We start from the raw sequence: 56606 nt of genomic DNA on the forward strand, positions 1-56606 counted from the left end.
GGTCGCGGCGCGCTTCGACGGCGCGATGATCGAAGCCGCGATCCGCGAGGCGCAGCAGCAGGCGCCCGGCTACACCTATGGCGGCTTCTGCCGCAAGGCGGTGCAGGCGGGATGCGCGGGCTACGTGGTCTCGTTCTCCGGGCGCCGCGCGCTCTATATCGGGCGGACCGCGGAAACCCATGTCGAGCCGTTCCCGGACCCGCCGGCGGGTGCCGGGCGACCGGCTCAGGCCTGAGGGCCCTCGGCCTCGACGATCTCCTCGGCGCGGAAATCGTAGCTGCGTCCGCAGAACTCGCAGGTGACCGAGACCTTGCCGTCCTCGACGAGGTCGGCGCGCTCCTCGGGCGGGAAGCTCGCCAGCACGTTCATCACCCGCTCGCGCGAGCAGGAACAGCGGGCGACGACGTTCTCGGCGTCGAACACGCGCACGCCGCGCTCGTGGAACAGGCGGAACAGCAGCCGCTCGCTCGACAGCGCGCCGTCGACCAGCTCGACATCCTCCAGCGTGCTGATCAGCGACTGCGTCTCGACCCAGGCGTCGTCCTCCTGCGTCTCGGGGATCTCGGTGCCCTCGGGCGCGTCGCCCGGATGCAGGTCGGCCGTGCGGATGCGCCCGCCCTCGGTGGGCAGGAACTGCACCATCAGCCCGCCGGCGCGCCAGGAGGAGGCGGCGCCGCCCGGGCGTACCTCCTCGGCGACGGCGAGGCGCACGCGGGTGGGGATCTGCTCGGACTGGGTGAAATACTCGTGCGCGGCCGCCTCCAGCCCGCCGCCCTCCAGCGCCACCACGCCCTGGTAGCGGTTGGCCGAGAGGCCCTGGTCGATGGTCATGGCGAGATGGCCGGTGCCCAGCAGGGCGCCGCTGTCGGGGCGGGCGCCTGCGGGGGCCGTTTCCTCGGCCGCGCGCAGGCGCTCGAGGTCGAAGCGGGCATAGGCGCGCACGTCCTGCGGGGCGGTGAAGTCCACCACCAGCAGATCGACCGGCCCGTCGGTGCGGGTCTGCAGGATGAAGCGGCCTTCGATCTTCAGCGTCGAGCCGAGCAGCACGGTGAGCGCGACCGCCTCGCCGAGCAGGCGCTTGACCACCGGCGGGTAGTCGTGATGGGCGAGCACGGCGTCGAGCGTCGTGCCCAGGCGCACGACGCGCCCGCGCACGTCGAGCCCGTCGACGTGGAAGGGGGTGACGCGGTCGTCCACCGCTTCAGCGGCGGGCGCGCGGCTATGGGGATCGGTATGTGATGTCATGGCGGCTCCGTGCGCCCATATAGGCAAGCCCCGGGCCGAATGCGAGGGGGGCGGCGCATATGGGTACCGGCGGGGATTTGCGGCGAGGGCCGTCGCAGGTTCGGGGCCGGGAGTGGCCGGGGAGGTGGGACGCGCGACGCAGACCGAGCGGTGGCGCGGGCGCATCCCTCTGGCCGACCTCTTGGGGCAGGTGAGAAAGGGGTCTCCACTCCCTGCGGGGGGAGGCTTACGCGAGTACAACGGGCGGCGGCCGCGTTCCGCCGCCGCCTGCCTTCCCGCTGCCGCTACGCTGCGGCGCCTTCGAGGCACCAGGCGAGGATGCCCTTCTGCGCGTGCAGGCGGTTCTCGGCCTCGTCGAACACCACAGACTGCGGGCCGTCCATCACCTCGTCGGTGACTTCCTCGCCGCGATGGGCCGGCAGGCAGTGCATGAAGATCGCGTCCGGCGCGGCGCGCTTCATCAGCGCGCCGTTGACCTGGTAGGGGCGCAGCAAATTGTGCCGGCGCTCGTACTCGGCATCGCCCATCGACACCCAGGTGTCGGTGACGACGCAGTCCACGCCCTCCACCGCCGCCTCCGGGTCGGTGCCGAAATTCACCCGCGCGCCGTTCGCGCGCGCCCAGTCGACCAGCGCCGGGCGCGGGGCGAGCTCGGGCGGGGTGGCGACGTTGAGCGCGAAGTCGAAGCGCTGCGCCGCCTGCACCCAGGAGGCCAGCACGTTGTTGGCGTCGCCGGTCCAGGCGACGGTGCGCCCGGTGATCGGCCCGCGATGCTCCTCGAAGGTCATGACGTCGGCCATGATCTGGCAGGGATGGCTGTCGCGCGTCAGGCCGTTGATGACGGGCACGCTGGCGTGGCGGGCGAGCTCCTCGAGCGCGTGGTGATCGAGGATGCGGATCATGATCGCGTCGACATAGCGCGAGAGCACCTTCGCCGTGTCGGCGATGGTCTCGCCGCGGCCGAGCTGCATCTCGGCGCCGGTGAGCATGATGGTCTCGCCGCCGAGCTGGCGCATGGCGACGTCGAAGGAGATGCGGGTGCGGGTCGAGGGCTGGTCGAACACCATCGCCAGCACCTTGCCGGCGAAGGGCTTCTCCGCCGCGACCTCATGGCGCCGGCTCTTCAGGTCGCGCGAGAGCTCGATCAGCCCGCGCAGCTCCTGCGGCGGCAGCAGGTCGAGGTCGAGGAAATGCTTCACGGCGCCATTGGCCGCGCCGTTGGCGGCCGCATTGGTCGGGTGTGCGTTCGTGTTCATGCCGCCGCTCCCTTCACGGCTTGCTTCTCGGCCTCGGGCCTGAGGCCGCTCTCCAGCCTGGTGCAGGCGGCGTCGAGCCGGGTGAAGGCCGCCTCGATCTCCTCCTCGCCGATGGTGAGCGGAGGCAGCAGGCGGACCACGTTCTCGCCCGCGGTCGGCACCAGCATGTGCTCCGCGCGCAGGGCGACGACGAGGTCGGTGTTGGGGACGTGGGTACGCAGGCCGACCAGCAGGCCCTCGCCGCGCACCTCGGCGATCACCGCCGGGTGGCGGTCCTTCAGCTCGGCGAGCTTCTGGCGCAGCCGTGCCGACGTCGTCTGGACCTGCTCCATGAAGCCCTCGGCCAGCACCACGTCGAGCACCGCATTGGCGACGCTCATGGCGAGCGGGTTGCCGCCATAGGTGGAGCCGTGGGTGCCCGCGACCATGCCCTTGGCGGCCTCTTCCTTGGCGAGGCAGGCGCCGACCGGGAAGCCGCCGCCGATGCCCTTCGCCACGGCCATGATGTCCGGCGTGATGCCGGCCCATTCATGGGCGAAGAACTTGCCGGTGCGCCCGACGCCGCACTGCACCTCGTCGAGGATCAGCAGCAGGCCCTTCTCGTCGCACAGCGCGCGCAGCTCGCGCAGGAACGCCCACGAGGCGGTGCGCACGCCGCCCTCGCCCTGAACCGGCTCGATCAGGATGGCGCCGGTCTGCGGCCCGATGACGGCCCGCACCGCCGCGAGGTCGCCGAACGGCACCTGGTCGAAGCCGGGCATGGCGGGGCCGAAGCCTTCCAGATATTTCGGGTTGCCGCCGGCGGCGATGGTCGCGAGGGTGCGCCCGTGGAAGGCACCCTCGAAGGTGATCATGCGGTAGCGCTCGGGCGCGCCATTGGCGTCGTGGTACTTGCGCGCCATCTTGATCGCGCATTCCAGCGCTTCCGCACCCGAATTGGTGAAGAACATGGTGTCGGCGAAGGTGGCCTCGGTCAGGCGCTTCGCCAGACGCTCGCCGCCCTCGATGCGGAACACGTTCGAGATGTGCCAGAGCTTGCCGGCCTGCTCGGTCAGCGCCGCCACCAGATGGGGGTGGGCGTGGCCGAGCACATTCACGGCGATGCCGGCGGTGAAGTCGAGATATCGTTCGCCGTCCTTGGTGAAGAGCCAGGCGCCCTCTCCCCGCTCGAAGACGAGGTCCACACGGTTATAGGTCGGCAGGATGGGATCGATCATCTGTCCCCTCCCTCTCTCTCCACGCGCCCGCGGCCGCCTCGGTAGCGGGTCAGGGGCAGGCCCAAAACGAAACGTGCCGCCCTTGCGGGGGCGGCACCCGATGCGTCGAATTCTATAGAAGAGGCCGCAGGGGTCAACAGCGGCGCGCCCGCGGCCTCGAAGCGCTGCCGAGTCAAGTCCTTGATCCGACTCGGCTCCTCGCCGGAGTGTTGCCGTGCGGACTCTCAATTGGGGAAAACAATCGTTTCGGACGTGAACCTACTGTCCGCGAGTCTACGCATATTGTAGCCTCCTGCCTGTCAGATACGACATCTCGTGCGGCGGCATTTCCTGTGGCGTTAGCGGCGTTCATCCTGGTCGGGGCTCCCCTCGGCCGGAGGGCTGAAGGATTCCGCCCGCGCCCTGGGAAGGCCAAGACCGGGAAGGCGAAGGAGGCACAGCGATGAACTGGACGGATGAGCGCGTCGAGTTGCTCAAGAAACTCTGGTCCGAAGGGCTCTCCGCGAGCCAGATCGCGGCCGAGCTCGGCGGTGTCACCCGCAATGCGGTGATCGGCAAGGTGCACCGCCTCGGGCTCTCCGGCCGCGCCAAGCCGATGAGCGCCCCGGCGCCGCGCCCGCGCAAGCCGCGCCCGGTGACCACCAGCAACGTGTCGAGCCGGCCGGTCGTCCACGGCAACACGGCGCTGGCGACCGCCGCCCGGGTGGCGGTGGAGCCGGAGCCGGAGGAAATGCCGGATCCGGTCGCCAATGTGGTGCCGATGGCCGAGCGCTGCACCATCCTCGACCTGACCGAGTTCACCTGCCGCTGGCCGGTGGGCGACCCCGGCAAGGACGATTTCTTCTATTGCGGCAGCCGCACCAAGATCGGCCTGCCCTATTGCGCCTTCCACGCGCGCATCGCCTACCAGCCGGTGCAGGACCGCAGCCGGCGCCGCGCCGCGCGCTGAGCGCGGGCGAAGCGGGGGCACCGAAGGCCGGGCGCGCGCCTATGGCGCCCGGGCCCGCCGGTCCCCATAATGGCGGCCCGATTCCGGCACGACACGCCCGAGGCCGCCCGCGATGCTGTTCCGCGCCCGAGAGACCGCGCGCCAGAAGGCGCCGGTCCATCCCGAACCGTCCCAGGTCACGCTGCGGCTGACGACCGGCGAGGTCGCCGTCACGCTCAAGCGCAACGCCCGCGCCCGGCGGTACACGCTGCGGGTGCGCGCGGCGACGCGCGACGTAGTGCTGACCATGCCCGAGCGCGGATCGCTGCGCGAGGCGCTGGACTTCGCCCGCCGCCATGTCGGCTGGATCGAGGTGCGGCTCGCCCGGCTGCCGGAGGTGGTGGCGTTCGTCGAGGGCGCGGTGATCCCGGTGCGGGGCGTGCCCCATCGCATCGTCCACCGGCCCGAGGCGCGCGGCACGGTGTGGACCGGGGGCGAAGAGGAGCCGGTGCTGCATGTCGCCGGCAACGTCGCCCATGTGCCGCGCCGGGTCGCCGACTTCCTCAAGCGCGAGGCGCGGCGCGACCTGGTGGAGGCCTCGCACCGCCATGCGCGGGCGCTTGGCGTCTCGATCAGCCGGGTGACGCTGCGCGACACGGCGAGCCGCTGGGGCTCTTGCTCGGCGAACGGGGCGCTGTCCTATTCCTGGCGGCTGATCCTGGCCCCGGCCTTCGTGCTGGACTACCTCGCCGCGCACGAGGTGGCGCACCGGCGCGAGATGAACCACGGCCCGCGCTTCTGGGCGCTGGTCGACCGGCTGTTCCCCGAGCGCCACGCCGCCGAGCGCTGGCTGAAGAAGCACGGCGCCGAGCTGCACCGCTACGGCACGGGGGAATAACCGCGCGGGCTCTGTGTGGGCCGCGCGGATGAAGGCGGGCGGGCGGATGGCCCCCGCCTCAGCCGCGGCCGAACAGCTTGTCCAGCAGCCAGTTGTCGATGGTGGCGGGCTTGTGCCCGTCGGAGGGCTGCGGCTCGCTGGTGACCATGGGCTCGTCGCTCACGTCGCCGGGCGGCAGGTCGCCGGGCTGGTAGGTGCCGGTGCCGGGAAGCTGCACCACCGGCAGGCCCTTGTGGGCGGCCCTCATCACCTCGCTCCAGATCGTCACCGGCAGGCCCGAGCCGCCGGCGCGCTTGGTGGGCGAGGAATCGTCGTTGCCGAGCCAGACTCCAGCCACGAAGCGGCCGGTGTAGCCGACGAACCAGGCGTCGCGGTAGTCCTGGCTGGTGCCGGTCTTGCCGCCGGCCGGCCAGCCCGGCAGGTCGGCGTGGCGCGCGGTGCCGACCAGCAGCGTCTCGCGCATCATCCGGTTCATCATGGCGACATGCGGCGGCGCCATCACCATGCCGCGGCTCGGCTGGTCATAGGAATAGATCACCTTGCCGGAGGCGTCGCGCACGCGCTCGATGACGTGCGGCGTGATGCCGACCCCGCCATTGGCGAAGGGCGCGTAGGCGCCGACGAGCTCCAGCACCGAGACTTCCGAGGTGCCGAGCGCGATCGAGGCGTTGGGCTCCAGCTTCGAGGTGATGCCGAGCCGGTGTGCGGTCTTGATCACCTCGGCCGGCCCGACCTCCATCGCGAGGCGCACCGCCACCGTGTTGAGCGAGAAGGCGAGGGCGGTCTTCAGCTCCACCGGGCCGCGATATTTGTGCGAGTAGTTCTCCGGCTTCCAGCCCTTGATCTGGATCGGCGCATCCTCGCGCACCGTCTCGGGGGTGAGGCCGCGCTCGAGCGCGGTGAGGTAGACGAAGGGCTTGAAGGCCGAGCCCGGCTGGCGCTTGGCGGTGACGGCGCGGTTGAACTGGCTCTCCTCATAGGACTTGCCGCCGACCAGCGCCTTCACCCCGCCATTGGTATCCATCAGCACCACCGCGCCCTGCTCGACACCGTATTTTTTGCCGTCCTTGTCGAGCGTGGTCTTCAGCGCGTCGCTGGCGACCGTCTCCAGCGAGGGGTCGAGCGTGGTCTCGACCACGAGGTCGTGGTCGATCGGGCCGATGGCGGCCTTCAGCCGGTCCATCACCCAGTCGGCGGCGTAGCCGGTCGAATCCGGGCCGCGGCCCTTGGCGAGCGTGGCGGGATGGGCGAGCGCGGTCTTCTCCATCTCCGGGGAGATGAAGTCGGCATCCTCCATCGCCCCCAGCACGATGGCCGCGCGGGCCTGCGCGCCGTCGAGATTGTGGGTCGGGGCGAGGGCGGAGGGCGACTTCACCAGCCCCGCCAGCATCGCCGATTCCGACAGGGTGAGCTGGCGCGCGGACTTGCCGAAATAGCGCTGCGCGGCGGCCTCCACACCATAGGCGCCGGCGCCGAAATAGACGCGGTTCACATAGAGCTCGAGGATCTGGTTCTTGGAGTACTTGGTCTCCAGCCAGATGGAGAGGATGAGCTCCTGGATCTTGCGCGAGATGGTGCGTTCCTGGGTCAGGAACAGGTTCTTGGCGAGCTGCTGGGTCAGCGTCGAGCCGCCCTCGCGCAGCCGCCCGGTGGTGATGTTCACGAACATCGCGCGGGCGAGGCCGAGCGGGTCGAGGCCGAAATGCGAGTAGAAGCGCCGGTCCTCGATGGCGACGAAGGCCTGCGGCAGGTAGGGCGGCAGGGCGCGCAGCGGCACGCTGGCCCCGCCCATCTCGCCGCGCGTGGCGATGGTGGTGCCGTCGACGCCCTTGATGGTGACGGTGGGCGGGCGCTCGGGAATGGCGAGGTTCTGGATCGGGGGAAGCTGGCTCGCCTCGTAGGCGATGAGGCCGGCGAGGCCGATCCCCCCCCAGATGCACAGCACGAAACCCCAGTAGATCAGCCGGCCGAAGCGTCCGCGGCGCGGGCGTCCGCCACGTCCGCCGCCGCCCCCGCCGGAGGGACGCGCGGTGCCACGCCCGCCGCCGCCGGTCGCCGCGCGCGAGCTGCCCTGGCGGTTGCCGGCGGCACGTCCGCTGCCGCCGTTTCCGCTTCCCTTGCCCGCTTTCGCGGCGGCGCCGGTGCGCGAGGCGCCGCGCTCCCGCGCCATGGGGGCGGAATCGAGGGTGGGGCGGTCCTCGGAGGTGAGGCGCAGCTCGGACCGGAAGCCGGGCGTGCTCAACACCGGCTCGCGCCGCTCGCCATTGCCTCGACCTCCGAACATGCCCATTCCCCTTGCCCCCTCCGGTATCAGCGTCCCCGCTTCCGTTGCGGCCGGTAAACGAACCCTAAATCGAGCCGTTTAAGAGGGGCTTAAGGGGCGATTTTGTGGTGGCGGGATGACGCCACCGCGCCGTGTCGGCGGGGCCACGCCCGCACGCGGCGGGCGGAGGCCGAGGGGATCGAGCGGGTATCGGTCTCACGCAGACGCCGTCACCTTGTCGGCGCCGGGCAGGACGCAGCGGTCGCGGTCCTGCTACCCGACCTAGCAGAACGTGTGGCCGATGGCCGCCATCGGTCCGTCGAGGTCGCTCCTGTGCGACACGTATGACGTGGGCGCGTTGCCGGTCGTATGGGTTGGGCTGCTTGTCGCCGTCAAGGCCTGCGGGTCCGGTCCATCTCGTCCAGCTCGCGCTCCATCAAGCGATGCTTTTCACTTCCGACAGGGACCTCCCAGCTCCCGAAAGTATGATGTTCGGACAAATTGCGCCGCAGTCGGGCCCGGAATTTCTTTCCGTCGATGCCCCGTGCCCGGGCCATCTCCGCAGCGTTCGTGTAACAAGCCTTCATCCGTGATCTCTATGCTTCCCGGCAACGCTACTCGCCATCGGTGCCGGCGGGCACGGCGCGGGCGCGCCGCGGCCACCTCAGGCGGCGTTCGCCTCGTCGTCGGCGTCCAGCACGTGGAGCAGGGCGCGGCGGATGGCGGAGTGGCGGGCGGCGCCGAGGATCTTCGCCCCCATCAGGTCGGTGACGTAGAACACGTCCACCGCCCGCTCGCCGAAGGTCGCCACATGCGCCGAGGCGATGTTGAGGTTGAGCCGCGACAGGGTCTGGGTCAGCCCGTAGAGCAGGCCCGGCCGGTCGAGGCCGGAGACCTCGATCACGGTGTGGCGGTTCGACCAGGAATTGTTCAGCGTCACCTCGGGCTCGACGGTGAAGGCGCGGGGGCGGCGGGTGAGCTTCTTCGCCACCACGTCGGGCAGGCGGATTTCGCCTGAGAGCGACTTCTCGATGGCGGCGGCGATGCGGTCGGCGCGGCGCAGCTCGTCCTCGTCGCGCTCGAGCGTGCGGGTGAGGGCGATGGTGTCGAGGGCGCGCCCGTCGGTGGTGGTGCTGATCTGCGCATCGACGATGTGCGCGCCCGCCGCCGCACAGGCGCCGGCGATGACGGCGAGCAGCTTGGGATGGTCGGGCGCGAACACGGTGAGCTCGGTGATGCCGCGCCGCACGTCGGTCTGCGAGGTGGTGGCGAGAGCGCGACCCTCGGCCTCCGCCGCCAGGATGAAGCGGGCATGGGCGACCTGCTGGCCGGGATCGGTCTGCAGCCAGTAGCTGGGATAGTGGCGGGCGACATAGGCGTCGATCGCCTCGGCGTCCCAGTCCTGCTCGGCGGCGCGGAACTCGGCCTGCGCGCGGGCGACGCGCCGGGCGCGGTTGGTCTCCGAGAAGCCGCCGGTGACGACCGGCTCGGTCTCGTAATAGAGCGTGCGCAGCAGCTGGGACTTCCAGTTGTTCCACACGCCGGGCCCGACCGCGGCGATGTCGGCGGTGGTGAGGATCTCCAGCAGCTTCATGCGCTCGAGGTTCTGCACCACGCTCGCGAAGTTCTCGATCGTCTTGCGGTCCGACAGGTCGCGCGACTGGGCGACGCTCGACATGGTGAGGTGCTGCTCGATCAGCCAGGCGACCGTGTCGGTGTCGCTGGAGGAGAGGCCGAAGCGCGGGCACAGCTTGCGCGCCACCCGGGCGCCGGCGATCGAATGGTCCTCCGGCCGGCCCTTGGCGATGTCGTGCAGGAACATCGCGACATAGAGCAACTGGCGGTTCTTGATCTGCTGCACCAGTTCGTTGGCGAGGCCGTATTCGGCCCGGTCGCCGCGCTCGATCTGCGACAGCACGCCGATGGAGCGGATGAGATGCTCGTCCACCGTGTAGGAGTGGTACATGTTGAACTGCATCATCGCGACGATGCGGCCGAACTCGGGCACGAAGCGGCCCAGCACGCCGGCCTCGTTCATGCGCCGCAGCACGATCTCGGGCGCGTTGCGCGAGGTGAGGATCTCGAGGAACAGCCGGTTGGCTTCGGGATGCTCGCGCACCCGCTGGTCGATCAGCTTGAGCGAGCGGGTGGCGAGGCGCATCGCTTCCGGGTGGAAGGCGAGGCCGTGCTTGCCGGCCAGCTGGAAGATGCGGATCAGGTTGACCGGGTCGCGGCCGAAGGCGCTGGAATCGGCGACGTTGATGCGGTCGTGGTCGACGATGAAGTCCGCGCTCTCCTTGAGCTTGCGGTTCGGTGAGCGGCGCAGCCGGGCGATCATGCGGTTGAGCCGCGGCACCGGCTTGTCGTGGCGCTCCTCCAGCGCCGCCGAGACGATGGCGGTGAGGTCGCCCACGTCCTTGGCGACGAGGAAATAGTGCTTCATGAAGCGCTCCACGTCCTTCAGGCCGGGATGCTCCATGTAGCCGAGACGCTCGGCCATCTCACGCTGCAGGTCGAAGGAGAGGCGCTCCTCGGCCTTGCCGGCGAGGAAGTGCAGATGGCAGCGCACCGACCAGAGGAAATCCTCGCAGCGGCGGAAGATCTTCGCCTCTTCTGCGGTGAACACGCCCTTGGCGACGAGCTCGCGCGTCTCGTGCACGCGGTAGACGTATTTCGCGATCCAGAACAGCGTGTGCAGGTCGCGCAGGCCGCCCTTGCCGTCCTTGACGTTGGGCTCGACCACATAGCGCGACTGGCCGGCGCGCCGCAGCCGCTCCTCGCGCTCGGCGAGCTTGGCGGCGACGAACTCGGCGCCGGTGCCCTCCACCACGTCCTTGTCGAAGCGGGTAGTGAGCTCGTTGAACAGCGCCTGCTCGCCGAGCAGCAGCCGCGCCTCCAGCAGCGCGGTGCGGATGGTCATGTCGGCGCGCGCCTGGCGGATGCATTCGTCGACCGAGCGGGTGGCGTGGCCGACCTTCAGCCCCATGTCCCACAGAACATAAAGCATCGCCTCGGCGACGCTTTCGCCCCAGGCGGTCTGCTTGTAGGGCAGCAGGAACAGGATGTCGGTGTCCGAGCCCGGCGCCATCAGTCCGCGCCCGTAGCCGCCCACCGCGACGATCGCCATGCGCTCGGCCGTGGAGGGGTTGTCGGCGGGGTAGAGAAACTTCACCACCAGTTCGTGGACGAGCTGGAGGATCTCGTCCTGCAGGCGCGAGAGCCGCTCGGCGCAGCGCCGGCCGGAGCCGTCCTGCATCAGCCAGCGCTCGGCGGTCTTGTGGCCTTCCTGGTAGGCGACCTTGAGCCGGCGCGCGAGCTGGCCGCGCAGCTCGATCTCGCCGCCGCCCTTGGCCCCGCCCAGCACCTCGCGGGCGAGCGCCGACAACTCGACGCGCATGGCGTCGATGTCGAACAGTTCCTTGAAGGGGGTCTCGGGGCGTTTGCGGCGGCGGATGTCGTTCATGGTGCGGTCCTGATCGGACCACCGCTTTAACCGATCCATCCCGCCACGTCATCGTGCGTTGCCGCGATTGGTGCGCCGCGGCGCGGCGAGCAGGCGAATTGCCTCGAAACCCTTCGCTTAAAACGCGACATGCCCGGCGCGCGGCCGGGCATGTCCGTCCTGACGTCGCATGTGATGCATGACGTCGCTAGGCGGTGACCGCGATCGCGGTCGAACTCACGAGATGCCGGTCGTTCAACTCACGACCCGGCCAACGCCTCAGTTGGTCTTCGAGGCCGACTCGTCCTGCATCTGCTCAAGGGTCTTGAACTCCGGAGCGGCGTTCAGCTCTTCCTTGGTCAGCGCGACGACGATCTTCTGGCCGTTGTCGGTCGGGGTCGGCGTCAGCGAGTCGAAGGACACCGCGACCGGCTTGGCGCCGATGCCGAGGAAGCCACCCACGTCGATCACGGCGGCGACGATGGTGCCGTCGCGCTCCACGACCAGATCGCTGATCGAGCCGAGGTCCTCGTCATTCGAGGTTACGACGTCGGTGCCGATCAGGTCCGAGCCGAGCCACTGGCCGCTCGACTGGGTGCTGACGAACTTCGGCGTGTTCGGCGCGACGGTCTTGGTCGCGTCGGCGCTGCTGTTCGGCATGGCGTTGGTCGAACCCGAAGCGTTGGGCATGGTGGAGTCGGGCATCTCGGCCGCGGGGGCCTGCGGGCTCGACGCCGGGGGCGTGGTCTGGGTGGCGGCCGGCGGCGTGGTGGTGTCGGTACCGGAGGGGCTCTGAGCAAACGCCACGGCGGGCGCGAGCGACAGGGCCGTAATCGCGGTGAGAGTGGCGAGCTTGCTGGTCATTCGTTCTCTCCTGATATGGAAAAGACTGTCTCAGTAAGCCGGTCAGGTGAACCGTACTGCATCAACAACGAAGTACCTAAAGGTTAGTTCCTAGGTATTATTTGCTGACGCTCTGAAGTCTTGTTTCAATATATTTCAGTTGATGAGCGAGGCGTCGGCGACGCACACGGTCATTTCTTCCGTCGCGAGATTCGACTTGGTGACGCCCAGCGACGACAGGCAACCGCGCGGCGTCTCCATGGCCCGCGTCGGACCCGGGGCGCCCGGGATGGAGGAAGCCGGAATCGTCGAGGCGGGAATTGCGGACGGCGTAGCGTCCGCCGGCGTCATGGTGCCCGGCGCGGTGGCCGGGACGACGGGGGGCGCGAATGTCGTGGCGCCCACCGGAATGGCGACCGGCGCCCCTTCGCCCGCCGTGCTGGCGGTCGGGATGCCGATGTCGAGCCGCGGGCCCTTGGCCGCACGGTTGACCATGGAGGCCTGATAGACGGGCTCGTGCGGGCCCATCTCGCCGATGGCAACCACCGGCGGTACCGCGCGCGAGGCGGCCACGGCGCCGAAGGATGCCGCCATCAGCGGCAGCGCCACGACGACGCCGGTCGCGGCGCCGGCCAGATAGACCGATGACCTGAGAACCACATTGACGATGCGAACCATCTGCGTTCTCCCACTTCCCTGGGCGGCGTGGCCGGCCCGCGCCCCGACCGGCTCCGTGCCGATCGTCCGCGCCCGCTCCCCCGTCGCCTCGACCCCGGCGCCCCACGGTGTCTCCCGGCCCGATACCGGAACAGCACCCGCCGCGGCGCCGGCCGCGGCCTCCTCCCCCGAATTCGGAACGCGGAAATCCGATCGCGGGAGCGCACGACGCGCTCCCGGCGGGACCGTCCGACGGGCGAGGATCACTGGCAAAGGCGCGACGGGATCTATTCCCCGTCCGCCGCGTGGTTAACGTTGGTGAAACGCATTGGTTCCCCGGTGCCATCACGAGCGCGTGCGCGGGGCGGGAGCATGCGGCCGCGAGCAGCCGTGCGCAGGACCATCCCCACGAGCGGCTCTTTCCCATGCGTGGGAAGGCCGTGCCTCGCCGCCTCAGCGTCCGGCGAGGAGGTGGGCCTGGGGAACCTTGATCTGGCAGTTGAGCCCGGTCGGGGCGAAGTCGAGCGTGACCTCGCCGTCGAGGGCGCGGGCGAGGTTTCGCTCGATGACGAGCGAGCCGAAGCCGCGCTCGCGTGGGGGCGAGACGGGCGGGCCGCCGCTCTCGCGCCAGGACAGCTCGAAGCCGCCGCCCGCTTCCGGCGGGCACCGGCCCCAGGTGATGTTCACCTTCCCGCTGGGCACCGACAGCGCGCCGTATTTGGCGGCGTTGGTGGAGAGCTCGTGCAGGGCGAGGCCGATATTCTGCGCCGCCTCGGGCTTGAGGAAGATATCCGGCCCGCTCACCTCGACCTGGCTGTTCTCGCGGTCGATCTGATGGCCGAGCTGGGAGCGCACCATGTCGGCCAGCGAGGCGCCGTGCCAGCTTTCCTGCACCAGCAGGTCGTGCGAGCGGGCGAGCGCCTGCAGCCGGGCGCTGAACACCTCGACGAACGCGTCGATCGAGCCGGCATGGCGCGCGGTCTGGCGGGCCATGGCCTGGATCACCGCCAGCAGGTTCTTGGAGCGGTGGGTGAGCTCGCGCATCAGCAGACGCAGATGGCGCTCGTTCTCCTTGCGCTCGGTGACGTTGACCACGGCGCCGGTGAGCCCGACCGTGTTGCCGGAGAGGTCGCGCAGCGGCTCGATATGCAGGTCGTACCAGTATTTCGCGCCGTCCTCCTCGACCTCGGTCTCGCCCTTGCGGGCCTCGGCCGAGAGCAGCGCCTCGCGCTTGAGGATGACGATGGGGTGCGAGCGCGCCTCGCCGAGCAGGTCGGCATCCGTGGCGCCGAGCACCTGATCGACCGGAAAGCCGAACAGCGGGTTCGACACTGATGTGTAGTGCAGGTCCCGGTCCTGGGTGAAGATCGACACGTTCGAGCCGCGCAGCGCCATCTCGTAGCGTTGCAGCGCGGTGGCGAGCTCCAGCATGAGCCGGCGCTGCTCGCGCGCCACATAGTCGGGCGCGGGCAGGTTCACCAGGGCACGGAAATTGTACCACAGCACCGACACGCCGATGAGGTTCAGCGCGGCGAGCCCGACCCTGATCGCGGTCTGCAGGCCGGGGATGGCCCGCTCCGCGTTCAGCATCGCCAGCAGCGACAGCAGGCCGAACGACAGCACCAGCCCGGTCAGTAGATAGCCGAGAAGGGACATGCGTGCGGTCAGGTTGCGCCGCCGGTTGAGCAGCAGCAGCAGACCGCAGGCAATACCCAGGGACGCCACCACGGTGATGAACCGCGCGGTGTCGTCCACGTAGCCGAGAAACGTATCGTTCATTCGACGGGATCAGGCGGTCGCGCGCTGCTCCCGGGGACGTGCCTTGCGATCGAAGAATAGCGCCTGGCTGATGACGGCGGCGACGGTGGAGGGCTGGAACGGCTTCGCGATGAGGAAGGCCGGTTCCGGCCGCACGCCGGTGAGGAAGCGCTCGGGATAGGCGGTGATGAAGATCACCGGCGCATCGACGCTCTCGATCAGCTCGTTGACCGCGTCGAGGCCCGAGGAGCCGTCGGCGAGCTGGATGTCGGCCAGGATCAGGCCCGGAGCCTTGCGGCGGGCGAGGCTGACCGCCTCCGAATGGGTGCGCGCGATGCCGGTGACCCTGTGGCCGAGGCTCTCCACCAGCCCTTCGAGGTCCAGCGCGATGAACGGCTCGTCCTCGATGATGAGCACGTCGGAGGCGATCTCCGCGGCGAGCTCGCGGCCGGCTTCCTCGACGAGGTTGCGCAGCGTGGGCACGTCGATCTCGAGAATGGCGGCCGCCTCTTCCTCGGTGAAGCCTTCGAGCGAGACGAGAAGGAACGCCTGCCGCACGACCGGCGTTATGTGGCCGAGGCGCTGCTCACCCTGGATGGGGAGCGGGCCCTTGTCGACCTCGGCATTGATCGACACCGAGTTCCAGAGCTGCGTCAGCAGGCGATAGAGCCCGACGCGCGGACCGTCGGTCTGATCGAAGGTGCTCGGCTCGGCAATCAGCGTCTCGAGCAGGCTCGTGACATAGGCGTCGCCCGCGGACTGGCTTCCACTGAGTGCGCGAGCGTAACGGCGCAGGAACGGAAGGTGCTGCGCGACGAGTTGGGATGTGCTCACACGTGATCTCCCCGGAATGCGTGACCAAGCCATCATTAACGTGACATCGGCCCTGCGGTTCCATAGTGCGTACTAAATCGTTTCGAAATTTGTTTGGCACCGGGAACTGTCTGTCCTTTTCGTTGTTATCGGTTGGCAGGCAGCGACGGAGCCATCCCTCCACACCAGGCGTTCGGAGGCTCAATGTCGGGAAAAAAGACAATGAATGATGAGCAGTCCGGGGGCGGGACCGCGAGCGCGGACACCCTGATGAACACACATCTGCCGAACTCGCACGATTCGGGCCTCGGCAGCGAAATTCAGGCCAAGATCGGCCAGCATCTGCGCGCCATGTATGACGACGTCGTGCGGCAGGGCGTGCCCGACCGATTCATGGATCTCCTGGCGCAGCTCGATGCGAAGGGTCCGAAAAGCTCGGAATCCGGCGACAAGTGAGGGATGCGGCGGTGACCAACCTCGATCCGGCCTTGCGCGACGAGATCATTGCGGCGATCCCGAATCTCCGGGCCTTCGCCATTTCGCTCAGCGGCAGCGTCGACCGCGCCGACGACCTGGTGCAGGAGACGCTGCTGCGCGCCTTCGCGAACATCGGCAGCTTCCGGCCCGGCACCAATTTGCCGGCGTGGCTGTTCACGATCCTGCGCAACCTGTTCCGCTCGGAATACCGCAAGCGCCGCCGCGAGGTGCCGGATTCGGACGGCAATTTCGCCGCCACGCTGACCAGCAATCCGGACCAGAACACGCATCTCGACTTCGAGGATTTCCGCACCGCGCTCGACAAGCTGCCCTCCGACCAGCGCGAGGCGCTGATCCTGGTGGGCGCATCGGGCTTCTCCTACGAGGAGGCGGCGGATATCTGCCAATGCGCGGTCGGCACCATCAAGAGCCGCGTCAACCGCGCGCGCCGGCGGCTGGGTGAGTTGCTGGCGATCGAGGATGTCGAGGATTTCGGTCCCGACAAGACCACCCGGGCGGTTCTCGCCGCCGGCTAGGCTTTTCCCTATCCCCTTTGCACGAGCTTCGGCACGCGCCGGCATGACAGGCGGCGCGTGCCGTTCCGCGTTTGCGCGCGCATGCACGTGAACCGGTAACGCACCCCGCTTTTGCGTGGCATCTGTCTGCCCCGTCGCCCCCTTCGGGAACCGATGAAAGGCGCACACAAAAACGCCTCCGCGTGTTGCGGAGGCGTTTTCGTTTCTGTTCCGAAACTTTTCGTCCGGCGGCGCCGGCGGGGTCAGGGAACGCCGCGCCCGCGCATCATGCCGAAGACGGCGGAGATGAGGAACAGGATGATCGCGACGAAGAAGATGATCTTGGCGATCCCGATGGCCGTACCGGCGATGCCGCCAAAGCCGAGGACCGCGGCGATCAGCGCGATCACCAGAAAGGTCAGCGCCCAACCGAGCATGTGAGCCTCCACTGTGCTGTGCGGCAGAGCCGCGTCGTCAGGACAACGACGCAGGCCACGCCCGGTTCCCACCCGGCTAAATATGACGTGAGCGGGCGGAAAGCGGTGCCCGCGGGTGGCATCGGGGCGGCACGGAGTTCGGCCGGCGGGTTCGGTTCGCCGCCGAGGCACGATCGCGTGGGATCGGTTGCGCGCGGGCCGGCGTCAGATCCGCGTGGCGAGGGTGGCGGCGATGCTGCGCGCCTCCTGCATCAGCGCGGTCACGATCGGCGTCATGGGATCGCGGTCGAGCACCACCAGCCCCATCTGGTGCAGCACCGAGGGCTGCTCGATCGGGATCGAGCGGATGCTGGCGGGGAAGGCGAAGACGTCGGCCAGCGTGTTGGCGACGACGCTCGCCCATTTGCCGGTGCGCACATGCGAGAGCAGGGCGATGGTGGAGTTGGCCTCCAGCATCGGGATGGCGGCGTGGCCGGCCTCGGCGAGCTGCTTGTCGACGATGCGCCGGTTCTGCATGTCCGGGGTGAGGAGGCACAGCGGCACCCGGCCGATCTCCTCCCAGGTGACGCTGGCGCGGTCGCCGAGCGGGGCGTGCACGGAGGTGAGAAAGCGGTAGCCTTCCTTGTAGAGCGGCACCGTCTTCACCCGGCCGAGCGGGTCGTTGTCGAGATAGGTGACGCCGGCGTCGGCCTCCAGATTCTCGATCAGCCGCAGCACCTCGTTGGAGCTCGCCGACATCAGGGTGAAGCGCACGTCCGCATGCTTCTCGTGGAACGGCGTGGTCAGCTCGGACAGCATGGGCATGGCGGTGGGGATGGCGGCAATGCGCAGATGGCCGGCCAGTCCCTTGCGCATGCCGGCGATCTCCTGGCGCATGGCACGCACGTCGCCGATCACGCGGCGGGCCCATTGCAGCGCGCGCTCGCCCTCCGGCGTGAAGCCGATGAAGCGCGAGCCGCGCTCCACCAGGCGCACGCCGAGCTGCTCCTCGAGCTGCTTGAGGCCGGCCGACAGCGTCGGCTGGGTCACGCCACAGGCTTCCGCCGCACGGCCGAAATGGCGCTCCTTGGCGAGCGCCAGCAAAAGTTCAAAACGGTCGATCACACACGCTTCCCGGCTACGCGCACGATAGAAAGATTCTATCAATCTATCAGATTGTCTTTCCGGAGCGAACGAAAACAGGACGGCCGGGACGGGACATGCGGGCGCACCCGTGCGGGGCTGGTGCCGGGAGCGCCCCCTCGTCCGGGCGTGGGCCACCAAGGCGAACTTCCGTGAATGGCGGGGAAGGTTCGATTGGCTTAGCGGTTGGAGCTATAGCGATCGCGGATGCAGCAACTGAAGTAACTCCCGGCCGAGGATGCCGATAGCAAGCCTCTATATACACTCTCCAGAACGCCATAATAATCACAGGGTCCGCCGCTATCGACAAACCAAATAGTTAGAACGCGCGTTGTTGGACTGTATTCCGCTCTCCGGATCGCTGACGAATTAAGGGTCGGAATATTCGTCTTCCCACATTCGGATCCGGGCCTGACGGGAGCGCCTATTCCGCCGCGTGCCGGCCGGCGGTGCCGAAGCCGAGCGGGGCGGGGAGGACGTCGCCGGCGTCCCCGGCCCGGTCTTCGGTCCCGTCCTCGGCCGGTGCGGCCGAAGCCTCCGCCGCCGCGTCTCCAGACGCGCGTTCCCTGTTTCCGCCCGCTGCCTCGGATGCGGGGCGGTCGAATTCGAGCTGCTCGATGCGCGCGCCGCGCCGCGCCACCTTGTCGGCGGAGATCACGGCCTGGGCGACGTCCTCGCCGGCCTGGGCGAAGTGCTTCTCCAGATTGCCGATCCGCTCGCGCAGCCGCGTCACGTCGGCGACCAGCCGGCCGCACTCGGTGCGGATCAGGTCGGCCTGCTCGCGCATGCGCGCGTCGCGGCAGATCGCCTGCACCACCTGCACCGCCAGCATCAGCAGCGAGGGCGAGACCAGGATGACGCGGGCGCGGAACGCCTGCTGGATCACCTCGTCGAAATGCTCGTTGAGCTCGGCATAGACCGACTCGGAGGGCACGAACATGAGTGCGAGGTCCTGCGTCTCGCCGCCGACGAGGTAGCGCTCGGCGATGTCGCGCACATGCTTGCCGACATCCTGCTTCAGGCGGGTCTCGGCCTGCTTGCGCGTCTCCGCGCTCTCCGCCTCGCGGAAGGCGGTGACGGCCTCCAGCGGGAACTTGGAATCGATCAGCAGCGGGCGCTTGTCGCCCGGCAGGAACACCGCGCAATCGGCGCGCCGGCCGCTGGCGAGCGTGTGCTGGAAGGCGAAGCTGTCCTTCGGCAGGCCGTCGGCGATGATCGCCTGCAGGCGGCCCTCGCCGAAGGCGCCGCGCGCCTGCTTGTTCGACAGTGTCTGGCGCAGGCTCATCACCTGGCCGGAGAGTTCGCCCAGGCTCTGGCGGGCCTGGTCGACGAGGGCGAGCCGCTCGTTGAGCCGGGCGAGGTTCTCGTGCGTGGTCTCGCTGGCGCGGGCGAGGCTCTCGCCCATGCGGTGCGAGGAGACGTCGAGCCGCTCGGCCACGGCGCGGGCGAGCTCGCCCTGGCGCTGGGCGAGATATTCGGTCATCGAGCGCACCCGCCCGCTGGTCTCGGCCTGGCTGCGGGCGAGATCGAGCAGGCGCTCCTCCAGCTCGCCGGCGCGGCGGGCCTGCTCGTCCGCCTCCAGCGCGCGGGCGCGGGCGCTGCGGCCGACCGAGCGCAGCAGCAGGAGCAGCATGAGAATGGCGAGCCCCGCCGCCCCGGCGACCAGCTCGGCGAGCGTCACCGGGCGGCCGGCGAGGGTGAGGAGCACCTGATCCATGGCGCGCTTGTAGCAGATTCCGCACCGGATGCGAACAGAAGGCGAACGCGCCCGCACCGAGCTCCGTTGACCCGCGGGCACACAGCGCTTATCTCAACGCCATCATGTCGATACGCCCTCTTGTCATTATTCCCGATTCGCGGCTGCGCCTCGTCTCCGACCCTGTGGTCCGGGTCGACGCCAAGGTGCGCGCGCTGGTCGAGGACATGTTCGAGACCATGTACGAGGCCCCCGGCATCGGGCTGGCGGCGATCCAGGTCGGCGTGCCCGAGCGCGTCGTGACGATCGATGTCGGCCCGCGCGAAGGCGAGGACGAGGACGGCGAGGAGGAGGGCGAGCGGAAGAAGAACCCGATCGCCCTGATCAACCCGGAGATCATCGCCGCCTCGGACGAGCTGTCGGTCTATTCGGAGGGCTGCCTGTCGATCCCGGAATACTATGCCGAGGTCGAGCGCCCGGCGCGGGTGCGGGTGCGCTACATGGACCTCAGCGGCGAGACCCGCGAGATCGACGCCGAGGGGCTGCTCGCGACCTGCGTGCAGCATGAGATCGACCATCTGAACGGCGTGCTGTTCATCGACCACATCTCCAAGCTCAAGCGCGACCGGGTGGTGAAGAAATTCACCAAGATCGCCCGGGAGAAGGAGCGCGACGGCGCCTGAGCCGCCGCCGGTCCCGCGTGCTTGCCCGCGCGCCTTCCCGCGCACCCCGACCATTACGCACCGCCGGGAGGCCCCATCATGCGCATCGTCTTCATGGGCACGCCGGATTTCGCGGTGCCGACGCTCGCCGAGATCGTCGGGCGCGGCCACGAGGTGGTGGCCGCCTATACGCGCGCGCCGGCCAAGGGCGGGCGGCGCGGGCTCGACCTCGTGCCCTCGCCGGTGCACCGGGCGGCCGAGCAGTTCGGCGTGCCGGTGCTTACCCCCTCGACCCTGCGCGGCGAGGAGGCGACGGCGACCTTCGCCGCCCATGAGGCGGACGTCGCGGTGGTGGTGGCCTATGGCCGCATCCTGCCGCAGGCGATCCTCGACCTGCCCACGCTCGGCTGCCTGAACCTGCACGCCTCGCTGCTGCCGCGCTGGCGCGGCGCGGCGCCGATCCAGCGCGCCATCATGGCCGGCGACGCCGAGACCGGGGTCGCGGTGATGAAGATGGAGGCGGGGCTCGACACCGGCCCGGTGGGGCTGATCGAGCGCGTCGCCATCGGCCCGGACATGACGGCGGGCGAGCTGCACGATGCGCTGATGGGGATCGGCGCCGACCTGATGGGCCGGGCGCTGGCGGCGCTGGAGCGCGGTGCGCTCGCCTTCACCCCCCAACCCGGCGAGGGCGTGACCTATGCCGCCAAGATCGAGAAGGGCGAGACGCGGGTCGACTGGCGCCGGCCGGCGAGGCAGGTGCACGACCACATGCGCGGCCTCTCGCCCTTCCCCGGCGCCTGGTTCGAGCTCGACGGGGCGCGGGTGAAGGTGATGCGCACGAGCCTGGCCGACGGCGCGGGCGCGCCGGGCGAGGTGCTCGATGACGCGCTCACCATCGCCTGCGGCGAGGGCGCGGTGCGGCTGGTGGAGGTGCAGAAGGCGGGCAGCCGGGCGATGTCGGCGCCGGATTTTTTGCGCGGTAACCCTCTCGCCACCGGTACGGTGCTGGCGTGATCGAGATCCGCGGGCTGCGCGCGGAGGACCACGCGGCCTGGCTGCCGCTGTGGCAGGGCTACCAGCGCTTCTACAAGGTCGACATCCCGGCCGAGGTCGGCGAGACCGCGTGGCGGCGCATGCTCGACGAGGCAGAGCCGATGTGGGGCGCGCTCGCCGTTGCCGACGGGCAGGCGCTCGGCTTCGCCCATTATGTGCGCCACCGCACCACCTGGGCGGTCGGCGACTACTGCTATCTGAACGACCTCTACGTCGATGAGGCGGCACGCGGCCGGGGCGTCGGGCGGGCGCTGATCGCCCATGTGGGCGAGGAGGCGCGCCGGCTCGGCTGCTCGCGGGTCTACTGGCTGACCCACGAGACCAATGCCGAGGCGCGTCGGCTCTATGACGGCGTCGCCGAGCGCTCGGGCTTCATCGAGTACGGCAAGGGGCTCGACCCGTAAGGTGTCCCCGCGCTGCGGGAGCACGCCGCGCGGGATCGTTGCCCGGCTATCCGCCGGCCCGTATGCAGCTCTTTTGCCCGCTCACTTGCCGGGCTGGGGCACCATGCGCAGATAGGGCTTCAGCGTCTTCCAGCCCTGCGGAAACTTCTCCTTCGCGGCCTCGTCGCTGACCGAGGGGACGATGATGACGTCCTCGCCTTCCTTCCAGTTCGCGGGCGTCGCCACCGAATGGCTGGCGGTGAGCTGGAGCGAATCGATCACCCGCAGGATCTCGTCGAAATTGCGCCCCGCGCTGGCCGGATAGGTGAGGGAGAGCTTCAGCTTCTTGTCCGGCCCGACGATGAACACCGAGCGCACGGTCATGGTGTCCGAGGCGTTGGGATGGATCATGTCGTAGAGGCCGGAGACGGTGCGGTCCTCGTCGGCGATCAGCGGGAAGTTGGGGGCGAAGCCCTGGGTCTCGGCGATGTCGTCGGCCCATTTCGCGTGGGCGTCGAGCGGGTCGACCGACAGGCCGATCACCTTCACGTTGCGGCGGTCGAATTCCGGCTTCAGCCGGGCCACCTGGCCGAGCTCGGTGGTGCAGACCGGGGTGAAGTTCTTCGGGTGCGAGAATAGCACGCCCCATGAATCGCCGAGCCACTCGTGGAAGCGGATCGGGCCCTCGGTGGTCTGCGCTTCGAAGTCGGGGACGGTGTCTCCAAGGCGGATGCTCATGTGCAACTCCACGGGTCGGAAAGGGTCCCCCGGAACGTAGTGTCGGCACCCGCCGGCCGGAAGGGCCGGACCGGCGGAAACGGCGGGAAAGCGGCACGCGGGGCGGGCTCGCCGACGCCTGGGGAGGCCGGCGGAGGGCGCGAACGGCCTTTCGGCCGGAACCGACCGTCCGGTCCGGGCGTTAGCGCACCGGATCAATGGGGCCGGCTTCTCGGGGCGGCCAAGTCTGGAGAGAAACCATGATGCTCAGGATTCTGGCAATCGGCGCGGTGGCGTTCAGCCTGGCGGCCTGCACCACCACGGAACGTCGCGCGGGCACGGGCGCGCTGGTTGGCGGCGGTGCGGGCGCGATCATCGGCGGCATCGCGGGCGGCGGCTCGGGCGCGGCCGCGGGCGCGGCGATCGGTGCCGGCACCGGGGCGGTCGTCGGCGCCGCGACGGCTCCGAGGGAGTGCTGGACGCGCGACCGCTACGGCAACCGGATCGCCGTGCGCTGCTGACAGCAGCGCCTCGCCAGCGAATGGAAGGACGGCCCAGCGCGGGCCGTCCTTTTTTCATGGGCGGATGTTCGCGGATAGCGGACCTACTGGCTCGCCCACAGCACGCGGGCGATCCAGGCGATCTCGCGGTCGTGCAGCATGCGGTCGGGATGCTCGGGATTGAGCGAGCGCAGTTCGATGGTGCGCGCGGTGCGGCGCTTGAGCTCCTTGGCCATCACCTCGCCCTCGCGCGTCTTCACGATCACCCGGTCGCCGCGCCGGATCGGCGCCGAGGGCGAGACCACCACCACGTCGCCGTCGCGGTAGAGCGGCATCATCGAATCGCCGGCTATCTCCAGCGCGTAGGCGTGGTCGTCGCCGATGTCGGGGAAGACGATCTCGTCCCAGAATCCGCCGACCGGAAAGCCGGCATCGTCGAAATAGCCGCCCGCGCCGGCCTGCGCGAAGCCGATCAGCGGCACCGGGCGCCCCCCCATCCGCACGCCGGCTACCAACTGCATGAAATCGTCGAGGCTGGTGCCGGTGGCGGCGAGGATCTTGGCCACGCTCTCGGTGGAGGGCCAGCGCGGCCGCCCGTCCGTCTGTTCGCGTTTGGATCGGTTGAAGGTGGTGGCGTCGAGTCCGGCTCGTTTGGCCAGAGCCGAGACGCTCAGGCCGTGGCGCTCGGCAAGCCGATCGATCGCCCGCCAGATCTGGGCATGGGTCAGCATGGGGGGCCGGACTTTTATCTAAGCCATGGGAAATATACCCTATTCTCGCAGAAGTCCAATGTTTGGCAACTTGCAACCTGGAGTTAAAGTTGCCAGTTCGGGCGGCGACCGTTAGAGCCCTTGTCATGGCCCCGGACAATGCTTCGCTCATCTTCAAGATCACCCCGCGCGCGCCCTGGCGGGCGGCCGAGGCGGCCGGCCGATTCACCGGCGCGCCCGTCGATCTGGCGGACGGCTTCATCCATTTCTCGACCGCCGGACAGGTGGCGGAGACCGCCGCGAAGCACTTCGCCGGGCAGGCCGACCTGCTGCTGGTCGCGGTCCGCACCGCGACGCTGGAACTGGGCCTGCTGCGCTGGGAGGTCTCGCGCGGGGGCGCGCTGTTTCCCCATCTCTACGGGCCGCTGCCGCTCGATGCCGTGGCCTGGGTGCGGGAGCTGCCGCTCGGCCCGGACGGCCGGCATAGGTTTCCGCCCGACATTTTCCCCTCCTCCGAGGAAGGTTGACCGCCGATGAGCGCCCTGCTCGACCTCGCCTTGCCCTTCGCCCGGCTGATCGACCCGGAGAGCGCGCACGGCCTCGCCATCCGCGCCCTGTCCTGCCTGCCGCCGCGCCGGGCGGGGGCGGACGATGAGCGGCTCGCGGTCGAGGCGTTCGGGCTCGCCTTTCCCAACCCGGTCGGGCTCGCCGCCGGCTTCGACAAGGAGGCCGAGGTGCCGGACGCGATGCTGGGCGCGGGCTTCGGCTTCGTCGAGGTCGGCACCATCACGCCGCGCCCGCAGCCGGGCAATCCGCGCCCGCGCAATTTCCGCCTCAGCGAGGACCGCGGCGTGATCAACCGCTACGGCTTCAACAGCGGCGGCCATGGGCCGGCGAAGGCGCGGCTGGTGGCGCGGGTCATGGCGCGGCGGGGACGGGCGGGGATCGTCGGCGTCAATGTCGGGGCCAACAAGGACAGCACCGACCGCGCGGCCGACTATGTTGCCGGCATAAGAACCTTCGCCGGGCTGGCGAGCTACTTCACCGCCAACATCTCCTCGCCCAACACGCCGGGCCTGCGCGACCTGCAGGAGGAGAAGGCGCTCGACGAGCTGCTGGCGCGGGTGATCGAGGCCCGCGACACGGCGGCGCCGGGCGTGCCGCTGCTGGTGAAGATCGCCCCCGACCTCGCCCTCACCGATCTCGACGGCGTCGTGCAGGTGGCGCGCCGGCGCGGCATAGACGGGCTGATCGTCGCCAACACCACGATCTCCCGCCCGGCCGGCCTGCGGGCGCGGGAGAAGGACGAGACGGGCGGTCTCTCCGGCCGGCCGCTGTTCCCGCTCGCCACCCGCATGTTGGCGGAGAGCCATGCAAGGGTGGAGGGCGCGTTCCCGCTGATCGGGGTCGGCGGCATCGACAGCGCCGAGACCGCGATCGCCAAGATCGAGGCCGGCGCCAGCCTGATCCAGCTCTATTCCGGGCTGGTCTATGAGGGGCTGGGGCTGGTGGAGCGGATCAAGGCCGGGCTGCTGGCGCATCTGGAGAAGGAAGGCGTGAGCCTCGCCGCGCTGGTCGGTCGCGGCGTCGCCGCCCGGCTCGCCGAGCCGTTTCCGGGCTGAGCGTGGATGGGACGGGCCGCGCGTTGCCGGCTCAGGAGCCCGGCTGCGGGCTCAGCGGGCCGGCGGGCGCGGGGCCGGGAAAGGAGCGCCGCTCCAGCGCCGGCATGCGCCAGGCGAGGAACAGGCCGCGTCCGCCCATGAAGGCGAGATAGGCGAACCACAGCCCGCCATTGCCGAGCGGCTGGGCGAACCACCACACCGCGAAGAACAGCACCACCGCCGGCAGCATCATGTTGCGCATGTCGCGCGCCCAGGCCGAGCCGGCATAGATGCCGTCATAGGCGAAGGCGGCGACGCCGATGAGCGGGGTCAGCGCCGCCAGCGGCAGGAATTCGCGCCCGACGAGGCGCACCTGCCCGTTGGCGGTGAGCAGGTCGATCAGCGCCCCGCCGCCCAGCAGCATCGCCAGCGTCGCGGGGGCGGCGAAGCCGAAGCCCCAGGCGAGGGTGAGGCGCACCGCGCGGCGGAAGCCCGGCCGGTCGCGCGCGCCGATGCTCTGGCCGCAGACCTGCTCGGCGGCGGTGGCGAAGCCGTCGAGGAAGAAGGCGCTCACCATGACCATGTTGTAGAGCACCGCATTGGCGGCCAGCGTCACGTCGCCGGTGCGCGCGCCCTGCGTGGTGAAGAACATCAGCACCGCCATGAGCAGGCCCGTGCGCACCATGATGTCGGAGTTGACCGCGACGGTCTCGACCAGCCGGGCGCGGTCGAGCACGGCGCGCCACGGCACCCGCCAGTCGCGGCCGACGAGGCGGGCCGCCGCCACCAGCCCGGCCAGCGTGCCGGCGGTCTCGGCGAGCACGTTGGCGAGCGCGGCGCCGGCGACGCCGAAATCCCAGTGCAGCACCAGCGCCGCGGTGGCGAGCGCGTTGACCGCGGCGATGAGGAACTGCAGGCCGAGCCCGATATCGGTACGGGCGACGCCGACGAACCAGCCCAGCAGGGCGAAATTGGCGATGGCGAACGGCGCGGAGAAGATGCGGATCGAGAAATAGAGCGCCGCGGCGGCATGCACGCCCTCGCTCGCGCCCATCAGCGAGAAGGCGGCGTGGCCGATCGGGAACTGCAGCGCGATCAGCACGAGGCCGATGGCGGCGGCGATGATGAGCGCGCGCACCAGCACGGCGCGCAGCTCCACGACCTCGCCGCGACCGAGCGCCTGGGCGGTCAGCCCCGCCGTGCCCATGCGCAGCGAGCCGAAGATCCAGAAGGTGAAGTCGAACAGCAGCGCACCGACCGCGACCGCGCCGAGCAGCACCGCGTCGCCCAGCCGCCCGATGGCGCCGGTGGCGACGAGGCCGAGCAGCGGGGTCGTCATCTGCGCCAGGGTCGCCGGCAGGGCGATGGCCAGGAAGCGCCGGGAGGTGACCTCCACCCGGCCGCCGGCACCGATGTTCACGGCCTCACCGGCCGCGGCTGGCGATGCGCGTGATCAGCCAGAGCGGGATGACGATGACCGCGCCGAGCACGAAGTAGCGCCACAGCTTCTCGACCGCGTCGAAGCTGAAATGGAACAGGTGGCGCACCAGCCCCTCAAGGCTCGACAGGATGTTCATCGGGTCGAGCCCGAGCGCGGAGAGGATGACGCCGACCACCACGCAGAGCAGGATCAGGCGCACCAGCACCCAGAACGGCGAGCCACCCATCCAGCGGGTGAGCTGATTGTCGGCCATCTCTCTTCAAGCTCCTTCGGCACGCGAACGGTCCTCACCTAGCACGGGCGAGGGGCGACGGGGAGCGCGGCCTTCATCGCCGATCATCGCTTCCAGCGTTTCCAGCCGGTCGGCCTCGCCCGGCGGCTTGTCCCAGCGCAGGCGCGAGATGCGCGGGAAGCGCATGGCGAGGCCCGAGCGGTGGCGGGTGGAGCGGGCGAGCCCCTCGAACGCCACCTCCAGCACCAGCCCCTCGGTCGAGGTGTGCACCACCTCGCGCACGGGGCCGAAGCGGTTGACCGTGTTGCGTCGCACGAAGCGGTCGATCTCGATCAGCTCGGCATCGGTGAAGCCGAAATAGGCCTTGCCGACCGGCACCAGCTCGCCCTCCCGTGTCCAGACGCCGAAGGTGTAGTCGGAATAGTAGGAGGAGCGCTTGCCGTGGCCGCGCTGGGCATACATCAGCACGGCGTCGATGCTGTGCGGGTCGCGCTTCCACTTCCACCACGGCCCCTTGGGCCGGCCCGGCAGATAGGCGCTGTCGGCGTGCTTGAGCATCACCCCCTCGACCGCCTCCGCATCCGCTCCGGCTCCATGCGCGGCGGGGTCGGCGCGGGCCGCCGCCAGCGCTTCCCAGGAGTCGAAGGGCACCAGCGGCGAGAGGTCGAGCCGGCCCTCTTCCGGGTGGGCGGCGACCAGCGCCGCGAGCCGGGCGCGGCGCGCGTCGAAGGGCAGTTCGCGAAGGTCCTCGCCGGCCTCGACCAGCAGGTCGTAGGCGCGGATATGGGCCGGGTAATCGGCGATCAGCTTCGCCGAGACGACCTTCCGGTTGAGCCGCTGCTGCAGCACGTTGAAGGACTGCACCCGCCCCTCGCGCAGGATCAGCAGCTCGCCGTCGACCGCGCCATCGAAGGCGAGCGCGCCGGCGAGGTCGGGGAAGGCGCCGGAGATGTCCTCGCCTGTGCGGCTGTAGAGGCGGGTGACGGGGCGCCCGTCCGCCCCCGCCGCGCGCACCGCCTGGATGCGGATGCCGTCCCATTTCCATTCGGCGCGGAAATCGGCAGGGTCGAGCACCGCGAAGTCGGGGTTCTCGATCGGGTGCGAGAGCATGACCGGGCGGAACGGGGCGGGGTCGTCGGTCTCGGGGCGCGGCCCGTGCCCCTCGGCCCAGGCGAACAGCTCCTCATAGGGCGGGGCGAGGCCGGGCCAGACCAGCTCGATCTCGTCCGGCGCGTGCTCGCCGAGCGCGGCCACCGCGGTCTTGGCGAGCCGGGCCGAGACGCCGATGCGCAGGCCCCCGGTGATGAGCTTGAGCAGCGCCCAGCGTCCGGTCTCGTCCAGCCGGTCGAGCAGGGCGGCGAGCACGGCGGGGAGCTCGGAGCGGCCCATGGTCGAGAAGGCGTCGACGATGGCGGAGAGGGGGAGATCGCGTTCGCCGCTTCGGGAGGTCGGATCGCCCTCGGCGGCTTCCCCTTCATCCGATGCGTCTCCCGTGTCGGGCGGCGGGGCGGGCCACATCAGCGCGACGGTCTCGGAGAGGTCGCCGACATAGTCGTAGGAGAGGGCGAACAGCACCGGATCGGTGCGCTCGGCGATGAGCTGGCGGATCAGGCCGGGCTTGGCGTTGCGGAACGACAGCGCGCCGGTGAGCGCGGCGAGCGCATGGCCGCGCTCGGGGTCCGGCGTGTGGCGGAAATAGTCGGCGATGAGCCGGATCTTGCCGTTTCGGCGCGGTTCATAGGCGAGGCGGTCGAGCAGGGCGGCGAAGCGGTTCATGACGCGCCGTCCTCCCGGTCGGCAGGAGCGGGCGTGTCGGGAGCGGGCGTATCGGGCGCGCTCTCGCTCTCCTCCTCGCCATAGCCGACCATGTGCAGCGGGCGCGCCCTGAGGCCGGCGAGCAGCGCCCAGTGCACCAGCGCGTCCTCCTGCCCGTGCGTGACCCACAATTCCTCGCAGCCGGTGGCCAGGATGGTGGCCTGCAGGTCGTCCCAGTCCGCATGGTCGGAGATGATGAGCGGCAGCTCGACCCCGTTCTGGCGGGCGCGGGCGCGGATGCGCATCCAGCCGGAGGCGAAGGCGGTGACCGGATCGGGGAAGCGGCGCGACCACACGTCGCTCAATGCCCCGGGCGGGCAGATGACGACCGAGCCGGCGAGCTCGGCGGGGGCGACCTCGCGTGCCAGCCTCACCTCGCCGAGCCCGATGCCGCGTGCGGCGTAGTAGGCGGTGAGCCGTTCCATCGCGCCGTGGATGAGGATCGGCCGCTCATGGCCGGCGGCGCGCAGCAGCGCCATCAGCCGCTGCGCCTTGCCGAGCGGATAGGCGCCGACGAGATGGGCGCGCTCGGGGAACAGGTCGAGCGAGGCGGTGAGCTTTTCCGTCTCCGCCGCCGGGTCGGGATGGCGGAACACCGGCAGGCCGAAGGTCGCCTCCGAGATGAAGACGTGGCAGGCCACCGGCTCGAAGGCCGGCGCGGTGGGGTCGGCGCCGGGCTTGTAATCGCCCGAGGCGACGATGCGGCAGCCGCGATGCTCGACCAGGATCTGCGCCGAGCCGAGGATGTGGCCCGCCGGCAGGAAGGTGACGGTGACGCCGTTCACCTTCACGCGCTCGCCATAGGTCGCTTCCTGCGCGGCGCCGGTGAAGTCCTCGCCATAGCGGATCGCCATGATGTCGAGCGTCTCGCGGGTCGCCAGCACGGCGCCGTGGCCGGGGCGGGCATGGTCCGAATGGCCATGAGTGATCAGCGCGCGGGGCACCGCCCGCACGGGATCGATGAAGAAGTCGCCGGCGGGCGAGTAGAGACCCTGCGGGGTTGTATGAAGTAGCTCTTCCGGGCGCATCACGAACAAGATATAGGGCTCGCCGCCCAATTTCCGCGAGACCCCCCGCCATGAGTGCCGGCCTGCTGGTCCTTTCTTCCGGCGACCCTTTGGTCGACCGCCGGATCGAGTGGGCGCGCGCCCTGATGGATGAAGGCAATCCGGGCGATGCCGCCGAGCTGCTCTCCGAGGCGGTGCGGCGCGCGCCGGGCTACGCTTCGGGCTGGTTCCTGCTCGGCGAGGCGCGCGAGGCGGGCGGCGACGAGGCGGGGGCGAAGCGCGCCTTCGAGGAGGCGCTGTCGCTCGACGAGGAGGACCGGCTCGGCGCGGCGCTGAGGCTGGCGCGGCTCGATGGCGCGCTCGCCACCATGAGCGAAGCCTATGTGCGCACGCTGTTCGACCAGTATGCCGAGCGCTTCGACACGGCGCTGGCGCGGCTCGACTATCGCGGGCCGGAGCTGATCGACCGTGCGCTCGCCGAGGCCTGCGCCGCGCTCGGCCGGCCCTATGCCTTCGCGCGGGGGCTGGATCTGGGCTGCGGCACCGGGCTGGTGGCGGCCCGGCTCAACGACCATGTCGGGGCGATGGAGGGGGTGGACCTCTCGCCCAACATGATCGCCCGGGCGCGCCGGCGCCGGGTCTACGACGCGCTGGCGGCGGGCGAGATGGTGGCCTACCTCGCCGAGCGGCCGGCCCGCGATGTCGACCTCGTCTTCGCCGGCGACGCCTTCTGCTATCTCGACGATCTCGGCCCGGTGCTGGCCGAGGCGCGCCGCGTGCTGGAGCCGGGCGGTCTCGTCGCCTTCACCGACGAGACCCATGAGGGCGAGGGCGTGCTGCTGCGCGAGACGCTGCGCTTCGCCCATGCGCCCGCCTATGTGCGCGAGCGGGTGGAGGGCGCCGGGCTGACGCTGGTCTCCTGCGCGCAGGAATGGACCCGGCGCGAGAACGGCGCCCCGGTGCCGGGACTGGTCGCGGTGGCGCTGCGGGAAGGGTGACGGGCGGGACGCGCAGAGCGTTTGCCCTCGCAATTCGGCGGCGAGGCATTAGCTTCTCGCCGTGCCGATGGATGACGCCCGCGACGACAGGCGAGAGGACGAGGTCCGGGAGGAGGATTCCCGGAGCGCGGGCGGCTGCGAGCCGGATGCGGGCCTCACCGACCTGCCCGAGACGTTCCGGCGCTGGTTCGCCGGGCGCGGCTGGGCGCCGCGCGCGCACCAGCTCGAATTGCTGGCCAGGGCGCGCGAGGGGCGCTCCTCGCTGCTGATCGCGCCGACCGGGGCGGGCAAGACGCTGGCCGGCTTCCTGCCCAGCCTCGTCGAACTCGCCGAGCGCTCGCGCGCGCGCAACAGCGCCCGCCCGCCCGGCGTGCACACGCTCTACATCTCCCCGCTCAAGGCGCTGGCGGTGGACGTGGCGCGCAATCTGGAGCGGCCGGCTGAGGAGATGGGTCTGCCGATCCGCATCGAGACCCGCACCGGCGACACGCCGGCCTCGCGCCGCCAGCGCCAGCGCCGCGACCCGCCCGACATATTGCTCACCACGCCCGAGCAGATCGCCCTGCTGATCGCCTCGGCCGACGCAGCGCATCTGTTCGGGGACCTCCGCCGCATCGTGCTCGACGAACTGCACGCGCTCGCGGGTTCCAAGCGCGGCGACCTGCTCTCGCTCGGCATTGCCCGGCTTCGGCGGATCGCGCCCGAGGCGCAGACGGTGGGACTGTCGGCCACCGTCGCCGATCCCGACACGTTGCGGCGCTGGCTGGTGCCGCAGGTGATGGGCGGCGAGATGGGGGATGTGGTGGTCGCCGAGCCGGGCGCTGCGCCGGACCTTTCCATGCTGGAAAGCGTCGCCCATGTGCCCTGGGCCGGGCACACGGCGCGCCATTCGTTGGCCGAGATCTACGCGCTGATCGAGCGCAACACGACGACGCTGGTGTTCGTGAACACGCGCATGCAGGCCGAGCTGCTGTTCCAGGAGCTGTGGCGCATCAACGAGGCCAACCTGCCGATCGCCCTGCATCACGGCTCGCTCGATGTCTCGCAGCGCCGGCGGGTCGAGGCGGCGATGGGCGAGGGGCGGCTGCGGGCGGTGGTGTGCACGTCCTCGCTCGACCTCGGCATCGACTGGGGGGCGGTGGACCTCGTCGTCAATGTCGGCGCGCCCAAGGGTTCCTCGCGGCTGATGCAGCGTATCGGGCGGGCCAATCACCGGCTCGACGAGCCGAGCCGCGCGGTGCTGGTGCCGGCCAACCGGTTCGAGGTGCTGGAATGCCGGGCGGCGCTGGAGGCGGTGCGCGCGGGGGCGCAGGACGGCGCGGTGGAGCGCCGCGGCGCGCTCGACGTGCTGGCCCAGCATGTGCTTGGCATGGCCTGCGCGGAGGCGTTCGACGCGGAGCAGCTCTATGAGGAGGTGCGCTCGGCCGAGCCCTATGCCGGCCTGACGCGCGAGGATTTCGAGGACGTGGTCGACTTCGTCGCCACCGGCGGCTACGCGCTGCGCGCCTACGAGCGCTATGCCCGCATCCGCCGGCGCAAGGACGGGCTGTGGCGGGTCGCCAACCCGATGGTGGCGCAGCAGTACCGGCTCAATGTCGGCACCATCGTCGAATCCACCATGCTGAAGGTGCGGCTCGCCGGCGCGAAATCGCGCTTCGGCGGGCGGGTGCTGGGCGAGGTGGAGGAGTATTTCGTCGAGACCATGAGCCCGGGCGACACCTTCGTCTTCGCCGGCGAGGTGCTGGAATATATTACCATCGTCGAGGACGAGGTGCGGGTCGCCCGCTCCAATGCCGCCGAGCCCAAGGTGCCCTCCTATGCCGGCGGCAAGTTCCCGCTCTCCACCTTCCTCGCGGCGCGGGTGCGCGCTCTGCTCGCCGCGCCCGAGGGATGGTCGAGCCTGCCTGCGCAGGTGCACGAATGGCTGGAGATCCAGCGCCGGCGCTCGCGCCTGCCGGGGCGCGAGGATTTGCTGGTCGAGACCTTCCCGCGCGGCGGGCGGCACTATCTCGTCGCCTACCCGTTCGAGGGGCGGCTCGCGCACCAGACGCTCGGCATGCTGCTGACCCGCCGGCTGGATCGGCTGGGGCTGCACCCGCTCGGCTTCATGGTCAACGACTACGCGCTGGCGATCTACGGCGTGCGCGACCTCTCGCTCGCGATTGCGCAGGCGCGGCTCGATCTCGACCGGCTGTTCGACGCCGACATGCTGGGCGACGACCTCGAGGACTGGCTCGCCGAATCGGCGCTGATGAAGCGCACCTTTCGGCAATGCGCGGTGATCGGCGGGCTGATCGAGCGGCGCTTCCCCGGCAAGGAGAAGAATTCCCGGCAGGTGACGATGTCGACCGATCTCGTCTATGACGTGCTGCGCCGGCACGAGCCGGACCACGTGCTGCTGCGCGCGGCGCGGGCGGACGCGGCGACCGGGCTTCTGGACATCCGCCGGCTCTCCGACATGCTGGTGCGCATTCGCGGGCGAATCGACCATGTGCCGCTCGCCCGCGTCTCGCCGCTGGCGGTGCCGGTGATGCTGGAGATCGGCCGCGAGATGGTGGCCGGCGGGGCTTCCGAGGCGCTGCTGGCGGAGGCCGAGGACGAACTCATCAGGGAGGCGCTGGATGGCGCTGGAGATGGCGGAGGGTGACGCGGACGGCCGGGCCGGGGCGGGCGAGGGGATCGAGCTCGCCGGCGCGTGGTTGACGCTCGACCCCGCCGGCGGGCTCTACTGGCCGGCCGAGCGGCTGCTCGTGGTCGCCGACCTCCATCTCGAGAAGGGCTCCGCCTTCGCCCGGCGCGGCGTGCCGCTGCCGCCCTATGACAGCCGGGCGACGCTCGCCCTGCTGGCGCGCATCGTCGAGCGCACGAAGCCGCGCACCATCGTCGCGCTGGGCGACAGCTTCCATGACGGGGGCGGGGCGGCGCGGCTCGGCGCGGCCGAGCGGCAGTCGCTGGCGGAAATCGCGCGCGGGCGCGAGATGGTGTGGATCGCGGGCAATCACGATCCCGACCCGGCGCCCGAGCTCGGCGGGGTGCACCTGCCGGAGCTGGCGATCGGGCCGCTGCGCCTGCGCCACGAGCCGGCACAGGGGGCGCCAACACAGGGGGCGGGCGCTGTGCGGGGCGAGATCGCCGGCCATTTCCACCCCGTGGCGCGGCTGGTCGTGCGCGGGCGGGGTCTCAGGCGGCGCTGCTTCGCCACCGACGGGGCGCGGCTCGTCATGCCGGCGCTCGGCGCCTATGCCGGCGGGCTGAACATCCGCGACGCGGCGCTGGCGCGGCTGTTCGCGGGCGCCTATGCGGCCCATCTGGTCGGCGCCGCGCGCACCTACCGCATCGCCCATCACGCCTGCCTGCCGGACCGGTAGGCGCGGGGCGCCGTCGTGCGCCGCCGGTTGCGGCCGGCGCGGGGCGCTTCAAGAGCAGCGTTCAACGGGGTGAGCGGCGGGACTTGGCCGAACGTGCTGCGCGGCGGCGGACCTGGCGGCTTCCCCGGAGGTTCTGCCGGGTGACATTGGCTACCGGGCCGGCGTCCCTGCGCGAGGCGTAGTGTTCAGCGCGAATGCGCGTCCGGAGTGACGGGCGGCGGAACCTCAGCGGACGCGGGAGGCCGGAGCGACTCGCAACTCAGCGCGACGCGGAAGCTCACCGCGAAGCGGTCTTGCGCGGCAGGCTGTCGGGGTGCTGCCAGTCCGGGGCGTCGCTGCCATTGGCCTTGGCGTCGACCACGCGCGGGGTCCAGCCGTCGAGCGAGGCGCGGGCGGCGGCGAGGGTCCGCGTGTCCATCTTGGAGGCGACCTCGTCACGCTTGGCCGCCGCCTCGCTGTCGCCGCCGGCGGCGGCGAGCGAGAACCAGCGCCAGGCCTCGCCGAGATTGACCGCGACGCCGAAGCCGCGGGCGTAGAGCACGGCGAGATTGTACTGGCTGTCACGCAGGCCGAATTCCGCCGCGCGGCGGAACCAGCGCACCGCGTCGCGGTAGTCGGGCTGGCCGTCTATGCCCGCCGCCAGCAGCACGCCGAGATTGTGCATGGCGCGCACATTGCCGGCGTCGGCGGCCTGCTCGTAGAGCTGGCGGGCCTTGGCGACGTCGCGCGGCACGCCCTCGGTGCCCTTCTCGTAGATCGAGCCGAGCCGGTAAGCGGCCGGGACCGAGCCGTGATTGGCGGCGAGCTCGAACCACTCGACCGCGCGCACCGCGCTGGTCGCGACGCCGATGCCGTCGATGTAGCGCCGGCCGATCTCGAACGCCGCGTCGGGATCGCCGCTGAGCGCCGCCGCGCGCAGGGCCGGGCTGCCGATGCTGCCGGGCAGGTCGCTCGGCTGGTTGAAGCTGGAGGGGCCGGGCGCCTGCGGCCTGACGCCGTCCGGTGCGTCGGGGTCCGGCGCGGTGCCGCCGGGGACGAGCGGCGCGGGCGCGGACGGCATGACGGGCGGCGGCAGGCCGAGGTCGCCGTGAGACGTCGGGCCGGTGGATGGCTTGCCGACCGAGCCGGTGATGTCCTCCAGCGAGGGGCCGGCGCCGCGCGCGGTGGCGGGCAGCGAGGAGGGGCCGGAAGCGCGGAGCTGGCCCTCGCGCATCGTGCTGAGGAGGTGCCAGGAGCCATAGGCCAGCGCCGAGCCGCACAGGCCGATCAGCAGCATGGCGCGGATGCGGGCCAGCCACGGGGTCGGCCGGCGCGGCGCGCGCTCGCCGATGCGGCTGTGCACCTGCGGGATGACCACGGTGGCGGGCTGGGCGGCGCGCCGGGCCTGGGCGATGAACTGGGTGCGCGCCGGCGCGGCCCCGGCGGGGACGCCCTGCGCCATGCCGTCCTGAAGGTTCTCCTGCGCGTCCTCGCTCGCGTCCTGCGGGTCGGCGTCGTCGTTGACGGCGGCGGGGACGTGGGGGCCGGCGGCGCGGGTGGGCCGCCCGTCGTCGCTGTAGATGTCGCCCAGCGCGTCGGGGATGCGGCCGGTGTCGTCGGCCTCGGCGAGCGGGTCGGCGATGCGAGGCTCGGGCGCACGGGGCGCGGGCCGGCGGAAGGCGGCGGCGGCTTCCGGCGAGCGCGAGAGCTCCTCCAGCGCCGCGCGCATGAGCTGCGGCTCGAAGGGCTTGGGGATGGAGGCCGGCTCGGGCGTGAACACCGGCTCGGAGGGCGCGGCATAGGTCGCGGGCGGCACGGCCGGCTGCGCGGCCTGGGGCGGCGTGGCCACCGGAGCGGCGGGAGCCTCGCTCTGGACGGGGGCCGGTGCGGAAGCAGGTGCGGGTGCCGGCGCGGCGGACGAGGCCGGTGCCGAGCTCGGAGCGGCGGCGCGGGCAGCCTCGATGGCGGCGATCTCGCGCTTCAGCAGGCTGGCGCCGTTGCCGCCATTGCCGCCCCCCTGGGGACGGCCGCGATGGCCGGCATTGGCGAGCACGGTGGCGCGCGTCTCCTCCATCTGGATGAAGAGGTCGTTGACCGCGCGCTCGATGGTGGAGAGCTGGCCGGCGAGCCGATCGCCGAGCCCCTTGGTGGGGGCGGCCGCGTCGAGCTTGCCGGTGATCTCGGCAATCTGCCGGCTCAGCGCGTCGAAGCGCGGGCCATGGTCGGGCGCGGGCGCGGGCGGCTCGACGCGCTCGATCCGCTCGAGCCGGGCGGCGATGTCGCGCAGCCCCGTCTCCATCACCTGCGGGCCCTCGCGGCGGGCGGCGGCGAGGCCCTGCTGGATGGTCTCCAGCCGGCGCTGGATCTCGTCCATGGTCAGCGCCGAAGGCGGGGTGGCGATGCGCTCGGACAGCGCGTCGATGCGCTTCTCCAGCCCACCGACGGCGGAGCGGATCAGCGCCTCGTCGGCGCCGGCCATCTGGCTCACCTTGGCGGCGAGGATCGCCACCTGCTCGGCGAGCAGGCGCACCGCGTCGTTGGAGATGGCGCGGCCGAGCAGATCGCGGATCTCCGAGGCCTGGGCCTGGAGCCGGGCGATGGCGGCGCCGTCGACGGTCTTGGCGCTGACGATGTCGATCTTGCGCGCCAGCGTGTCGATGCGCCCGGTCAGCACGCTGGGGTGCTCGGGCAGCTTCAGGGCGCCGATCATGTCGCGCAGGGCGAGCAGGGTGGCGCGCAGCTCGTCGTCGCCGGCGCCGGTGCGCTCCACGCGCTCGGCGAGGCGGGCGACGGTGCGCTGGAGCTCGTCGACCGAGCGGCGCGGGGCGAGCGAGGAGAGGCCCTGGCGCATCTCGGCCAGCTCGCGCTGCAGCGCGTCGAGCACCTCGCCGGACGGCGCTGGCGCGGCGTGGGAGGTGATCGGCGGGGCCGTGATCAGCGGAGCGGTCGGGCCCTCGCGAGGGGAGCTGCGCTCGGTCGTGGGTTCGGGACGCGCGAATTCGTGCCGCGCAAATTCGGGGGCGAAGCGCTCGAAGGCCGGGCGCTGCTCATGCAAGGGGCGGCGCGTGGAGGCCGCGCGTTCCTCGAACGAGGCCGGCTCCTCGAAAGCGGGGCGCGAGGGGTGCTGCTGGGCCGGGCGCGGCTCGGCGGGGCGCTCGGGAGCCCGTTCCGGGCCACGCCAGTCGGGACGACGCTCGGCGCGGCCGCCTTCGAGCTCGCTCTGGCGGGCGGCGATCTCGGCTACGGCGGCCTCGATGTCCTGCGCGCTGGAGACCGAGGGCAGGCGGTGGTCGCGCCGGCTCACCGTCTCGGCGGCGCGCAGGATGTCGCCGAGGCGGCGGTCGTTCTCCTCCACGCGGCTTTCGACGCGGGCGGCGGGACGGGGGCGGGCTCGGTTCATCGCCTCGATGCGCTCGTTGATCTGGCGGAGGGCGGCGTCGATGCGCCCGTCGGCCGAATCGGGCGCCCGCGGCGCGGCGGGAGGCGCCGCGGGGGTCGCACGGGCGGGCACGACGTCGGCGCGGGCGGCATAGGCCGTCTCGGCATAAGCGGCTTCGGCATAGGCCGGTTCGCGTTCGGGGGCCTCGGCGTGGGAGGTTTCGGCATAGGTGCTTTCGGGGCGCACAGCGACGAGCTGCTCGATACGGCCGGCAAGCTCCTGCACGCGGCGCTGCAGGTCGCTGATGTCGCCGCCCGCGCCTTCCTGCGGGCCGGTGGTCGACAGAAGCTGGGCCTTCAGCCACTGGTCGAGCGGCAGGCCGGCGCGCTCGGCCGCCTCGCTCATCGCGCGCCACGCTTCGGGAGCGATCTGGCCGGACGTGGCCGCTTCTTGCCGCACCTTGATCTCCTCGCTCGGGCGCGACGGCAGGGCGAGAATCGCCGGCCGTGCGCTGAGGCTGATGCGGTCGAATGTTTCGAAATCTTGGTAAATGCGGCGTTAATGCGTCGGACGCGGCGCCTCCGAAGCGGCGGCGAAGACGTACGCGACGGCCATGTCGACAGCCTCTGCGCGAGCGATTTTGGTTCGATTCTCGATATTGCCCTGCACCTGGAAGCGGGGCGAATGCTGCGATGCAGCGCGAGCGTGTTCAGAAAAATCCTTTTATATCAATCTGTTGGCTCTCCGTTTAACAGTAAGTTGCCCTAACGTCGGGTGCGACTTTCTCCCCTAGCGGAAGCTGGTCTGTCACATTCTCAGCAACTCACCGGCCCACCCCGCCATCCACCCGGAGTTGTCGACATGGATTTCACTTCCTTCGAGACCGACCACGTCGCCGAATCGTCGGTCACGAATGCGTCCGAGCCGCATTTCTTCACTATCGGCGATCTCGCCCGCGAGTTCGGCGTGACGCTCCGCGCCCTGCGCTTCTACGAGGACAAGGGCCTGCTGGCCCCGCGCCGCGAGGGCCTTACCCGCCTCTACAGCGTCGCCGAGCGTGACCGGCTCGCGATCATCCTCAAGGGCAAGAAGCTCGGCTTCACCCTCGCCGAGATCAAGGCCATGGTGGCGCTGCGCGAGGGCGGCCCGGTGCCGACCGGCGGTCTCGCCCTGACCCGCGAGAAATGCGTCGAGCAACTCGCCCTGCTGGAGCAGCAGAAGGCCGAGATCGAAGAGGCCATCGACGAGTTGCACCAGATGGTCACCGCCTTCACCGCCCGCTCGGCGGCCTGAGCGCGGCGCGGACCTTCTCCCCGTCCCTCTCTCCTTTCGATTGTCCGGCAGCGGCGCCCCTCGCGGGCGCCGTTGTCGTTTCGGCGGTTTGCCGCGCCCGTTTCCCGATCGCCCGTCTTGCTCTAGCCTGCGCCCGGCCGTTTCGTGTCGCAGGTTCCGGGAGCGAGTATGTCGCGCAGCATCGACTATTATTTCTCCACCGCGAGCCCGTGGGCCTTTCTGGGGCTCTCCACCTTCCTCGCGGTCGCGCGCCAGCACGAGGCGCGGGTGGAGTTCATCCCCGTCGGGCTGGGCGAGCTTTTCTCCGAGACCGGCGGCCTGCCGCTCGCCAAGCGCCATCCGGTGCGCCAGCGCTATCGGCTGCTGGAGCTGCAGCGCTGGCGCGCCGCACGCGAAATGGAATTCACCATCTGGCCGGCCTTCTGGCCGTTCAGGTCCGGCTTCACCGACCGCCTCATCATCGCCGCGATGAAGGCCGGGCACGAGGTGGCGCCGCTGATCGGCCGGTTCGGCGCCGCGGTGTGGCAGCGCGAGGAGAATCTCGGCGATCCCGACACGCTGGCGGCGATCCTCGCCGAGCTGGATCTGCCGGGCGAGCTGATGGCGGCCGCCGATTCGCCCGAGATCGTCGCGGCCTACGCGGCCAATGAGGAGCGCGCGGTGGCGGCCGACGTGTTCGGCTCGCCCGCCTATGTGCTCGATGGCGAGGTGTTCTGGGGCCAGGACCGGATCGATATGCTCGATGCGGCGTTGTCGAGCGGGCGTGCGCCGTACAGGCCCTGAGTGCGCCCGCGGGGAACGAGGAGTGAGGGCCATGACCGGCACGATCACGCTCACCACCACAGGCACGACAGGAATCACAGCAAAGGCCGCGCGAAAGGCAGGCTGCGTTTCGCGGATGGCGGCGCTGGTGCTGGCCGCCGCCGGGCTTCTCGCCGCGCCGGGCCTCGTGCGCGGGGCTGCCGCGCAGCCGGCCGCGACGCAGGAGGTGCCGGCTGCGGCCGCCGGCGAGGCGGCGCGCTTTTCTATGCAGCCGGTCGAGGGCGGGCTGATGAAGCTCGATACCCGCACCGGCGCGATGTCGTTCTGCAGCCAGCGGGCCGGCGCCTGGGTGTGCCAGGCGGTGCCCGACGACCGGGCGGCGCTGGAGGCGGAGATCGGCCGGCTCCAGGCGCGCATCGCGGCGCTGGAGAAGGGGCGCGGCACCACGCCGGGCGTGCCCGACATCATGGCGCCGCCGCAGCAGGGCGGGGCGGGCTCCTCCACCCGGCCCGACGCGCCGCCAAAGGTCGCGCCGCCGCCGGAGGACGACACCAAGCTGACCGAGGATGCGCAGCGCCAGCTCGACAAGGCCATGGACATGGCCGAGCACGTGTTCCGCCGCTTCCTCGAAATGGTCGACCGCTTCCGCCGCGAGCACGGCGAGGGGGCGACCACGCCCCAGAGCGCACCGCAGGGTGTGCCGCCGGGTAAGAGCGAGGCGCTGTAGGCGCGGCTATTGCGTGCCGCGCCCCGGGTGAACCGTCCGTCCCGGGTTTCGGAGCGCCCGGCCTCAGCAGGCCTCGACGAAGGCGTAGCTGCGCGCCAGCGCCTGGTCGGTGAGGGTGCCCGGGAAGGCGATGAAGACGTGGCAGCCGCCGGGATAGACGCCGAGCTGGGCCGCGTTGCCCGCCGCCAGCCAGCGCGGCGCCATGAACAGCGTGTCGTCCAGCAGCGCGTCGCGGGTGCCGATGGTGAACAGCGCCGGCGGCATGTCGGTCAGGTCCGCATGGAGCGGGGAAATGTCGGGTGTGGCGAGGTCGCCGCCCTGGCGCAGATAGTGGCCGACGAAGACATTGATGTCGCGCGTGTTCAGCACCAGCGGCTCCTCGCCCCACTGGCGCGCGCTCGGCGTGAGGCCGAGATCGTAGCAGCCGGCGGTGAGGTTCGCCCCGCGGAACGGGGTCAGCCCGTGCCGGTCGCGCAGGCGCAGCAGCGTGGCGACGGCGAGGTTCGCGCCCGCCGATTCGCCGCCGATGACATAGCGGTCGGTGCCGAAGCGCGCCGGCCCCTCGCGCAGCAGCCACAGCGCGGCCGCCTCGCAGTCGTCGGGCGCGGCGGGATAGGGCACTTCGGGGGCGAGCCGGTAGTCTACCGAAACCACGGCGAAGCCGGTGCGCTCGACGAAGCGGTGGTTCAGCCCGTCATTCTCGCGCGCCGAGCCGAGGCACCAGCCCCCGCCATGGATGTGGAGATAGACGCCCTTGGCGGGCTCGGGTGGGGTGAGCACGCGCAGCGGCACGGGGCCGTGCGGGCCCTCGATCTCGATCACCTGCGCGAACGGGCTCTCGGGAGCGAGCGGAAAGGGGCCCTTTCCGTCCAGCCTGAGCTTGCGCAGCATCGCCATCGGGAACACCCAGCGGTCGGGTACGGCGCCGAGCGCCTTGACGATGCCGGCATTGATGGCGCGGGTGTCTGCCGCGATCGCCGCCGGGTCGAACAGGGCGGGATCGATCACGAGTTCGGCGGCGGAAGGGCGCGGCGCGATGTCGGGCAGCGGGGAAGACATAGGTTGAGGACGCTCCACAATAGCGTTGGGCGGGTCTGTCATCAGGGGTTGATCCACCCTATCCAACCCCAGCGGGCCGCATTCGTCCAGCGCGGCCCTAGAGGAAAGGACGCGGCAATGGCGGCAATACGGCAGGGCGAGGTGCGCGAAAGCACCGTGGCGCGGCGTTTCACGACGGTTCTCGGCGTCGAGACGCGCGGGCGCGGCTTCACCGACATCACCGAGGCGGTCGCCGGCTTTCTCGCCGCGATCGGAGCGGGCGAGGGCGAGGTGAGCGTGTTCTGCCGCCACACCTCCGCGTCGCTGACGATCCAGGAGAACGCCGACCCGGACGTGCGGGTGGACCTCGCCACCGCGCTCGACCGGCTGGCGCCGGAGGATGCGGGCTGGGTCCATTCGCTCGAGGGGCCGGACGATATGCCCGCCCATGTGAAGGCGATGCTCACCGGCATCCATCTCGCGGTACCGGTGATCGCGGGACGGATGGCGCTCGGCACGTGGCAGGGGCTCTATCTGGTGGAACACCGTATTCACGCGCATCGGCGTGAATTGGTGGTGGCGTTTGTCGGCGATGCCAACTAAATCTCGGCAATTGGGGCCGACTTGCGGTGCCGGTACGACCGAACCATGATCGCGGCGCGGGGGCGCGCGCCGGCCCGCGAGCGAGAGGACCGCTGGGACGTGGATACGACGACGAGCTTCCGGCTGGTGATCGCCGACGATCATCCGCTGTTTCGTGGTGCCCTGCGCGAGGCGGTGCTGCGCCGGTTTCCCTCGGCGGAGCTGTTCGAGGCGGGCGGGCTCGAGGATTTGCAGGCCCTGCTCGAGCGCGAGAGCGACGTCGACCTGGTGCTGCTCGACCTCACCATGCCCGGGGTGCGCGGCTTCTCCGGGCTGATGTATCTGCGCGCGCAATATCCCGGCGTGCCGGTGGTGGTGGTCTCGGCCAATGAGGAGGCGGGCGTCATCCGCCACTGCATGGAGTTCGGCGCCTCCGGCTTCATCCCCAAGACGTCGTCGGTCGAGACGATGGGCGAGGCGATCCGCACGGTTCTGGACGGCCAGACCTGGACCCCGCCGGACGTCGACCTCTCGGCCGGCGGCGACACGGACACCAGGGCGCTGGTGGCGCGCCTCGCCACGCTGACGCCGCAGCAGGTGCGGGTGCTGATGATGCTGTCCGAGGGGCTGTTGAACAAGCAGATCGCCTATGAGCTCGGCGTCTCCGAGGCGACGGTGAAGGCGCATGTCTCCGCCATCCTGCAGAAGCTCGGCGTGGAGAGTCGCACCCAGGCGGTGATCGCGGCCTCGAAGATCGAGGGCGGCACCTGGAGCCAGGCGGCGGGGTAGGCGGAAGCGCCGCCGGATCGGCGGTCCGCTAGCGGTCCACGGCCATTCACAACTTATGATTGCATTTTGCTCGTGTCCGTGCTCAGCATTGCGCGGTTCGGCACGAGAGGCGCCCCGTGGAGACGGATTTCAACCAGACCCGCATCCCGGAAGATCTGTGGGCCTTCAGGACCGAGCGGCGCGACGACCTGCTCGCGAAGCTCCGGTCGGATCGCCGGTGGTTCGTGGCCCGCCGCAGCGCGCTGCAGGTAGCGTGGTTCGGGCTCTCCATGCTGAGCCTGCTTCTCGGCGTGCTGACCTCGGTGCTGATCGCGATCGGCTGGCCGTCCACGGAGGATGCCTGGGACCAGGCCATCCTCATCCTGCTGCCGGCGATTTCGGGCCTGTGCGGCGCGTTCATCGGCAATTACCGGCTGCGCGAGACCTGGGAACTGCGCGAGTTCGGCCGGATCGACACCGACCGGCTGATCGTCGAGGCCAAGTTCATCGACCGCCGCAACCCCGATTTCGACAGCCGGATCAAGGAACTGCACATGAGGCGGGTCCAGCTCGCCCGCCGCCAGGCGTCGCAGTTCTTCGCTTTCTTCGCGCGCGTGGCCGCGAACGGGGAGCCGGTGGAGAGCAGTTGAGCGCGGCGCGTCCCGCCGGGGCGCCTACTCCGCCGCCGCTCGCGTAGCGCGCCACTGCGCCAGTAGGGCTCGCAGCGCGGCGGGGCGCACGGGCTTGTTCAGGACCTCCATCTCGGTGGCGCGGGCGGTGTCGCGCACGCGCTTCGAGCGGTCGGCGGTGATCAGCACCGCCGGCAGGTGCTGGTCCAGCTTCCAGCGCAGCTGCTTGACCGCCTCGATGCCGTCGCCCTCGTCGAGATGGTAGTCGACCAGCAGCACGTCGGGGGCGATGCGCGATTCACGCAGCGCCGCCAGCGCGCGCTGCACGTCGTGCGCCTTCACCACCCGGCAGCCCCAGCCCGAGAGCAGCGTCTCCATGCCGTCGAGGATGGCGGGGTCGTTGTCGATGCACAGCACGGCGAGCTCGTTCAGCGCCGCCGCCGGCAGGGCGGGCGGCGGGGTGCGTGGCGCCTGCGCCGGGATCGGCGGGGCGGAGGGCACCTCCACGCCGAAGGCGCTGCCGCGCCCGGCGGTCGAGACGAGGCTGATCGGGTGCTCCAGCACGCGGGAGATGCGCTCGACGATGGACAGGCCGAGCCCGAGCCCGCGCGCCGCCTTGGCGCCCTGGTCGAGGCGCTGGAACTCCTTGAAGATGAGCTTCTGCTTGGCCTGGGGGATGCCGAGCCCGGTGTCCAGCACCTGGATGCGCAGCTTTCCGCGCCGGTGGCGCACGCCCACCAGAACCCGCCCGCTCGGCGTGTACTTGATGGCGTTGGAGACGAGGTTCTGCAGCAGGCGGCGCAGCAGGCGCCGGTCCGAGCGCACCGCGGCGCAGCTCGCCACGAAGGTCAGGGTGAGACCCTTGTCCTTGGCCAGCGGGGCGAATTCGAGCTCGAGCTGGCTGAAGATGTCGTCGATGCGGAATACGCCGATGTCGGGCTTCAGCGCGCCGGCGTCGAGGCGGGAGATGTCGAGCAGGGCGCCGAGAATGTCCTCCACCGCCTCCAGCGAGGCGTCGACATTGTGGGCGAGCCGGCCCTGCTCCACGCCCTCGGTGCGCTCGACCAGGCTGGTGGCGTAGAGCCGGGCGGCGTTGAGCGGCTGCAGGATGTCGTGCGAGGCGGCGGCGAGGAAGCGCGTCTTGGAGATGTTGGCCTCGTCCGCCTCGGCCTTGGCCTGGGCGAGCTGGGCGTTGAGCTTCTCCAGCGCCTTGGTGCGCTCGCGCACGCGCCGCTCCAGCGTCTCGTTGGCGCGCTCCAGCGCCTCGGCGGCCTCGACCGAGGGGGTGATGTCGGTGAAGGTCACCACCACGCCGCCGTCGGGCATGGTGTTGACTCGCACCTCCATCACCACGCCGCGCGGGGTGAGGCGCTCCTGGAAAGTGGCGTTGCGCCGGCCGTAGCGCTCGAGCCGCACGCGCACCAGCTCCTCGACCGGGCCGGGGCCGAGCATGCCGCCGGTGGCGTTGAAGCGGATGATCTGGTCGATGCCCACCCCGATGCGCACGATCTCGGGCGGCAGTTCCAGCATCTCGCCGAACTGCCGGTTCCAGCAGATGAGGCGCAGGTCGCGGTCGAACACGGCGATGCCCTGGCGCACATGGTCGAGCGCGGTCTGCAGGATCTCGCGATTGTACTGGATCGCCGCCGAGGCGTCGTCGAGCAGCTTCAGCGCCGCCTTGGTGGAGACGGTGCGCTTCCTCAGCATCAGCGACAGCACGAGGCGCGAGGAGGCGGCGCCGATGGCCGAGGCGAGCAGGTGCTCGGCATAGCGGATGAGCTGGAAGTCGGCTTCGCGGCCGGGATCGAGGGTGACGCCGCGCATCGCCGACACGCTCTCGAAGGAGGCGCGGGTGCGCTCCTCGCCGAGATAGCGCGAGACCGTGCCGAGCAGTTCGCCGACCGTGACCGGCGAGCGCCACAGCCGGAAGCTCGGCGCGGTCGGGGCGCGGTCGGATTCGACGAACACGCTCGCCTGCAGTCGCTCGATCGGCGCCGGCGGGCGCATCAGCGACACGCCGAGGAAGCACAGCACGTTGATGGTGAGGCTCCACATCACGCCGTGGTTGAGCGGGCTGGCATGAACGCCGAGCAGCGCCTGCGGGCGCAGCATCTCGATGCCGAACGGCCCATGCAGCAGCAGGTCCGGCCCGAACAGGCCGGCGTCGATCAGGCTCGGCAGCAGCAGCGTGTAGGCCCAGAACACGATGCCGCCGGCAATGCCGGCGATGGCGCCGGCCGCGGTGCCGCGCCGCCACATCAGCCCGAGCAGCAGGGCCGGGCCGAACTGGGCCACGGCGGCGAAGGAGAGCAGGCCGATCTGCGCGAGCTGCGCCTCGCCGGCGAAGCGGTAGTAGAGATAGGCCAGCAGCAGGATGGCGAAGATGGCGACCCGGCGGACCATCAGCAGCCGCTCGCCCATGTCGCTGTGCAGGGCGCGCGGGGCATCGTCCTCCGTGCCGCCGCGCCGGCCGCGCACCATCAGCGGCATGAAGATGTCGTTCGACACCATCACCGCCAGCGCCACGGTCTCTACGATCACCATCGCGGTCGCCGCCGAGAGGCCGCCGACGAAGGCGATCAGCGCCATCCAGCGCGCGCCCACCGACAGCGGCAGGGTGAGCACGTACATGTCGCCGTCGATGAAGCCGGGCGGGAAGGCGACGAGGCCGGCGATGGCGATCGGGATGACGAAGATGTTGATCAGCACCAGGTAGAGCGGGAACAGCCAGGAGGCGGTGCGGATCTCGCGCTCGGAGGTGTTCTCCACCACGGCGACGTGGAACTGGCGCGGCAGCAGGAAGATGGCGAGCGCGGAGAGCAGCGTCATCACCGCCCAGTTGCTGACCGAGAAGTCGCGCGTGAGCACCGGCAGCACGCCCTTCTCGGCGGCGCGTGCGAACAGGTCCGCCGGGCCGGCGAACATGACGAAGGTGACGAACAGCCCGACCGCGAGGAAGCCGACCAGCTTGACGATGGACTCGGTCGCCACCGCCAGCATCAGCCCTTCCTGATGCTCGGTGGCGTCGATGTGGCGGGTGCCGAACAGCACCGCGAACACCGCCATCGCCACCGCGATCATCAGCGCGAGGTCGCCGACCACGGGATAGTGCATCCCGAGCCCCTCGAAATCGCCGAGCATGGCGATGAGCGAGGCGGACACCGCCTTGAGCTGGAGCGCGATGTAGGGCAGCGAGCCGAGGATCGCCACCACCGCCACCAGCGCCGCCACGCCCTGGCTCTTGCCGTAGCGGGCGGCGACGAAGTCGGCGATGGAGGTGATGTTCTGCGCCTTGGCGAGCCGCACGATGCGCAGCAGCAGCGGCGCGCCGAGCGCGAAGAACAGCACCGGCCCGACATAGATGGTGAGGAAGTTGAGCCCCTGGGTAGTGGCGAGGCCGACCGAGCCGAAGAAGGTCCAGGAAGTGCAGTAGACCGCCAGCGAGAGCGAATAGATGTAGGGCCGCCCCTCGCGGCGCGGGCGCGCGGGACGGCGGTCGCCGAAGCTGGCGACCGCGAACAGGAAACCGACATAGACCAGGGCGACGGCGATGATGACCCAGGCCTGAAGCATGAAGGGCTCCGTTGGGCGCCGCGCCCGGCGGCAGGCGGGCGGGCGGCGAGTGGGCGCGGCAAGAATGTACCAAGCGCGCGCGGCCCTTTATGCGCCCGCACGGCGGCGCTGGGCAAGCGGCGCAACCTGTGGTTCCGGCGACGGCGCAGGTGCCGGGCCGGCGCGGCGTCGTCAGGCGCGGGTGTGGTGCGCGCGAAGGGCACGAAGGAGATGGGCGAAGGCGGGCGGGGACGGCGCTCGCGGGACGACTTGCCGCAGCCACGCGGGCGATCCACAGTTGGCGTGGTGAGCGAGTCGGGCGAGCCGGCGCTCCGCCATCAGCTCATGGAGGCGACGGTGAGCAAGATGCTGAACGAATTCCGCGAATTCGCGGTCAAGGGCAACGTTGTGGACCTCGCGATCGGCGTGATCATCGGCGCCGCGTTCGGCCAGATCGTGACCTCGGTGGTGTCGGACCTGTTCATGCCGCTGGTCGGCGCGGTGTTCGGCGGGCTCGACTTCTCCAACTACTTCATCCCGCTTTCGGCCAATGTGACGGAGAACTCGCTCGCCGCCGCGCGCGAGCAGGGGGCGGTGTTCGCCTATGGCCACTTCCTGACCGTGGTCATCAACTTCCTGATCGTCGCCTGGATCCTGTTCATCGTCGTCAAGGGCATCAACCGGCTGCGCCGCAAGGCGGCCACCGAGCCGCCGCCGGCCCCGCCCGCGCCGACGCGCGAAGAATCCCTCCTGATGGAAATCCGCGACATCCTCGCGCAGAAGGCGTAAGGCGCGCGACAGCCCCTACGTGCCCGCGTGGCTCGCCGCGCGACCCTTGAGCGCGACCGGAGTGTGGTGTCCGGTTCCGGGCGGAAGTGTCGGGCGGAGTGCCGCGGGCGCGGGATTTTCGAGGGGCCGGCGCGCGATCCGGGCACAAGCTATCCGGGCATGGTGAGGGCGGCGTCTTGATTTCGCTACATCGGGCGGCCATGGAGAGGCGGGCCGTCCGGCGGGCGGCCTATCGGGGGGTGAATGCCGTCCGCGCTTCCGGCACCGGGCCGGGAGGGGCGGTGTTGCTGGCAGGTTGCGGAAAAGGGCTGCCGCGCTCGGGTCCATAGCGGACGGGCGGGCGGTGTCGTGTTGACCAGAGGGACTTGCGTTCATCCCCCATCGGGTAGGAATTCTCAGATATGACCAGCTTTACCCGTCTCGACGTGCCGGACGTCGTGCTGATCCAGCCGAAACGTCACGGCGATGAGCGCGGCTATTTCTGCGAGACGTACAAGAAGTCGGACTTCGACGCCTTCGGCATCGACACGGTGTTCGTGCAGGACAATGAATCGCTCTCGCGCCAGGTCGGAGTGGTGCGTGGCCTGCATTTCCAGACCCCGCCCTTCGCGCAGGCGAAGCTGGTGCGCGCGGTGCGCGGGGCGATCTTCGATGTCGCGGTCGACATCCGCAAGGGCTCGCCGAGCTTCGGCGCCTGGGTGTCGGCGACGCTGAGCGCGGAGCGGGGCGAGCAGCTCCTGGTGCCGCACGGCTTCGCCCATGGCTTCTGCACGCTGGAGCCGGACACCATCGTCGCCTACAAGGTGGACGCGCCCTACGCGCCGGCAAACGACGCCGGCATCCTGTGGGACGACCCGGCGATCGGTATCGAATGGCCGGTCGCGGCGGAGGCGGCCATCCTTTCGGCCAAGGACCGGGTCCAGCCGAAGCTGGAGGACTATGCAACGCCCTTTACGCTGTGATAGCGACCGACGCTGAGGTGAGCAGCAAGGGTTCGAGATGACGCGTCGTGTGGTTGTGACCGGTGGGGCCGGCTTCATCGGGTCGGCGGTGGTGCGCCGCCTGGTTCGTGCCGGATGGGACGTCCTCAACTTCGACAAGCTCACCTATGCCGGCAATCTCGCCTCGCTGAACGAGATCGACAACAGCCCGAACTACCGTTTCGCGCAGGCCGACATCTGCGACGCGCGGGCGGTGCGCGAGGTGCTGGAGGGCTTCCGGCCCGACCTCGTGATGCATCTGGCGGCGGAATCGCATGTCGACCGCTCGATCGATGGGCCGGGCGACTTCATCCACACCAATGTCATCGGCACCTTCACCCTGCTGCAGGAAGCGCTGCGCTACTGGCAGGGCATGGGCGAGGCCGGAAAGGCGGCGTTCCGCTTCCACCACATCTCGACCGACGAGGTCTACGGCACGCTGGGCGAGGACGGTCTGTTCCGCGAGGATACGCCCTACCAGCCGAACTCGCCCTATTCGGCCTCCAAGGCCTCGTCCGACCATCTGGTGCGGGCCTGGTTCCACACCTACGGCCTACCGGTGGTGATGTCGAACTGCTCGAACAATTACGGGCCGTACCACTTTCCCGAGAAGCTCATCCCGCTCACCATCCTCAACGCGCTGGAAGGCAAGAAGCTGCCGGTCTACGGCAAGGGCGAGAACGTGCGCGACTGGCTCTATGTCGACGACCATGCCGGCGCGCTGGAGCTGATCGCCACCACCGGGCGGCTCGGCGAGAGCTACAATGTCGGCGGCAACAATGAGCGCCGCAACATCGACGTGGTTAAGACGATCTGCGCCATCATGGACCGCGTGGTGCCGGACGAGCGGATCGGCACGCGCGAGAGCCTGATCACCTTCGTCACCGACCGGCCCGGCCACGATGCGCGCTACGCCATCGACGCCAGCAAGCTGAAGAACGAGCTCGGCTGGGTGCCTTCCGAGACCTTCGAGAGCGGCATCGAGAAGACGGTGCGCTGGTATCTCGACAACGCCGCCTGGTGGGAGCCGCTGAAGGCGCGCTACGACCGCGCGCGCATCGGGCTCGCCAAATGAGCGGGCTGATGCTGCTCGGCGCCGGCGGGCAGCTCGGGCGCGAGGTCGCCGCCCTTGCCGGCGAGCGCGGCCTGGCACTGACTGCGCTCGACCATGCCGGGCTCGACATCGCCGACGCCGCCGCGATCGAGCGGGTGATCGGCGCGATGAAGCCGGACGTCGTGATCAACGCCGCCGCCTACACCGCGGTCGACCGGGCGGAGAGCGAGCCGGAGCTGGCGAACGCGATCAACGCCAAGGCGCCGGGCGACATCGCCGCCGCCTGCGCCCGCCACGGCGCGGCGCTGATCCACATCTCGACCGACTACGTGTTCGACGGCACCCGCACCGGCGCCTATGTGGAGAGCGACTCGATCGCCCCGCTCGGCGTCTACGGCGCCAGCAAAGCCGCCGGCGAGAGCGCGGTGCGCGCGGCGCTGCCGGCCCACCTGATCCTGCGCACCTCCTGGGTCTACGGCGCCTACGGGGCGAACTTCCTCAAGACCATGCTGCGGCTGGCGCGCGAGCGCGACCGGCTGACCGTGGTCGCCGACCAGCACGGCTGCCCGACCGCGACCCGCGACATCGCCGAGGCGATCCTCGTCGCGGCGCAGGCGTTCCGCGCCGGGACGGCGGTGCCCGGCACCTATCATTTCGCCGGGACCGGGGCGACGAGCTGGCACGGCTTCGCCAGCGAGATCGTTGCCCAGGCGGCGAGGCATACCGGACGGCGGCCCGAGGTCGCCGCCATCACCACGGCGGACTACCCGACGCCCGCGCGCCGGCCCGCCAATTCCGAACTGTCGAGCGAGCTTTTCGCCGAACGCTTCGGCTACCGCGCCGCGCCCTGGCAGCAGCGCACGGCCGAGGTGGTCGACCGGCTGCTCGCCGAAAACTAGAATCCAGACCGAGGGGCACATGAAGGGAATCATCCTCGCCGGCGGGTCCGGCACGCGGCTTCACCCGATCACGCTGGTGGTCTCCAAGCAGCTCCTGCCGGTCTACAACAAGCCGATGATCTACTACCCGCTGACCACGCTGATGATGGCGGGGATCCGGGACATTCTGATCATCACCACCCCGCACGACAGCGCGCTGTTCCAGCACCTGCTGGGCGACGGCAGCCAGTTCGGCATCTCGCTCAGCTACGCGGTGCAGGCGAGCCCGCGCGGGCTCGCCGACGCCTTCATCGTCGGGCGCGAGTTCATCGGCGACGAGCGGGTGGCGCTGGTGCTGGGCGACAACCTGTTCTTCGGCCACGGCCTGCCCGAGCTGCTGCTCGACGCGGTGAAGCGCGAGAAGGGCGCGACCGTGTTCGGCTATCCGGTGCACGACCCCGAGCGCTACGGCGTCGCCGAGATGGGCCCGGACGGACGGGTGATCTCGCTGGAAGAGAAGCCGGCCAAGCCGAAGTCGAACCTCGCCGTGACCGGGCTCTATTTCTACGACAACCGCGTGGTCGACATCGCCGCCAATCTCAAGCCCTCGCCGCGCGGCGAGATCGAGATCACGGACGTGAACCGCACCTACATGGAGTGGGGCGAGCTCAGCGTCTCGATGATGGGACGGGGCTTCGCCTGGCTCGACACCGGCACGCCGGATTCGCTGCTGGAGGCGGCGCAGTTCGTGCAGATCCTCGAGGCGCGGCAGGGGCTGCGCATCGCCGCGCCGGAAGAGGTGGCGTTCCGCGAGGGCTTCATCGACGCCGATCAGCTCCGCAAGCTGGGCGAGGCGCAGAAGAAGTCGAACTACGGCGCCTATCTGATCCGCCTCGCCGACGAGGGTCACTGAGGCGCCCGCGCCATCGCGTGAAGATGGCGCTCACTCGATGGCGTCGGTGCGCGGGGCGCGGCTGCCCTGCGGCGAGGGGGCCCGCAGCGCATATTCGTTGTCGCGGCGGAAATTCGGGCCGAGATGCGGATCGGTCCGCGTGTCGGTGGCCCATTTGGCGGCGAAGCGCTCGCGCTCGGCGAGCCGGCGCGGGTTCGCTCCCGGCTCGGTGTCGGTGCCGCGCGAGGCGGATTCATGGTGGATCAGCCGCGCGAAGGGGGTGAACACCACCTCCCAGCCGGCCTGCCGCGTGCGCAGGCACAGGTCGATGTCGTTGCACTCCTCGGCGAAGGCTTCCTCGTCGAGCAGGCCGACCGCCTCCAGGCAGTCGCGGCGCACCAGCAGGCAGGCGCCGGTGACGGCGGACAGGTTCTGCCGCACCACCAGCCGGTCCTGATAGCCGGGCGCGTCGGCGGCGGCATGGGCGAACCAGTGGCTGCCGGCGCCGCTGCGCAGCCCGACGATGAAGCCGGCATGCTGCACGCTCCTATCCGGGTAGAGCAGCTTGGCGCCGACGATGCCGACCCCGGGCCGGCAGGCGAGCGCCACCATCTCGCCGAGCCAGCCGGGCTCGACGATCTCCATGTCGTTGTTGAGCAGCAGGACCAGCTCGCCCGTGGCGGCGGCGATGCCGGCATTGCACAGGCGGGAGAAGTTGAAGTCGCCGTCGTCGGTGAGGATCCGCGTCGCCGGCCACAGCGCGCGGGCGCGCTCGAACAGGGCGAAGGTCTCTTCCTCGTGCGAGCCGTTGTCGACGATGATGATCTCGAAGGCGTGATGGGCGCTGACCGCCACCAGCGTCTCGAGGGTGCGGGCGAGGAGCTCGGCCCGGTCGCGGGTGGGGATGACGATCGACACCAGCGGCGCCGGCGCCGGCACCTTGAAGCGCGGGATGAGGTGATGGCGTAGCGGGTCGACCTCCACCGGCACGCCGAGCCGCTCGGCGAGGGCGGCGGCGGCGAGACGCGCGGTCGGCCCATCGGCAAAGCCCGGCCCGGCGCGTACGGAGGAATAGGCGACGCGCGGCAGGTGGCGGATGGCGGCGGGCGGCACGCCGTCGAGATAGCGCAAGAGCAGATCGTAGCGTGCCGCCGCGCCGAAGGCCGGGCGCAGGCCGAGCGCGCGGGCGCGGGCGCCGCGCAGCCCCACCAGCGCGCCCATATAGTCCATCGCCTCGAGGAGATGCCGGTTGTAGGCCGGCTTGAAGGCACCGTCGCGCAAGGCACCGTCCGGGTAGAGATATTCCTCGTCCGTATAGGCCAGCGCGCAGTCGGGGTGCCGGGCGAAGGTCGCGCGCAGCAGCGCGACCGCGTCGCGCGTCGGCGTGCCGGCGGCGTCGAGCGGCACCACGATCTCGTCGTCGTCTGCCGCCTCGAGCGCGGCGGCGAGGCCGCGCGCGGGGTCGGCATCGGGCGCGGGGACGGGCGTCACGCGCGCGCCGGAAGGGGCGAATTCGGCCGCCTCGCCGGGCGGAAGGGCGAGGATCCAGCGGAAGTTCGGGTCGGTCTGGGCGTCGAGCGCGCGGGCGCAGGCGGCGAGCGCGTCGGGCGTCACTCCGGCGGCGGCGCTGAGGAAGGCGAGCCGGGGCGCGGCGCCGGGCGGGGGCACCTCGGCGAAGTCGCCGACATGGCGGGCGCGGAAGCGGCGATAGTCGGGCAGTCCTGCCAGAGAGGCGGCGGAGGAGGTCCACAGCGCCTGCTTGAGGCGGCGGCGCAGCGTGCGCAGGGCGCGCTTCAGCGCCTTCTGCCGGGCCGGGGCGGCACCCGTCCACGTACCATAGCGCAGCGCGTGCACAAGCAGCGCCCAGCGCCCGAGCGGGTAATGGCCGAGCCGCACCGGGCCGGGCTCCGCCTCCCCGGTATCGCGCAGGACGAGCCGCCCGGCATCGCGCGGCAAGGCGAGCCCGGCGAGTTCGCCCGGGCGCAGCACGAGGGTTTCCGCCACATGGCCGGCGGCGTTTTCCACCTGGACCGTCACCGGCGTGTCGGCGTCGCTGCACAGCACCGTCGCGACGTCGGGCTCGCGCCCGCCGCGCGGGGCGGGCGGGGGGAGGAAGCTTCTGCTGTCCTGCGCAGAGGTCGGCGTCAGCCAGATCGGCGGGATGGGGCTGAGGGCCATGGCCGGCGGGGTCCGCTACTTCACGGGCAGGTTGGCGGGCAAATCGGCGTCGCGCGAGCGGCGGGCCAGCGCGGCGCGCGGGCTCCCGGCGAGCGCCCGGTTCACTCGCGCCACCAGCCCTTATAGGCCAGCGGAGCGGGGGCGGTCAGGGGCGAATTGCGTACCAATCCCGGATTATAGGCCGGGTCGTTGTCCAGCAGCTCGCTCCAGCGCTCCAGGAACAGGGCGAGGTCGGCGCCCGGCAGGTTGCTGGCGCCGCGCGAGGCGCTTTCGTAATGGGTCAGCTCGGCATGGGGCGTATAGACGATGCGCAGCCCGAGCAGGCGCATGCGCAGGCACATGTCGACATCGTTCCAGTCGAGCGCGAACTGCTCGTCGAAGCCGTTGATCCGCTCCAGCAGGCTGCGGCGGGTGGCGAAGGCCGCGCCCGTGACCATGGAATATTCGCGGTGCACGTCGGCCCAGTTCCCGTAGCTCGGCGCTGTGGCAGGCTGCTTGATGAAGACATGGGTGCAGGTGCCCATGACCCCGCCCACCATGCCGGCGTGCTGGATGCGCCCGTCCGGGTAGAGCAGGCGCGCGCCGACCCCGCCGACGTCCTCGTCGCAGGCGAAGCTCATCAGCGCCTCGATCCAGTCCGGCTGGCGCACGACGATGTCGTCGTTGAGAAACACGACGTACTCGCTTCGCGCCAGCGGCCAGAGCGCGTTCATCTTCCGGGCGTAGTTGAACGGCTCGTCCGGCGCGCGGCGGGTGACGACGCGCTCCAGCCGGAACGGCCAGTCGCGGTCCGCATAGGCGGCGCCGTCCTCTATATCGTCGCCGACCAGCACGGTGAGCCGGTCCATCGGCCAGGAAGACTGGGCGAGGCTCTCCAGCAGGTTGAGGACGAGGGGGCGCCCGCGCATCGCCTCCTCGCCGAGCGTGCAAAGGGTCTGGCGCGTGGGGACAATGAGCGTGACCTCGGGCGGCTCGGCGAGGGGACGGTGCAGGCGCAGAGTCGTCGGCAGCCGGCCGGGCAGGATCTCGGCCTCCTCGAGCCGCTGGTCGAGCCAGGCGCGCACGGCGCGGCGCCGGTCGGCGAGATTGTCGGGCGCAGGCGTCGCGCCGCGGGCGGAGAGGATCTCGGCGATGCGCTCGACCATCATGCCGGCGGCATTGGCGCGCAGCAGCAGGTCGTAGCCGGCGGCGTCTCCCGCCTCGGGGCCGGGTGGGCCAAGCGCCTCCAGCGCCCGGCCGCGGATGAAGAGCGGCCAGCCGATATAGTCCTGGGCGATGAGCTGGGTGATGTCGAAGCCGGGCTTGAGGATCAGCCGGTCCTGCGCCGCGCCCTTGCCGACGGTCCCGCGCGCGGGCGCGGCGGTCTCGACGGCATCGCCATAGAAGATGTCGACGTCCGGCCGCGCGGTGGCCGCGACGCGCAGGATGCTGCGGATGTCGGGATGGAACCGGCAGGCCGGGTCGGCGAGCGCGTACCAGTCGTCCAGCGCCGGCCGGGGCCAGGACTGGCCGGGCGCCAGCGCCCCGGCGGGGGTGAGCCGGATCGTCAGGGGATAGTCGTTCATGGCGTCCCCTCCGCCTCGCTGCGCGCCGACAGCAGCCGGGCGACGCTCTCCTCCATGCGCCGTGCCACGGCCTGCGGGGAGAGCGTGGCGCGCAGATGCGCGCGGGCCCGCTCGCCCAGCGCGGCGCGCGCCTCCGGGGTCAGCGCGGCGGCGGCGGCGAGGCATTCGGCGAAATGGGCCTCGTCCACCTTCGCCCAGCGCGTTCCGGTGCGGTAGGCGCCGAAATCCTCGGTCAGGGTCCAGTCCTCGTAGCGCACCGGGAAGCCGGTCTCGCTGGTGAGGAAGTCGCGCGAGCCGCCATAGTCGGTGGCGACCACCGGGATGCCGCGCGCCAGCGCCTCGGCGATGGTGAGGCCGAAGCCTTCCGAGCAATGCGGCGAAGCGTAGATATCGGCCGAATCCTGCAGAACGGCGAGCTCGTGGTCGGACATGGAACGGTCGAGCAGTACGACGCCGGGCGTGGCGCGGCACAGTTCGAGAAGGGCGGCAGCGTCAGCGTGCGTCGGGTCGACATGCTTGGTCTTCAGCACGAGCTGCCAGCCCTGCGCCCCGAGGCCGCTGAGGGCGAAGGCGCGCACCAGCGCGTGCGGGTTCTTGCGCACCAGGAAGCTCGAGGCGTCAAACACGTAGAGAATGATGCGCGCCGCCTCGTCGAGCCCGTAGCGCCGGCGCAGCCGCGTGCGGGTGGCGGGCGGGACGAGGGTCTCGCGCACCGGCACCACATGGGGCACGACATGGACCGGCCCGCGGGCGAAGGGACGGAAGATCTCCGTGCAGTACTCGCTCGGCGCCCAGACCGCGTCGACCTCGGCGAGGCCGCGCTGGAAATAGTCGGGCAGGGTCGGCGATTCCCACACGAACAGGCCGACGCGTACCAGCGCGCGATCGATCTCCGCCTCGGCGCCCTTGTCGAGCACGGTGCCCCAGCCGTCCGGGTTGAGATGGACCACGGCGACGTCGGCGGGACCCGGCAGGTCGGCGCAAGCGATGGTGGGGGCGATGCGCTGGTGGATGTGGAACGGCCGACGGATCGGCAGCAGCTTGCGCCGGAACGGCGCGTGCATCAGCGCGGTAAGGTAGCCGCGCGCGGCGGCGCCGAGGCCGTTATTGTAGTTCCACAGCCCGATGAAGGTGACGACCGGCGGTGTGCGCGCCGGCTGCGGGCCGAGCGGGAAGCGGCGCTGTTCGGCGAGTTCGTCCAGCAGCGCGTCGGCGAGCGCGACGTCGTAGCCGTATTCCGCCAGCGCCTCGCGCCAGCCGGTCTTGTCGGCGAAGGGGATGTCGTCGCGGATCGCCATCACCTTGATGAAGGGGAAGCCGTCGGCGAGCAGGCGGCGCCAGCGGAAGATGGTCGAGTTGTGCTCGTCATAGGTGTCGAAGAGCTGGCCGACCCGCAGCCCGGCCGCCTGCATGGCGGGGGCGAACTTCACCTCATAGGTGTTGATGACGTCGTTCTTGTCGTCGAAGGCGACGATGTCGCGGACGAAGTCGTGCAGCGGCTGGC

The 56606-nt window shown here is 70.7% G+C and carries 50 protein-coding genes (2 of these 50 only partly in view); 25 read left to right on the plus strand and 25 right to left on the minus strand.

Annotated elements, in window-relative coordinates:
- On the plus strand, positions 1–235 hold the 3' portion of the coding sequence (locus tag NVS89_RS10045; protein ID WP_258732551.1) for a DUF1398 domain-containing protein. It extends 200 nt beyond the left edge of the window; 235 of the gene's 435 nt are visible here — the last part of the coding sequence; its start codon lies beyond the left edge, outside the window; the stop codon is at positions 233–235.
- Here the strand turns inward: NVS89_RS10045 and NVS89_RS10050 are convergent.
- The 3 genes from NVS89_RS10050 to NVS89_RS10060 form a co-directional block, all read right to left on the minus strand.
- A complete protein-coding gene (locus NVS89_RS10050) occupies positions 226–1245 on the minus strand; it encodes an Hsp33 family molecular chaperone (protein WP_258732552.1) in 1020 nt (339 codons plus the stop codon). The genes NVS89_RS10045 and NVS89_RS10050 overlap by 10 nt on opposite strands.
- A 284-nt stretch (positions 1246–1529) precedes the next feature.
- A complete protein-coding gene (gene argF, locus NVS89_RS10055) occupies positions 1530–2501 on the minus strand; it encodes an ornithine carbamoyltransferase (RefSeq protein WP_258732553.1) in 972 nt (323 codons plus the stop codon).
- A complete protein-coding gene (locus tag NVS89_RS10060; RefSeq protein WP_258732554.1) occupies positions 2498–3718 on the minus strand; it encodes an aspartate aminotransferase family protein in 1221 nt (406 codons plus the stop codon). Before NVS89_RS10060 ends, argF begins: the two co-directional genes overlap by 4 nt.
- 442 nt (positions 3719–4160) lie before the next feature.
- On the opposite strand from NVS89_RS10060, the gene NVS89_RS10065 reads away from it, so the two are divergent.
- Entirely contained in the window at positions 4161–4667 is a 507-nt protein-coding gene (locus NVS89_RS10065) for a GcrA family cell cycle regulator (protein ID WP_258732555.1), read from the plus strand.
- Between the two features lie 112 nt (positions 4668–4779).
- Positions 4780–5544 (plus strand): M48 family metallopeptidase, encoded by a 765-nt coding sequence (locus tag NVS89_RS10070; protein ID WP_258732556.1) that lies wholly within the window; start codon positions 4780–4782, stop codon positions 5542–5544.
- 58 nt (positions 5545–5602) lie between these two features.
- Here NVS89_RS10070 and NVS89_RS10075 read toward each other — a convergent pair whose 3' ends face one another.
- The 6 genes from NVS89_RS10075 to NVS89_RS10100 form a co-directional block, all read right to left on the minus strand.
- Positions 5603–7828, minus strand: a complete 2226-nt coding sequence (locus NVS89_RS10075; RefSeq protein ID WP_258732558.1) for a transglycosylase domain-containing protein — start codon at positions 7826–7828, stop codon at positions 5603–5605.
- A gap of 643 nt (positions 7829–8471) precedes the next feature.
- Positions 8472–11270, minus strand: a complete 2799-nt coding sequence (locus NVS89_RS10080; RefSeq protein ID WP_258732559.1) for a [protein-PII] uridylyltransferase — start codon at positions 11268–11270, stop codon at positions 8472–8474.
- 258 nt (positions 11271–11528) lie between these two features.
- A complete protein-coding gene (locus NVS89_RS10085; protein ID WP_258732560.1) occupies positions 11529–12113 on the minus strand; it encodes a PRC-barrel domain-containing protein in 585 nt (194 codons plus the stop codon).
- Positions 12114–12248: 135 nt separating this feature from the next.
- Positions 12249–12770, minus strand: a complete 522-nt coding sequence (locus NVS89_RS10090; protein ID WP_258732561.1) for a hypothetical protein — start codon at positions 12768–12770, stop codon at positions 12249–12251.
- A gap of 432 nt (positions 12771–13202) precedes the next feature.
- Positions 13203–14528, minus strand: coding sequence for a sensor histidine kinase (locus NVS89_RS10095; protein WP_258732563.1), 1326 nt, complete (start codon positions 14526–14528; stop codon positions 13203–13205).
- Between the two features lie 9 nt (positions 14529–14537).
- Positions 14538–15341, minus strand: coding sequence for a response regulator (locus NVS89_RS10100; protein ID WP_309486533.1), 804 nt, complete (start codon positions 15339–15341; stop codon positions 14538–14540).
- Positions 15342–15590: 249 nt separating this feature from the next.
- Between NVS89_RS10100 and NVS89_RS10105 the strand changes: the two genes are divergently transcribed.
- Positions 15591–15776 (plus strand): NepR family anti-sigma factor, encoded by a 186-nt coding sequence (locus NVS89_RS10105; protein ID WP_258732565.1) that lies wholly within the window; start codon positions 15591–15593, stop codon positions 15774–15776.
- Positions 15777–15787: 11 nt separating this feature from the next.
- Positions 15788–16333 carry a sigma-70 family RNA polymerase sigma factor gene (locus NVS89_RS10110; RefSeq protein ID WP_258732566.1) on the plus strand — a complete coding sequence of 182 codons (546 nt, stop codon included), beginning with the start codon at positions 15788–15790 and terminating at the stop codon, positions 16331–16333.
- A gap of 242 nt (positions 16334–16575) precedes the next feature.
- Here NVS89_RS10110 and NVS89_RS10115 read toward each other — a convergent pair whose 3' ends face one another.
- From NVS89_RS10115 to NVS89_RS10125, 4 genes are all read right to left on the minus strand, one after another.
- Positions 16576–16749 carry a DUF1328 domain-containing protein gene (locus tag NVS89_RS10115; protein ID WP_258732568.1) on the minus strand — a complete coding sequence of 58 codons (174 nt, stop codon included), beginning with the start codon at positions 16747–16749 and terminating at the stop codon, positions 16576–16578.
- A gap of 204 nt (positions 16750–16953) precedes the next feature.
- Positions 16954–17853: a LysR family transcriptional regulator gene (locus NVS89_RS10120; protein ID WP_258732570.1), complete on the minus strand. Its 900-nt coding sequence runs from the start codon at positions 17851–17853 to the stop codon at positions 16954–16956.
- Between the two features lie 197 nt (positions 17854–18050).
- Entirely contained in the window at positions 18051–18299 is a 249-nt protein-coding gene (locus NVS89_RS22990; RefSeq protein ID WP_374114557.1) for a KTSC domain-containing protein, read from the minus strand.
- Positions 18296–19588 (minus strand): DNA recombination protein RmuC, encoded by a 1293-nt coding sequence (locus NVS89_RS10125; RefSeq protein ID WP_258732572.1) that lies wholly within the window; start codon positions 19586–19588, stop codon positions 18296–18298. The genes NVS89_RS22990 and NVS89_RS10125 overlap by 4 nt, the downstream gene beginning before the upstream one ends.
- A 104-nt stretch (positions 19589–19692) precedes the next feature.
- Between NVS89_RS10125 and def the strand changes: the two genes are divergently transcribed.
- The 3 genes from def to NVS89_RS10140 all read left to right on the plus strand — a co-directional run bounded on the left by def (position 19693) and on the right by NVS89_RS10140 (position 21689).
- Complete coding sequence (gene def, locus NVS89_RS10130; protein WP_258732573.1) at positions 19693–20250, plus strand: peptide deformylase; 558 nt, start codon at positions 19693–19695, stop codon at positions 20248–20250.
- A gap of 78 nt (positions 20251–20328) precedes the next feature.
- Positions 20329–21246 (plus strand): methionyl-tRNA formyltransferase, encoded by a 918-nt coding sequence (gene fmt / locus NVS89_RS10135; protein ID WP_258732574.1) that lies wholly within the window; start codon positions 20329–20331, stop codon positions 21244–21246.
- Positions 21243–21689 carry a GNAT family N-acetyltransferase gene (locus tag NVS89_RS10140; protein WP_258732575.1) on the plus strand — a complete coding sequence of 149 codons (447 nt, stop codon included), beginning with the start codon at positions 21243–21245 and terminating at the stop codon, positions 21687–21689. The genes fmt and NVS89_RS10140 overlap by 4 nt, the downstream gene beginning before the upstream one ends.
- An 81-nt stretch (positions 21690–21770) precedes the next feature.
- On the opposite strand, the gene NVS89_RS10145 is transcribed toward NVS89_RS10140, so the two are convergent.
- Positions 21771–22406: a peroxiredoxin gene (locus tag NVS89_RS10145; protein ID WP_258732577.1), complete on the minus strand. Its 636-nt coding sequence runs from the start codon at positions 22404–22406 to the stop codon at positions 21771–21773.
- 239 nt (positions 22407–22645) lie between these two features.
- Between NVS89_RS10145 and NVS89_RS10150 the strand changes: the two genes are divergently transcribed.
- Entirely contained in the window at positions 22646–22906 is a 261-nt protein-coding gene (locus tag NVS89_RS10150) for a YMGG-like glycine zipper-containing protein (protein ID WP_309486192.1), read from the plus strand.
- 83 nt (positions 22907–22989) lie between these two features.
- Here NVS89_RS10150 and NVS89_RS10155 read toward each other — a convergent pair whose 3' ends face one another.
- Positions 22990–23616, minus strand: a complete 627-nt coding sequence (locus tag NVS89_RS10155; RefSeq protein ID WP_258732578.1) for a S24 family peptidase — start codon at positions 23614–23616, stop codon at positions 22990–22992.
- A gap of 125 nt (positions 23617–23741) precedes the next feature.
- Between NVS89_RS10155 and NVS89_RS10160 the strand changes: the two genes are divergently transcribed.
- Together NVS89_RS10160 and NVS89_RS10165 are read left to right on the plus strand one after the other, a co-directional pair.
- A complete protein-coding gene (locus NVS89_RS10160; RefSeq protein ID WP_258732579.1) occupies positions 23742–24122 on the plus strand; it encodes a DUF952 domain-containing protein in 381 nt (126 codons plus the stop codon).
- A 6-nt stretch (positions 24123–24128) separates the two neighbouring features.
- Entirely contained in the window at positions 24129–25217 is a 1089-nt protein-coding gene (locus NVS89_RS10165; RefSeq protein WP_258732580.1) for a quinone-dependent dihydroorotate dehydrogenase, read from the plus strand.
- Between the two features lie 31 nt (positions 25218–25248).
- Here NVS89_RS10165 and NVS89_RS10170 read toward each other — a convergent pair whose 3' ends face one another.
- Genes NVS89_RS10170 through NVS89_RS10185 form a run of 4 tightly spaced genes read right to left on the minus strand, consistent with a single transcriptional unit; the run spans position 25249 to position 29712 of the window.
- Positions 25249–26616, minus strand: a complete 1368-nt coding sequence (locus NVS89_RS10170) for an MATE family efflux transporter (protein WP_258732581.1) — start codon at positions 26614–26616, stop codon at positions 25249–25251.
- Positions 26617–26620: 4 nt separating this feature from the next.
- The gene (locus NVS89_RS10175; RefSeq protein ID WP_258732582.1) at positions 26621–26890 is read right to left on the minus strand and encodes a DUF6460 domain-containing protein; all 270 of its coding nucleotides are present in this window, start codon (positions 26888–26890) and stop codon (positions 26621–26623) included.
- A 6-nt stretch (positions 26891–26896) separates the two neighbouring features.
- Positions 26897–28645, minus strand: a complete 1749-nt coding sequence (locus NVS89_RS10180; protein ID WP_258732583.1) for a cisplatin damage response ATP-dependent DNA ligase — start codon at positions 28643–28645, stop codon at positions 26897–26899.
- Positions 28642–29712: a ligase-associated DNA damage response exonuclease gene (locus NVS89_RS10185; protein WP_258732722.1), complete on the minus strand. Its 1071-nt coding sequence runs from the start codon at positions 29710–29712 to the stop codon at positions 28642–28644. Before NVS89_RS10185 ends, NVS89_RS10180 begins: the two co-directional genes overlap by 4 nt.
- A 50-nt stretch (positions 29713–29762) precedes the next feature.
- Between NVS89_RS10185 and NVS89_RS10190 the strand changes: the two genes are divergently transcribed.
- The 3 genes from NVS89_RS10190 (at position 29763) to pdeM (ending at position 34057) form a co-directional block, all read left to right on the plus strand.
- Positions 29763–30689: a class I SAM-dependent DNA methyltransferase gene (locus NVS89_RS10190; RefSeq protein WP_258732584.1), complete on the plus strand. Its 927-nt coding sequence runs from the start codon at positions 29763–29765 to the stop codon at positions 30687–30689.
- Between the two features lie 67 nt (positions 30690–30756).
- On the plus strand, positions 30757–33336 hold the full coding sequence (locus NVS89_RS10195; RefSeq protein ID WP_258732585.1) for a ligase-associated DNA damage response DEXH box helicase: 2580 nt from the start codon (positions 30757–30759) through the stop codon (positions 33334–33336).
- On the plus strand, positions 33311–34057 hold the full coding sequence (gene pdeM / locus NVS89_RS10200) for a ligase-associated DNA damage response endonuclease PdeM (RefSeq protein WP_258732586.1): 747 nt from the start codon (positions 33311–33313) through the stop codon (positions 34055–34057). The genes NVS89_RS10195 and pdeM overlap by 26 nt, the downstream gene beginning before the upstream one ends.
- Before the next feature lie 277 nt (positions 34058–34334).
- Here pdeM and NVS89_RS22920 read toward each other — a convergent pair whose 3' ends face one another.
- Positions 34335–37874 (minus strand): hypothetical protein, encoded by a 3540-nt coding sequence (locus tag NVS89_RS22920; RefSeq protein ID WP_309486534.1) that lies wholly within the window; start codon positions 37872–37874, stop codon positions 34335–34337.
- 402 nt (positions 37875–38276) lie between these two features.
- Here NVS89_RS22920 and NVS89_RS10210 point away from each other — a divergent pair, with 402 nt between their 5' ends.
- The 3 genes from NVS89_RS10210 (at position 38277) to NVS89_RS10220 (ending at position 40197) form a co-directional block, all read left to right on the plus strand.
- Entirely contained in the window at positions 38277–38708 is a 432-nt protein-coding gene (locus NVS89_RS10210; RefSeq protein WP_258732587.1) for a MerR family transcriptional regulator, read from the plus strand.
- A gap of 168 nt (positions 38709–38876) precedes the next feature.
- Entirely contained in the window at positions 38877–39491 is a 615-nt protein-coding gene (locus NVS89_RS10215) for a 2-hydroxychromene-2-carboxylate isomerase (RefSeq protein ID WP_258732588.1), read from the plus strand.
- A gap of 31 nt (positions 39492–39522) precedes the next feature.
- The gene (locus NVS89_RS10220; RefSeq protein WP_258732589.1) at positions 39523–40197 is read left to right on the plus strand and encodes a hypothetical protein; all 675 of its coding nucleotides are present in this window, start codon (positions 39523–39525) and stop codon (positions 40195–40197) included.
- A gap of 63 nt (positions 40198–40260) precedes the next feature.
- On the opposite strand, the gene NVS89_RS10225 is transcribed toward NVS89_RS10220, so the two are convergent.
- Positions 40261–41256 (minus strand): alpha/beta hydrolase, encoded by a 996-nt coding sequence (locus NVS89_RS10225; protein WP_258732590.1) that lies wholly within the window; start codon positions 41254–41256, stop codon positions 40261–40263.
- Positions 41257–41373: 117 nt separating this feature from the next.
- On the opposite strand from NVS89_RS10225, the gene NVS89_RS10230 reads away from it, so the two are divergent.
- The 3 genes from NVS89_RS10230 to NVS89_RS10240 all read left to right on the plus strand — a co-directional run bounded on the left by NVS89_RS10230 (position 41374) and on the right by NVS89_RS10240 (position 43235).
- Positions 41374–41838, plus strand: a complete 465-nt coding sequence (locus NVS89_RS10230; RefSeq protein WP_258732591.1) for a secondary thiamine-phosphate synthase enzyme YjbQ — start codon at positions 41374–41376, stop codon at positions 41836–41838.
- 99 nt (positions 41839–41937) lie between these two features.
- On the plus strand, positions 41938–42606 hold the full coding sequence (locus NVS89_RS10235; RefSeq protein WP_258732592.1) for a response regulator transcription factor: 669 nt from the start codon (positions 41938–41940) through the stop codon (positions 42604–42606).
- A 116-nt stretch (positions 42607–42722) separates the two neighbouring features.
- Positions 42723–43235 (plus strand): hypothetical protein, encoded by a 513-nt coding sequence (locus NVS89_RS10240; RefSeq protein WP_258732594.1) that lies wholly within the window; start codon positions 42723–42725, stop codon positions 43233–43235.
- Between the two features lie 24 nt (positions 43236–43259).
- Here the strand turns inward: NVS89_RS10240 and NVS89_RS10245 are convergent, their stop codons facing one another.
- Positions 43260–46787: a PAS domain-containing hybrid sensor histidine kinase/response regulator gene (locus tag NVS89_RS10245; protein WP_258732595.1), complete on the minus strand. Its 3528-nt coding sequence runs from the start codon at positions 46785–46787 to the stop codon at positions 43260–43262.
- Between the two features lie 345 nt (positions 46788–47132).
- On the opposite strand from NVS89_RS10245, the gene mscL reads away from it, so the two are divergent.
- The 5 genes from mscL (at position 47133) to rfbA (ending at position 51380) form a co-directional block, all read left to right on the plus strand.
- Positions 47133–47555 (plus strand): large conductance mechanosensitive channel protein MscL, encoded by a 423-nt coding sequence (gene mscL / locus NVS89_RS10250; RefSeq protein ID WP_258732724.1) that lies wholly within the window; start codon positions 47133–47135, stop codon positions 47553–47555.
- A 401-nt stretch (positions 47556–47956) separates the two neighbouring features.
- The gene (gene rfbC / locus NVS89_RS10255) at positions 47957–48517 is read left to right on the plus strand and encodes a dTDP-4-dehydrorhamnose 3,5-epimerase (protein WP_258732596.1); all 561 of its coding nucleotides are present in this window, start codon (positions 47957–47959) and stop codon (positions 48515–48517) included.
- Positions 48518–48554: 37 nt separating this feature from the next.
- The gene (gene rfbB / locus NVS89_RS10260) at positions 48555–49610 is read left to right on the plus strand and encodes a dTDP-glucose 4,6-dehydratase (RefSeq protein ID WP_258732597.1); all 1056 of its coding nucleotides are present in this window, start codon (positions 48555–48557) and stop codon (positions 49608–49610) included.
- The gene (rfbD, locus tag NVS89_RS10265; RefSeq protein ID WP_258732598.1) at positions 49607–50488 is read left to right on the plus strand and encodes a dTDP-4-dehydrorhamnose reductase; all 882 of its coding nucleotides are present in this window, start codon (positions 49607–49609) and stop codon (positions 50486–50488) included. Before rfbB ends, rfbD begins: the two co-directional genes overlap by 4 nt.
- A gap of 19 nt (positions 50489–50507) precedes the next feature.
- Positions 50508–51380: a glucose-1-phosphate thymidylyltransferase RfbA gene (rfbA, locus tag NVS89_RS10270; RefSeq protein ID WP_258732599.1), complete on the plus strand. Its 873-nt coding sequence runs from the start codon at positions 50508–50510 to the stop codon at positions 51378–51380.
- 30 nt (positions 51381–51410) lie between these two features.
- On the opposite strand, the gene NVS89_RS10275 is transcribed toward rfbA, so the two are convergent.
- The 3 genes from NVS89_RS10275 to NVS89_RS10285 form a co-directional block, all read right to left on the minus strand.
- Entirely contained in the window at positions 51411–53537 is a 2127-nt protein-coding gene (locus tag NVS89_RS10275; RefSeq protein WP_258732600.1) for a glycosyltransferase family 2 protein, read from the minus strand.
- Positions 53538–53638: 101 nt separating this feature from the next.
- Positions 53639–55102, minus strand: coding sequence for a glycosyltransferase family 2 protein (locus NVS89_RS10280; RefSeq protein WP_258732601.1), 1464 nt, complete (start codon positions 55100–55102; stop codon positions 53639–53641).
- Positions 55099–56606 carry the 3' portion of a rhamnan synthesis F family protein gene (locus NVS89_RS10285; protein ID WP_258732602.1) on the minus strand. The gene runs 823 nt beyond the window's last position, so only the last 1508 of its 2331 coding nucleotides appear in the window; its start codon lies beyond the right edge, outside the window; its stop codon occupies positions 55099–55101. Before NVS89_RS10285 ends, NVS89_RS10280 begins: the two co-directional genes overlap by 4 nt.

The sequence above is a fragment of the Ancylobacter mangrovi genome, assembly GCF_024752355.1.
Lineage (GTDB): Bacteria > Pseudomonadota > Alphaproteobacteria > Rhizobiales > Xanthobacteraceae > Ancylobacter > Ancylobacter mangrovi.

Bases quoted from the DNA above. Each gene is read 5' to 3' on its own strand.
- NVS89_RS10050 (WP_258732552.1), bottom strand. From the start codon at position 1,245: ATGACATCACATACCGATCCCCATAGCCGCGCGCCCGCCGCTGAAGCG.
- argF (WP_258732553.1), bottom strand. From the start codon at position 2,501: ATGAACACGAACGCACACCCGACCAATGCGGCCGCCAACGGCGCGGCC.
- NVS89_RS10060 (WP_258732554.1), bottom strand. From the start codon at position 3,718: ATGATCGATCCCATCCTGCCGACCTATAACCGTGTGGACCTCGTCTTC.
- NVS89_RS10065 (WP_258732555.1), top strand. From the start codon at position 4,161: ATGAACTGGACGGATGAGCGCGTCGAGTTGCTCAAGAAACTCTGGTCC.
- NVS89_RS10070 (WP_258732556.1), top strand. From the start codon at position 4,780: ATGCTGTTCCGCGCCCGAGAGACCGCGCGCCAGAAGGCGCCGGTCCAT.
- NVS89_RS10075 (WP_258732558.1), bottom strand. From the start codon at position 7,828: ATGTTCGGAGGTCGAGGCAATGGCGAGCGGCGCGAGCCGGTGTTGAGC.
- NVS89_RS10080 (WP_258732559.1), bottom strand. From the start codon at position 11,270: ATGAACGACATCCGCCGCCGCAAACGCCCCGAGACCCCCTTCAAGGAA.
- NVS89_RS10085 (WP_258732560.1), bottom strand. From the start codon at position 12,113: ATGACCAGCAAGCTCGCCACTCTCACCGCGATTACGGCCCTGTCGCTC.
- NVS89_RS10090 (WP_258732561.1), bottom strand. From the start codon at position 12,770: ATGGTTCGCATCGTCAATGTGGTTCTCAGGTCATCGGTCTATCTGGCC.
- NVS89_RS10095 (WP_258732563.1), bottom strand. From the start codon at position 14,528: ATGAACGATACGTTTCTCGGCTACGTGGACGACACCGCGCGGTTCATC.
- NVS89_RS10105 (WP_258732565.1), top strand. From the start codon at position 15,591: ATGAACACACATCTGCCGAACTCGCACGATTCGGGCCTCGGCAGCGAA.
- NVS89_RS10115 (WP_258732568.1), bottom strand. From the start codon at position 16,749: ATGCTCGGTTGGGCGCTGACCTTTCTGGTGATCGCGCTGATCGCCGCG.
- NVS89_RS10125 (WP_258732572.1), bottom strand. From the start codon at position 19,588: ATGGATCAGGTGCTCCTCACCCTCGCCGGCCGCCCGGTGACGCTCGCC.
- def (WP_258732573.1), top strand. From the start codon at position 19,693: ATGTCGATACGCCCTCTTGTCATTATTCCCGATTCGCGGCTGCGCCTC.
- fmt (WP_258732574.1), top strand. From the start codon at position 20,329: ATGCGCATCGTCTTCATGGGCACGCCGGATTTCGCGGTGCCGACGCTC.
- NVS89_RS10145 (WP_258732577.1), bottom strand. From the start codon at position 22,406: ATGAGCATCCGCCTTGGAGACACCGTCCCCGACTTCGAAGCGCAGACC.
- NVS89_RS10150 (WP_309486192.1), top strand. From the start codon at position 22,646: ATGATGCTCAGGATTCTGGCAATCGGCGCGGTGGCGTTCAGCCTGGCG.
- NVS89_RS10155 (WP_258732578.1), bottom strand. From the start codon at position 23,616: ATGCTGACCCATGCCCAGATCTGGCGGGCGATCGATCGGCTTGCCGAG.
- NVS89_RS10160 (WP_258732579.1), top strand. From the start codon at position 23,742: ATGGCCCCGGACAATGCTTCGCTCATCTTCAAGATCACCCCGCGCGCG.
- NVS89_RS10165 (WP_258732580.1), top strand. From the start codon at position 24,129: ATGAGCGCCCTGCTCGACCTCGCCTTGCCCTTCGCCCGGCTGATCGAC.
- NVS89_RS10175 (WP_258732582.1), bottom strand. From the start codon at position 26,890: ATGGCCGACAATCAGCTCACCCGCTGGATGGGTGGCTCGCCGTTCTGG.
- NVS89_RS10180 (WP_258732583.1), bottom strand. From the start codon at position 28,645: ATGAACCGCTTCGCCGCCCTGCTCGACCGCCTCGCCTATGAACCGCGC.
- NVS89_RS10185 (WP_258732722.1), bottom strand. From the start codon at position 29,712: ATGCGCCCGGAAGAGCTACTTCATACAACCCCGCAGGGTCTCTACTCG.
- NVS89_RS10190 (WP_258732584.1), top strand. From the start codon at position 29,763: ATGAGTGCCGGCCTGCTGGTCCTTTCTTCCGGCGACCCTTTGGTCGAC.
- NVS89_RS10195 (WP_258732585.1), top strand. From the start codon at position 30,757: ATGGATGACGCCCGCGACGACAGGCGAGAGGACGAGGTCCGGGAGGAG.
- pdeM (WP_258732586.1), top strand. From the start codon at position 33,311: ATGGCGCTGGAGATGGCGGAGGGTGACGCGGACGGCCGGGCCGGGGCG.
- NVS89_RS10210 (WP_258732587.1), top strand. From the start codon at position 38,277: ATGGATTTCACTTCCTTCGAGACCGACCACGTCGCCGAATCGTCGGTC.
- NVS89_RS10215 (WP_258732588.1), top strand. From the start codon at position 38,877: ATGTCGCGCAGCATCGACTATTATTTCTCCACCGCGAGCCCGTGGGCC.
- NVS89_RS10220 (WP_258732589.1), top strand. From the start codon at position 39,523: ATGACCGGCACGATCACGCTCACCACCACAGGCACGACAGGAATCACA.
- NVS89_RS10225 (WP_258732590.1), bottom strand. From the start codon at position 41,256: ATGTCTTCCCCGCTGCCCGACATCGCGCCGCGCCCTTCCGCCGCCGAA.
- NVS89_RS10230 (WP_258732591.1), top strand. From the start codon at position 41,374: ATGGCGGCAATACGGCAGGGCGAGGTGCGCGAAAGCACCGTGGCGCGG.
- NVS89_RS10245 (WP_258732595.1), bottom strand. From the start codon at position 46,787: ATGCTTCAGGCCTGGGTCATCATCGCCGTCGCCCTGGTCTATGTCGGT.
- mscL (WP_258732724.1), top strand. From the start codon at position 47,133: ATGCTGAACGAATTCCGCGAATTCGCGGTCAAGGGCAACGTTGTGGAC.
- rfbC (WP_258732596.1), top strand. From the start codon at position 47,957: ATGACCAGCTTTACCCGTCTCGACGTGCCGGACGTCGTGCTGATCCAG.
- rfbB (WP_258732597.1), top strand. From the start codon at position 48,555: ATGACGCGTCGTGTGGTTGTGACCGGTGGGGCCGGCTTCATCGGGTCG.
- rfbD (WP_258732598.1), top strand. From the start codon at position 49,607: ATGAGCGGGCTGATGCTGCTCGGCGCCGGCGGGCAGCTCGGGCGCGAG.
- rfbA (WP_258732599.1), top strand. From the start codon at position 50,508: ATGAAGGGAATCATCCTCGCCGGCGGGTCCGGCACGCGGCTTCACCCG.
- NVS89_RS10275 (WP_258732600.1), bottom strand. From the start codon at position 53,537: ATGGCCCTCAGCCCCATCCCGCCGATCTGGCTGACGCCGACCTCTGCG.
- NVS89_RS10280 (WP_258732601.1), bottom strand. From the start codon at position 55,102: ATGAACGACTATCCCCTGACGATCCGGCTCACCCCCGCCGGGGCGCTG.